Source organism: Rhizobium sp. 01N447_2 (assembly GCF_056399245.1).
Genome location: NZ_JBFTQY010000007.1, coordinates 1 through 57,010, shown reverse-complemented (window position 1 = coordinate 57,010; position 57,010 = coordinate 1). Strand labels below are relative to the sequence as shown.

Here is a 57,010-nt window from a genome sequence, read left to right as displayed (position 1 = left end):
CGGATCATGTCGCCCAAGTGTTCGCCGCGGGCGCCAAAGGGCTTGCCGTCGTTTCCGCCATCTGCGGCACACCGGATCCGGAGGCCGCAACCCGCCGCATCGCCGCAGAAATCCGAAAGGTCCGCGCATGATCCGCAACGTTCTCTCGATCGCCGGCTCCGATCCCTCCGGCGGCGCCGGCATCCAGGCCGATCTCAAGGCCTTTTCCGCCCGCAGCGTCTACGGCATGGCGGTGCTGACCGCGTTGACGGCGCAGAACACGCAAGGTGTCAGCGGTGTGCATCTGGTGCCGCCGCAATTCGTCGCCGACCAGATCAATGCTGTCTTTGCCGATGTCCGCGTCGATGCCGTCAAGATCGGCATGATCGCCAATGCCGGCATCGCCGACGCCGTTGCCAGTGCGCTGACTGACCACCGCGACATTCCGATCGTCATCGATCCGGTCATGATCGCCAAGGGTGGAGCCGCCCTGCTTGCGCCTGAAGCGGTCGACGTGCTGACCCGCCGGCTGCTGCCGCTGGCCACACTTCTGACCCCGAACCTGCCCGAAGCCGCCGCCCTGCTGCACCAGCCGGTCGCGACAAACCGCGCTGACATGGCGGCGCAGGCCGAGCGTCTGCGCGCACTTGGCCCGGCCGCAGTGCTGGTCAAGGGCGGCCATCTCGACAGCGACGAGAGCCCTGACGTGCTTGCCACGGCGGCCGGCCTGCACTGGTTCGAAGCCAGGCGTGTGCCGACCAAGAATACCCACGGCACCGGCTGCACGCTGTCCAGCGCGCTGGCGGCCGAGCTCGCCAAGGGCGCTTCGGCGCAGGAGGCGGTCGCCATCGCGAAGGACTACCTCGCCGGCGCGGTCGCGGCTGCCGGACGCCTCACCGTCGGCTCCGGCCACGGCCCGGTGCAGCATTTTCATGCGCTGTGGAAAGACGACATATAAGCACTCGCTCAGCGAACATGCCATCAATCGAAAACGGCCCGGCCTTCCCGGGCCGTTTTTGCGTTCGGCACCTACTTTGCGTTGAAACCGCGGAGACTGCGTCGGGTCGTCCCCTTGCCCCTTTGAAAAACCCTGTTGACAAGCCCGGCCAGATGGCCAAGTCTATGACACTAAAAGGGGATACATTCCGCAATAACGGAATAAATGGAGGAGTGACAGGTGCCAGACCTGCTTGTGAGCTTATACTCCACTGAGCTCGCCGACCTGAAACAGAAGGCCGACCATATCGGCGTCTCCATCCGTCCGGCCCTCCCCCCGGAACTGCATCTCATCGCCAACTGGGTTCGCGAACAGTTCAGCGAGAACTGGGCAAGCGAAGTCACGGTCGCCTTTTCCCGTCAGCCTGCTGCCTGCCTGATCGCCGTCGACGGCGGCAAGCTCCTGGGCTTTGCCTGCTATGACACGACGGCGCGCGGCTTCTTCGGCCCGACCGGCGTCGATCCGCGAGCGCGTGGCAAGGGCATCGGCCTCGCCCTTTTTTCCGCCTGCCTTCAGACGATGAAGACGCTCGGCCACGCCTATGCCTTCATCGGTGACGCCGGCCCGGTCGATTTCTACGCCAGGACCGCAGGCGCAATCGTCATCCCCGCCCCCGACAAGGGCATCTACGAAGGAATGCTGAGAAACACGCCGAAATGACCATCTGATCCCGGAGCTACAGATTTGTCCTCGACCCCGCTCGCCCTTTTCGTCGGCCTTCCGAATCCCACTATTTCGGATGATGAATTCGCCCTCTTTCGCGAAACCAATCCGCTTGGTCTCTTCGTCGGCCGCCGCAATCAGCGCGAGCCGGAGCAGACGAGGCGGCTGATCGACCGCTTCCGCGAAGCCGTCGGCCGCGACGACGCGCCTGTCTTCACCGACCAGGAAGGCGGCCGCGTCCAGCATCTCGATGCCGGCCCCTGGCCGCTCTTTCGCAGCTTCGGCCAGTTTGCCGAACTTGCGCGCCGCGATTTCGATCTCGGCAAAAAAGCATTGCGCCTTTCCTCCCAGGCCATGGGCGCGATGATGACGGAACTCGGCCTTTCCAGCGGCTGCTCGCCCGTTCTCGACCTCGTCTTCGAGACGACGAGCGCGGTCATCGGCGCCCGCTCCTTCGGCCCTGATCCCGATTTCATCGCTGCCCTCGGCCGCGAGGTGGTCGACGGCCTGCTCGAGACCGGCAACATGCCCGTCATCAAGCATATTCCCGGCCATGGCCGCGCGACGCTCGATTCGCACAAGGAGCGTCCGGTGGTCGACGCCAGCCGCGAGACGCTCACCGCGACCGATTTCAAGCCCTTCGTCGCGCTGAAGGATACGCCCTGGGCCATGGTCGCCCATGTCGTCTACTCGGCCTATGACGCAGAGCTGCCGGCGTCCGTCTCGCCTGTTATGCACGACGTGATCCGCAAGGACATGGGCTATGAGGGCGTGCTGATTTCCGACTGCATCTTCATGCAGTCGCTCTCCGGCACCCTGCCGGAACGCGTCAAACAGGTGCTCGACGCAGGCTTCGACATTGCGCTCCACAGCCACGGCGACATCCCGGAAAGCGAAGCAGCCGCCAAGGCCGCCCGCCCGCTGACGGAAGCCGCCCTCAAGCGGATCGCCGCCGGTAAGGCTCGCCTCGGCAATCTCAAGATCGATGTCCGCGCCGCTCATGCAGACGTCGAAGACATGTTTGCAAGCGCGCTGGTCTCCTGACCAGCGCCTCATCTCTCACCGGATAAGAAAAGGGGAATAAGACATGAAAAAATATCTTCTTGCAGCCGCAGCATTAACGCTGCTTTCGGGATCCGCCGCGGCGCAGACGATCCTCACAGTGAATATCGAACCGGCGACGACCTGGGTTCGCAACTTCAACCCGTTCAACCAGACCTCGTCGCGCCAGTCCACGCTCGACTTCATCTACGAGCCGCTGGTCGTCTTCAATCGCTTCGACAGCAACAAGCCGGTCTATCGCCTGGCTGAAAGCTTCAAGCTCTCCGACGACCTGAAGAGCATCGATTTCAAGCTGCGTCCGAACCTGAAATGGTCGGACGGCAAGCCGCTGACAGCAGCCGACGTCAAGTTCACCTATGATTACCTGAAGAAGTTCCCGGCGCTCGATTTCGTCAGCATCTGGACCTTCATCACCGATGTCCAGGCCGTCGACGGCCAGACGGTCCGCTTCACGCTCGCCAATCCGAGCTCGCTTGCCGCCGAGCAGATCTCGCAGCTGCCGATCGTTCCCGAACATGTCTGGAAGGATGTCGCCGATCCCGTCACCTTCGCCAACGAGACCCCGGTCGGCAGCGGTCCGCTGACGGAGGTGCCGCGCTTCACCGGCCAGACCTACGACCAGTGCCGCAACCCGAACTACTGGGATAACGAGCACCTGAAGGTCGATTGCATGCGCTTCCCGCAGCTTGCCGACAACAACCAGATGCTGACCGCAACGGCCGACGGCACGCTCGACTGGGGCGTCTCCTTCATTCCCGATATCGACAATGTCTATGTTTCCAAGGATCCGGCGCATTTCCACTACTGGTATTCGCCAAGCAGCATGGTCGCCTTCCTGTTCAACCTGGAAACGGCGAACGAGAACAACAAGAAGGCCTTCAACGATCTGAAGTTCCGCCGGGCTGTCTCGATGGCGCTCGACCGCAAGACGATGATCGATGTCGCCGGCTACGGCTATCCGACGCTGAACGAAGACCCCGGACTGATGGGCGAGCTCTACAAGAGCTGGGCGGACCCGTCCGTCAAGGCCGACTTCGGCAAATTCGCAACCTATGATGCCGATGCCGCCAAGGCCCTGCTCGACGAGGCGGGCTACAAGGACAAGGACGGCGACGGTTTCCGCGACAATCCCGACGGCACCAAGATCTCCTTCTCGATCATCGTCCCGAGCGCCTGGACGGACTGGATCGACACCGTCAACCTCGCCGTCGAAGGCATGCAGGCGGTCGGCATCGACGCCAAGATCGAAACGCCGGAGGAAGCCGTCTGGACCGGCAACCTCATCAACGGCACCTTCGATGCGGCGATCAACAGCCTGCCGGCATCGGCTTCGCCCTATTACCCCTACAAGCGCGCTTTCAGCGCTTCGGACAAGGGCAAGACCCGCTTCACCGCGCAGCGCTGGTTCAACCCGGAGGTCGAAAAACTCGTTACCGAGTTCACCCAGACTGCCGATCTTGCCAAGCAGAAGGACGCGATGAACAAGGCGCAGCGCATCGTCGCCGAAAACATGCCTGTGATTCCGGTGTTCAACAATCCGAACTGGTATCAGTACAACACCAAGCGCTTCACCGGCTGGTCGACCAAGGAAAAGCCCTTCGTCAATCCGTCGATCTCGCGGACCAATCCGGCACGCCTGCTGAACCTCCTGGCCCTCGAGCCGGTCAAGTAAGCATCGCAATCCTCGGGAGCGGCGTAAAGCGCCGCTTCCGTCACGACGGAGTTCCCATGGCTTTCCTGCTTCGCCGCCTCGTCTTCTACATGGCAGCCTTCATCGCGGCAGCGACGATCAATTTCTTCCTGCCGCGTCTGATGCCGGGCGATCCGGTGCAGATCATGTTCTCCAGCGCCGGCACGGAATTGCCGCCCGAAAGCCTGCAGGCGCTGAAGCTCACCTTCGGCTTCGTCGATGGCCCGCTCTGGCAGCAGTACCTCACCTATCTCGGCAGCATCTTCACCGGCGATCTCGGTCGCTCGATCAAATATTTTCCGCTGCCGGTCACCTCGGTGCTCGGCCATGCGCTGGTCTGGACCGTCGGCCTGATGGGCACGGCGACGATCGTCAGCTTCGCGCTCGGCACCTTCCTCGGCATCGTCGCCGCCTGGCGCCGCGGCAGCAGGTTCGATGTCGTCGTCTCCGTCGGGGCGATCTTCGCCACCTCGGTACCGGCCGTCGTTACCTCGCTGATCGTGCTCTTCATCTTCGGCTTCACGCTCGGCTGGTTTCCGAACGGTTATGCCGCCGACCCGTCGCTCGATCCGGCCTTCAGCCTGCAATATATCGGTAGCCTCGCCTATCACGGCATCCTGCCGATGGTGACGCTCTGCACCGTGCTGATCGGCGGCTTCACCGTCACCATGCGCAACAACATGATCAACCTGCTCGGCGAGGACTATATCGTCATGGCCCGCGCCAAGGGCCTTTCCGACCGGCATGTGATGCTCTGGTACGCGGCACGCAACGCCCTGTTGCCGACCGTCTCCAGCCTTGCCATCGCCATCGGCACCATCCTCGGCGGCTCGCTGGTGACGGAGGTCGTCTATAACTATCCCGGCCTCGGCAATATTCTCTACCAGGCGATCCTCGCCCGCGACTATCCCGTCATCCAGGGCCAGCTCCTCATCATGACCGCGACCATGCTGATCGCCAATTTTATCGTCGACGTCAGCTATGTCATGCTCGACCCGCGGCTGAAGGGAGCGTGAGATGAAGACCCTGCTTCGAAACCGCAAGGCGCTCGTCGGTCTCGTTATCATCGCCTTCATCGTCCTCGTCGCGATCGCAGCGCCGCTGCTGACGCAGTACGATCCCGCCGCCCGCACCGGGCGACCGCACCAGGCGCCGTCGCTCGACCATATTCTCGGCACCACGCGCATCGGCCAGGATGTCTTTGCCCGGCTGATCTACGGCGCCCGCACCTCGCTTGCCGTCGGCTTCGGCGCCGGCCTGCTGATCACGCTGGTCGGCACCGCGCTCGGCATCATCTCCGGCTATCGCGGCGGCAAGACCGACGAGATCATCAGCTTCTTCACCAATATGGTGCTGGTCGTTCCGAACCTGCCGCTGCTGCTGGTGCTTGCCGCCTTCATCGGCCAGGCAAGCCCCCTCGTCATCGCCCTCATCCTCGGCGCTACCTCCTGGGCCTGGGGCGCACGCGTCACCCGCGCCGAAACGCTCTCCGTCAAGCAGAAGGATTTCGTCAAATCGGCCGAGATGATGGGTGAGCCGCAATGGCGCATCATGACATTCGAGATCTTTCCCAACGTGATTTCAATCGTCGGCATCAATTTCATCGGCAGCGTCATCTTCGCGATCATTACCGAGGCGACGCTGGAATTCCTCGGTCTCGGCGATCCGAGAGCGATCTCCTGGGGCACCATGCTCTACAACGCGCAGAAGGCCTCGGCTCTTTCGGTCGGCGCCTGGTGGGATATCCTCACCCCCTGCTTCGCGCTCGCCTTCCTCGGCATCGGCATGTCATTGCTGAACTTCGCCGTCGACGAGATCGCCAATCCGCGGCTGCGCACCGGCAATCACCTGAAGCGCTGGTCCCTGCTCGTCCGTTCCGGGGAGGGCCGCCTGTGACGCAGCCGCTGCTGTCGGTGAGGAACCTCACCATCGACTATATCGGCGAGGAGAAGGATTTTCGCGCCGTCAACGATGTCAGCTTCGACGTCGCGCCCGGCGAGGTCTTCGGCCTTGCCGGCGAATCCGGCTGCGGCAAGAGCACCATCGCGTTTGCCATCAGCCGCCTGCACAAGCCGCCGGCGCTGATCCGCAAGGAGAGCCGCATCCTGCTCGATGGCCGCGACGTGCTCGGCCTCGACCGGCAGGCGCTCAGCGCCTTCCGCTGGCGCGAGGTTGCCATGGTGTTCCAGAGCGCCATGAACTCGCTGAACCCGGTGCTGCGCATCGAGGCGCAATTCTACGACATGCTGCGCACCCACAAGAACATGAGCCGTGCGGAAGCCCGCGAGCGCACCGCCGAGATGCTGACGCTCGTCGACATCGCGCCGGATCGCATGCGCGACTATCCGCACCAGTTTTCCGGCGGCATGCGCCAGCGCATCGTCATCGCCATCTGCATGGCGCTCGATCCGAAGCTCGTCGTCATGGACGAGCCGACGACGGCGCTCGACGTCGTCGTCCAGCGCGAAATCCTGCAGCGCATCAACGAATTGCGCCGCAGCTTCGGCTTCTCCGTGCTGTTCATCACCCATGATCTCGGCCTGATGGTGCAGTTTTGCGACCGCATCGGCATCATGCTTGCCGGCCGGCTGGTGGAGCAGAACACGGCCGAGGCGATCTACAGGACGCCAAAGCACGACTACACGAAGAAGCTCTGGGCCTCCTTCCCCTCGCTGCATGGAGGAGTGCTGCTATGACCGACGCCATTCTCGCACTCGATAGCGTGACGAAGACCTTCGGCCATGGCTCCGGGGTCGTGCATGCGGCGCGCGCCATCTCTTTTTCGCTGCATGCCGGCCGGGCGCTGGCGTTGGTTGGCGAATCCGGCAGCGGCAAGACCACCTGCGCCCGCATGGCGATGCGCGAATATCTACCGACATCGGGCCGGATTCTCTACAAGGGCCGGCCGGTCGAGGCGGCCAAATCCGCCGAGATCGCCCGCTACCGCCGCTCGGTGCAGATGATATTCCAAGACCCCTTCGCCTCGCTGAACCCTGCCCACACCATCGCCCATCATCTCAGGCGGCCGCTGAAGCTGCATCGCCCGGAGATCAAGGGAGCCGAGATCGACGTCGCGGTCCGCGAATTGCTGCAGCGCGTCAGGCTCGACCCCGATCTCGTCGCGCCGAAATATCCGCATGAACTCTCCGGTGGTCAGCGCCAGCGCGTCAACATCGCTCGCGCCTTGGCCGTCAAGCCGGAGGTCATCGTCGCCGACGAACCGACCTCGATGCTCGACGTCTCGGTGCGCCTCGGCGTGCTGAACCTGTTGAACGAGATGAAGCGGGAGCTCAATCTCGGCCTGCTTTACATCACCCATGATATCGCCACCGCCCGTTACGTCGCCGAGGACATCGCCGTGATGTATGCCGGCCAGATCGTCGAATGGGGCAGCGTCGCCAAGGTGATCGACAATCCGCTGCATCCCTATACCCGGCTGCTGCTCTCGGCCGTGCCCGATCCGGACGTCCGGTTCGACGACCCGAAGGCCCGGCTGAGGCCCGACGAGGTGGAAGATATCCGCCGCCGTTCGGCCATGCCGCAGGACGACATCGTCGAATTCGAGCAGGACCATTTCATGCGGATGATCTGAGGCCGGCTTGCTGGCCTCGTCGCGTGCCCTATGCTAGGGGACGGTCCCTTTCATATGAGGCGAAGCCGTCATGCTGCCCTGGATCCAGCTCGATTCCGCGACCATTCCCGGTGAAAACGGCGAATTGCGGCTAAAGCAGCGCGGCAGCGAGTTCTCGATCATGCTCGGCGCCAACGAGTTGATGAACAGCCGCCTCAGCGGTTCGGAGGAAGCGCTGGCGACCCTTTCCTGGGATCGCATCAAGTCGCACCCGAAGCCAAGGATCTTGATCGGTGGGCTCGGCATGGGCTTTACCCTGCGCGCCGCTCTCGCCGTCCTTCCCGAAGATGCCGGCGTCACCGTCGCCGAACTGGTGCCGGCCGTGATCGCCTGGGCACGCGGGCCGATGGCCGAGGTCTTCCAGGGCTGTCTCGACGATCCGCGCGTCGGCATCCATCAGGGCGATGTCGGCGAAGCGATCCGCGCCGGCAAGGGCGCCTATGATGCGATCCTGCTCGATGTCGACAACGGCCCTGATGGCCTGACCCGCAAATCCAACGACCGGCTCTACGATTTTGCCGGCCTTCGCGCCGCCAGCGACGCGCTGCGCCCCGGCGGCGTGCTCGCCGTCTGGTCCTCCGGTCCCGATCCCGATTTCACGCGACGTCTCAAGGGCAGCGGTTTTTCCGTTGACGCCGTCAATACGCGCGCCAACGGCAAACGCGGCGGCGCCCGCCACGTCATCTGGCTGGCCGTCAAGCCGGTGAAATGACGTTCAAGCCGAAGCGATCCTGCGGGCGGCATTGATGGCGCGGCGAGCGCCGGAGCGCAGTTGCGCGGTCTCCGCACCGGCAATGACCAGATCGAAACCGAATTTCAGCAGCTCGCCGGCCCGTTCGCCGTCGCCGGCGAAGGCGCAGGCGAATTTGCCGTGGGCGCGGCAGCGCGAAACCGCATGCTGCATGGCGCTGTCGATCTCGGCGGCGTTCGGCGCCACCTGGTCGCCGTTCGAGAGTGCGATCGAAAGGTCGGAGGGACCGATGAAAATGCCATCGATGCCGGCAACGCCGAGAATGTCGTCGATCGCCTCGAGTGCTGCCCGGGTCTCGACCATGGCGATGGCGACGGTGAGCGCATTGGCGTTCTTCAGATAATCATCGGCCGACAGGCCGGTATGGTTCAGCGCCAGCGACGGTCCCCAGCTGCGTTCGCCGAGAGGCGGGTATTTGGTGGCCTTGACGAAGGCTTGGGCGTCTTCGGCCGAATTGATCATCGGCGCGATGATGCCGGAGGCTCCGGCATCGAGCAGGCGCGAGGCGGACGCGAAATCACCGACCGGTATGCGTGCCAGCGCTGGCTTGCCGGCAAGGCGCACCTGGGCGACGGCGTTCGCTGCCGAGGGCATGTCCCACATGCCGTGCTGCATATCCAGCACGATGGTGTCGAAGGCCTCCTGCGCCAGGTGGTTGGCGAGCGTGGCGTCGGGAATACCGATCCAGGCGGAGATCATGCCACCCCGGTGCTGCCTGATCCGGTCCGCAAAGCCGTCGATTTCAGCTGCGCTCATGCCATTCTCCTCAGTTCGACAGGCCGCCAGCGGCCAGAGATTTCACCTCGAGGAACTCGTCGATGTCGAATTCCCTCAAAGCCATGCACGGGCTGCCGGCTCATCCTCACCGGCGCAGCCGCGAAATGATGACCGTCACGGCGATCCCCGCCACAGCCATGATGCTTCCCCAAAGAACCCAGATGCTTTGGTTGATCATGAAACTGGATGACGGATAGGGAAAATAACCGCTTCCCTGTGCGATCCAGATCAGTCCCAAGAGGATCATGAGCAGTCCAACGACGTATCCGACGGTTCGCGACATGCTTCGGCCCTTCCCTATGAATCGATGCCACAATGTCGATCGGCGTCGGTCATGACAAGGCTTCTCTCCTGAGCGCGAACATATTCCGGATGCAATGGCGCGCTGGCCTTGGTCCGAACGTCAGGTCCTGCCGACTTCATCCACCAGCCACGTGCTGAGCCTCTCGCTATCAATATTTGCCGATCGCGGCGGTATCAGCCAGTAACCGCGGTCGGGCGCCTCGAGCGGCGGCCCGGCTTCCACCAGCATATGTGTGGAAAGAAGCGTATCGACCAGCCCCATCCAGCCGATCGCCACGCCCTGCTCGCTGAGAGCGGCCTGGACGACCAGCGAGTAAGTGTTGAAACTGACATCACCGCGGCCGGCATGGAGATCGCGAGTAACGGAGAATTCGGCAAGATAACTTCGCCAATCGAACCAGGGCGGCGGCGTCGGCGAGTCGAGATGGATCAGGATCGCCTTGGCAAGAAGCTGCGGATCGTCGAACGGGCCGTTGCGATCGAGAAAGCCTTTCGTGCAGACGGGCACGACCTTTTCCTGCAGCAGAAGCGATCCGATAGCGCCGAATTCCGCCCGCGTCCCGAAAACCACCACCACATCTGCGTCGTCGCGAAAGCCGGGCTCAAGCCTCTGGGTCGCGACGATCTGTATATCCGCTTCCGGGTGAAGCAGGCGAAAGCCGTGCATGCGCGGGATCAGCCAAAGCGCTGAAAAGGCATAGTCGGTTCTCAGTCTGACGACCGGCCTTTGAGCCTCAGTGCGGAAACTGCGCGCCAGGGCATCGATATCACCGACCGTTTTGGCGGCGACCTGGAAAAGCCGCTCTCCTTCCGCGGTCAACTCGACGCCGCGGTGCTGGCGGCGCAGCAGGGCGACGCCGAACTGCTCTTCCAGCCGCCGAATCTGATAGCTGACGGCCGGCTGCGTAAGGCCGAGACCTGCCGCCGCGGCCGAAAAGCTGCCGAGCCTTGCGACCTCCGCGAAAATGCGCATCCATCCCAGCTCAGGCGGGCGGTCTGGCATAAAAATTCCTTTTGACAACCATCGAAAAAAGCCAGCTTTACAGGCACGATGATACTGGCTTTGATAAGATCTGCAAATAGCAAGAGGGACGTTCCCTTCATCGGCCCCCCGGCCTTTGAGACCACAGGAGACAATTTCACATGGCGCGTCCGAATATCCTCATCCTGATGGTCGATCAGTTGAATGGCACTTTCTTTCCCGACGGCCCTGCCGATTTTCTGCATGCGCCGCATCTGAAATCATTGGCGGAGCGTTCCGTGCGTTTCACCAACGCCTATACCGCAAGCCCGCTCTGCGCACCGGCGCGGGCCTCCTTCATGTCCGGACAATTGCCGAGCCGAACCCGCGTCTATGATAATGCGGCGGAATTTGCCTCTGACATTCCGACCTATGCGCATCATCTGCGCGCGGCCGGATACCAGACCGCACTTTCCGGCAAGATGCATTTCGTCGGCCCCGACCAGTTGCATGGGTTCGAAGAGCGCCTGACGACGGACATCTACCCGGCCGACTTCGGCTGGACGCCGGACTATAGCAAGCCCGGCGAGCGCATAGACTGGTGGTATCACAATCTGGGCTCGGTCACCGGCGCCGGCATTGCCGAGATCACCAACCAGATGGAGTATGACGACGAGGTCGCCTACCACGCCGGCCGCAAGCTGTTCGATCTGTCGCGCGGACACGACGAGCGCCCCTGGTGCCTGACCGTCAGCTTCACCCATCCGCACGACCCCTATGTCGCGCGCCGCAAATTCTGGGATCTCTATGAAGATTGCCCGGCGCTTGATCCGGCGGTTGCGCCGATTGCCTTCGAGCTGCAGGACGCGCACTCGCAGCGTCTGATGAAAGCCTGCGACCACGATGCTTTCAACATCAACGATGAGCAGATCAGGCGGGCAAGGCGCGGCTATTTCGCCAATATCTCCTATGTCGACGAGAAGATCGGCGACATTCTCGGCGTCCTCGACCGGACCCGCATGGCCGAAAACACGATCATCCTCTTTGCGTCCGACCATGGCGACATGCTCGGTGATCGCGGCCTCTGGTTCAAGATGAACTTCTTCGAAGGATCGGCCCGCGTTCCGCTGATGATCGCGGCACCCGGCTGGAAGCCCAAACGGATCGACCAGCCTGTCTCTACCCTCGACGTGACGCCGACGCTTGCCGGCCTTGCCGGGATCGATATCGCCTCGTTGAAGCCGTGGACCGAGGGCGAGGATCTGGCAGCGCTTGCCGAAGGCACCGGCAGCCGCAGCCCGGTGCCGATGGAATATGCCGCGGAGGGTTCCGAGGCGCCGCTCGTCTGTATCCGGGACGGACGATACAAACTCTCGCTCTGCGAGAAGGACCCGCCGATGCTGTTTGATCTCGAGACCGATCCCCAAGAACTCGACAATCTGGCGGACGGCCCGGCGCATGCCGAGACCTTGGCAAGGCTTGTCGAACAGGCCGGCCGGCGCTGGAACCTTTCCGATTTCGATGCAGCCGTGCGCGAAAGCCAGGCGCGCCGCTGGGTGGTCTATGCGGCGCTACGCAATGGGGCCTATTTTCCATGGGATTATCAGCCGCTGCAGAAAGCCTCGGAGCGCTATATGCGCAACCACATGGATCTGAACGTGCTGGAGGAAAACCAAAGGTTCCCGCGCCAGGAATGAGCGAGACGTGCTTCTGATTTAAGCCATCTTGCGCGCCGGCGCCTCGCGCAGGAAATCCTCGATGAACGCCTTTTGCAGCAGGATGCCGTCCCATTCATCAGGGAAGAAGGGTGAGTCATAGATCAGCGTGAAGGGACCGGCATAACCGGCTCTCTCGCACATCTCCAGGCACGTGCGGTAATCCTCGGCATCGAGGCCGGTAACGCCGTAATCGGCTTTGGCATGGCAGATTTCCGCCCGGCCCATGATATCGGCAAGACCCTCATATTTCGCTGGCGCCGCCCAGTTGCCGAGGTCGCCGTTGAGGCCGACCTTGCCGTCCAGCCGGTCCAGCAGCCAGTTCATTTCGACCGGTGACGGCAGCAGGTCGAACCAGTTCTCGACGACGACACGCACGCCGCTGCCTTCCGCCTTTCCGGCCAGCCAGTTCAGATGGCGGGCGGCGCGGGTAAGGTTTTCCTCCGTCGGCTTCTGCTTGCCGGCAATGACGCGCATCCTCTCAGCCCCGAGGGCTGCGGCGATGTCGATCCACTCCGCCATCCATTTGACATCGCGTTCGGCCGTCTCCGGATGGCTCGGATCACCGTCCTCGACGAGCAGCGTCTGGAACAACACGTTCGAGGCCGCCATCGCCTCGCGCAATTCGCTTATATAGGCGGCATTAAGGCTCGGCAGATGGAAGGAACAGACCTCCAACCGGTTGACGCCGCGTGCAGCAAGCGCCGCCGGCACGTCGATCAGTGCCGCAGCACCCGGGCCATAGGGTTCTTTCGGCGCAGCGCTTTTGTCAGGATCGGGACTATAGGCATGAACGGCGCCAAGCAGCCGATGCAGCGACCATGTCGAAACCGCGAAACGTCCGTTTTGCAAAACCTGCACTTGCTTTCCTCCGGGATCTCCTCATGCCATCAATGGCAACTAAATCCCGGCGGTTCAATTGCCAATTCAGCCAAAATCGTCGCGGATGACCGGCTCGGCGGCAAGGGCGATCCCCAGCAACGCCTCATCGCGATGAGCGGTGGCCGAAAGCAGCAGGCCGACCGGCATGCCAGCCTCGCCGCTGCCGCAGGGAATGGAAACGCCGCACCAGTCGAGGAAATTGCCGAGCGCGGTGTTGCGCAACGTCTTGTTGTTCGTCGCAAAGAACAGCTCGTCATCCTGCGCCAGCGGCCCGATCGGCGGCGCGACATGGGCAACGGTGGGAAAGGCGAGCAGCCGGTCGCCGACGAGGCGCTCGACATCGGCGATCAGGCGGCTACGCGCCTCGAGGATTGCCAGGTAATCGGGCAGCGTCGTCTTGCTTCCGAGACGGGTACGCATGACGACACGGTGATCCATCCTGTCCGCGTCCGGTCCGGCCAAGCGTTCGCGGTGAAGTGCGAAAGCCTCCGCCGTGACCAGCGGACCATATTTCGTCATCAGATCGAATATCTCGTCGAAGGCGGGAATGACGGTGCGGGCAACATGCGCGCCGGCCTTTTGAAGACGTTCCAAAGCTGCCTCGAACGCGGCGACGACGCCGGGTTCCGCTCCGTCGAAGACGACGTTTTCAGGCACGATGAGTTCCAGCCCTTGCAGGGGACGCGTGGCGACATCAGGCGCCGTCAAGCCGCGCATCGCCGCATCGATCCAGACCGCGTCCCTGACGCTGCGGCAGAGCGGTCCCAACGAATCCAGGCTCTTTGCCAGCGGATAGACGCCAGCCATTGCGTGGCGGCCGCGCGTCGCCTTGTAGCCGACGATGCCGTTGAAGGCGGCGGGAATACGCACCGAGCCGCCGGTATCGGTGCCCATCGCGACCGGAACCAACCCAGCCGCGACGACGACACCAGCACCTGAGGACGAGCCGCCCGGAATGCGCGGGAGATCGGCGCCGCGCGGATTTACCGGCGTGCCGTAATGCGGATTGATGCCGAGGCCGGAAAAGGCGAATTCGCTCATATTGGTGCGCCCGACGGCGACCATGCCGGCCTGCCTGAGCAAAGCGACGACAACCGCATCGCGCTTGGCCGGCATCTCCTTTGCCAGAACGACGGAACCCGCTGTCGTTGGCAGACCTTCTATGTCGAAAAGATCCTTCCAGGCAATCGGAATGCCGTCCAGCAATCCAAGCGAGCGCCCTTCCCGCAGACGTCGCGAAGAGGCGCGCGCCTCTGCCATCGCCCGGCTTTCGAGCAGTGTGGTGAAGACCGCCTTGTCGGCATAATTCGCGATGGACTCGAAGATCGCCTCGGCCACCTCGGCCGGATCGGCCGCGCCAGCTTGAATGAGGGCGGAAAGTTGCGCGACCGACATCGCGCCGAAGGATTTGCTCATGGGACTATCCAGAAGAAAGATGTTCCTCTCTGGACTACCCCGGATCATTCCGGTGAACCAGAGCTTCACGATATTTTGCATTTATTGGTACGATTTTTTGAACACTGAGTTTGAATATCGCCCCTTCAATTGCCACGATCGAAGACACACATGCTGCTCGCATGCGGACGCGGTTCGGCATGAGGGTGAGAGTTTGCTCTAGAGAGACCGGCGCCGCATGTGTTGCAGGAGTAATTGAAATGACAGATTGTGAAACTTTAAGCCGTCGCCAGGATATGGTGACCCTCCATGTAAAAGAGGATGAAACCGCCGGTTTAGGCGAGCGCGATTATGTGGACCATGTCAGCGCCCAGAAACTTTCGGCCTTCGAGCGCATTGTCGTGGTCGGAGCGCTGGTTCTCTTGAGCTTTGCGGGTTTTGCCGCCTATTCTTCCGGCAATACGGACCCGATGACGACATCGGCCATTGCCGCCCCCGCCGGCGATAACACGCCGCCGCATCCGGCTTACGGCCATTGCCGCGACAGCAGCCCCTACGCTGAGAGGGTCTGCTAACAGGAAAGCCACCGCATAATTCCTTAAATCGGAATCGATTTAAGGATAAAATTATGCGGTAATTTAAAGTGCTACAGCGTCCTTTGCGCGTCTCAAAAGACGCGCGGCGCTGTAGCTCGCCGGGCATGGAGACCTTGGCCCAGGCTGCATCGACAGCAGGAAAAGGGAAAAGGACCATGGCCGGTGAAATCGATTATAATCTCGATCGCTTCATCGATGCCCAGAACGGCGTCTATGAACAGGCGCTCTCAGAGCTGAAAGCGGGACGCAAGACGTCCCACTGGATGTGGTTCATCTTCCCGCAGATCGCCGGTCTCGGCACGTCGGTGATGGCCGAAAAATATGCGATCCGCTCGGCCGAGGAAGCCACCGCCTATCTCGCCGATCCTATTCTCTCAAGCCGGCTGCTGCGCTGCGTCGAGGCGATCCTGTCTGTTGGCGGCAGATCGGCGCACGAAATCCTGGGCTCGCCCGACGACCTCAAGCTGCGCTCGTCGATGACCTTGTTTGCCGCGATCAGCGATCACGGTTCGCCCTTCCACCGGGTGATCGAGCATTTCTATCAGGGAAAATTCGACGAACGGACGATGGAAATCCTCAGTGCCAACACAGGATGACTTTAAGCCAGGCCGGCCTGAAATCTGAACCCGTTCCCAAATGAAACAGTTAGCGGCCCGGCCTGCTCTCCAGCGTGGCGATTTCCTCGGAGATCTCGCTCAACCGCTGACGCAGATCGCTGTCGGTGCCATCATCGACCTCTTCCTCGCCGAAACAATAGCGCGCATCATGAAGCTCCAGCTTGGCTTCGAGCTCGGCGCGTTTGTCATATAGGCGCTTGAGATAGACGTAGTTCATCTCCCTGCCTCCACATCGCCCCGGTCATGGGAAAACGGCATGGAAGCGGTAAAGGTTCCCCCGAAAGAGGCGATCAGGCGAAAGAAGCGATCGCCGCGTGGCAGGCCTTGGCGAAATGACCGCAGCAGCCGGCAGCGCCCATGGCCTGGCGACTGACGCGCGCGCCTTCGAGCAGCAGCGTCAACGTATCGGCAAGAAGCTGGGGTTCGCGCGCGCCGGCCGCCGAACAGAGCTCGGCCAAGCGATCACGCTGTTCGGCCTTGTGCCGCTCGATCATTTCGTGGGCGGGATGGCCCTCGCCCTTCAGCTCGATGGCGGCATTGGCGAGATCGCAACCGGCGGGCTCGCCGTTCAGACATTGCGCCCGCATCTCCACCCAGGCGTCCAGCTGGGCGCGCGGATTGCCGGGATAGGCTGCTTCCAGATCGCGCCAGATGGTACCCGCCTTTTCGGAAGCGCGGCGCAGCGTCTCGCAGACCAGTTCATCCTTCGAGCCGAAATGCCGGTAGAGCGTCATCTTGTTGGTCAGAGCCGCGTCGGCAATGGCATCGACGCCGATGCCGCGGATGCCGCGTTCGCGGARAAGCTCCGAGGCGGTCGAGACGATACGCTCCCGCGGCGGGATGCGATCTTCTGGAACGGCTGCGGAGATTTCATTCGAAGTTTCTGATTTTTTTGCGGACGTAGTCCTTGACATCAATGTGACCGATCGGTAACAAATGCATTGTTACTTACCGGTAACACCGCGAAACGCGAAAGTCAATGCCGAGGGCATGACAGCGGAAAGTGGAACACGGGCGACCGCCCACGAAAGGAGGACAACCATGACAAAGACCAGAGAAGACCTGACGATATCCGAAGCCCTTCGCGACCCCCTGATCGCCATGGTGTTGCGCGCCGACGGCGTAAAGCTTGAAGACTTCAAGCAACTCCTGGAGACGGCCGCCCGCAAACGCGAACCGCGTTCGAATTCGGTGGGCAATATGATCGGAGCACTCGCAAACCGCGCCAATCTGCCGGCGATGCCCTGCTTCGGCTGAACAAGCCGCCTGACCAGCTTGGGGATCTCTCCCTGCCCCCGTCAAGGGCTGCCGTCACAACCAGACGGCGGCCCTTGCCGCTTTCAGGCATGTCGCTCAAAACTGTGCAGCGGTTTTGCGCTAACGACATTGCGTAAAAACAAAGACCTAAAGCGCAAGGAGCGAATCTGAAAGATCGCGACGCGCCTTACAGGATCGGCTTGCCGCCGGTGACCGCAATTGTCGTGCCGGAGACATAGCTCGACAAGGGATCGGCCAGCATCACGTAGGCTGTCGCCAGCTCGGCCGGCTGTCCCGGCCGTTTCATCGGCACCTGCTTGCCGAAATTGCTGACGCTTTCTTCAGGCAGTGTCGAAGGGATGAGCGGTGTCCAGATCGGGCCAGGCGCCACCGCATTGGCGCGAATGCCTTTCTCGGCCAGAAGCTGGGCAAGACCGGCGGTGAAATTCTGGATCGCGCCCTTGGTCGTCGCATAGGCAAGCAGCGTCGGGTTCGGACTGTCCGAATTGATCGAGGCCGTGTTGATGATGGCGCTGCCGGGTTTCATATGAGCGACAGCTGCCTTGGTCAGGTAGAACATCGAATGGATATTGACCTTGAAGGTCAGTTCCCACTCTTCATCGCTGATCTCGTCGATGCTCTTGAAGMTTGCCTGGTGCGCGGCGTTGTTGACGAGAATGTCGATACCTCCGAGTTCCTTGACCGCCGTCTCGACGATCTGCCTGCAATGGGCCGGATCCTGGATGTCGCCGCTGACAAGGACAGCCTTGCGTCCGGCCTGCTCGACGAGCCGTTTCGTCTCATCGGCATCCTCATCCTCGTCGAGATAGGAGATCACCAGGTCGGCACCTTCTCTGGCATAGGCGATTGCCACCGCCCGGCCGATGCCGCTATCGCCGCCGGTGATGATCGCCCGCTTGCCTTTCAGCCTGTCGGCGCCGCGGTAGCTCTCCTCGCCGTGATCGGGAATTGGGTCCATCTGCGCGGTAAAACCCGGCATCGGTTGTTTCTGGGATGGGAAAGGGGGTGTCGGGTAATTCGTCATCATGACCTCCTGGGTTTCAGAGATCAAACTCGGGCTGAAGCTTGTTGTTCCACGCCTTTCGACGGGGTGACTTCTTGGTCAATCGCCCCTCGCGGAGCACGCTCACGGCCGTCGCCGCAACCCGAATTTCCCCTCATTGTCGGCGCGTTGCCCTGGCTGATTATTGGAAAACGGAGCCTGCTCACCTGGTCGGCCCAATTGGCCTACATGCCGCTGTCGCATTCACCCGACACTATCAACCCGCAAAATGTTGCGATTTGCCACGGCGACGGCTATGCCATAGTAATGTAACATGATCGCAGTTTTCATGAGGTGCTGGAATTGGACGGAAAGACATCATCCGCAGTTTACTCCGAAGATCAGGGCGTTGCCGACGAAGCCGCCGGCAAGGGTGCGCGTCGCGCTCGCGTCAGCGGCATCGACCGGGCGCTTCAGGTGATCGACCATCTTTACGAGACCGGATCGCCCGCCGGCGTCTATGCGATCGCCAAGGCGGTGAAGGCGCCGCTGTCGACAGTTTACGTCATCGTCGACGATCTCGTCGAGAAGAACATGCTGACGCGCCAGGCGGACGGCTCGATCTGGCTCGGCGCCCGGCTCTACCATTACGGCCTCGCCTATGCGCGGTCGCTGGATTTCATGAGCATCGCCACCCATGAGATGCACGATCTCTGCCGCCAGGCCGGCGAAACCGTGCAGGTCTGCGGTCGCGACGGCGACTATATGCTGGTACTGGCCATGGCTGACGGCCCGAGCCATTTTCAGGTGGCGTCCCGCGTCGGCACAAGGGTGCCGCTGAACTGGACGGCCTCCGGCCGCCTGCTTGTCGGGCACCTGGCCGAGGAAGAGCGCATCGAACTGTTCAAGCGTTGCGCCCGCTCTTCACCGACCGGCCGCGCCGAGATCGATCCGGGCACGCTGTCGGAAGCCGCCGGCAAGGCCTTCGAGTCGCGCCTGTCGATCCAGGCGGGGGAATCGGATTACGCGGTTGCCTGCATCGCCTCGCCGATCTGCGATCGCGACGGCCAGTGCGTTGCCACCATTTCCATCGTGCTGCCGGAACAGAAGGCCTTTTCCGACGAGAACCACTATACGGCGCATGTGCGCAGTTCAGCGGAACGGATCGAAAAGCTGATGGGCTGGCGCAACCGCTGACGCTTGCCGCGTCAGCCGATCCTATCTGTAGGAATAGCCGTGGCTGTGGCGCACCAGCTTGCGCGCCCGTGGCACGTAGCGGCTGGCGGCGAAGGCATCGGCGCCCATCACCGCATAGCGCGGCTCGAACAGCTTGTTGAGGACCGAAACGTCGCCGTTGGAATCCGTCGCCTCGAGATCGGAATCGACCAGGTCGAAAATAGTGAATTCCGCTTGCGAGCCGACCGAAAGCCGGTCCTCCATCGACAGCTTGATGACGGATGCCGGCGCATGGGTGACGGCCTCCACCACCTTGTCGAAGGGCATGCCGACGCTGAGCAGCTTCGACATCGTCGTCGCCAGATCCCAGACCGGGAAATTCATCGAATGGCCGTGCAGGTCGGTCGAGATCGAGAACGGCAGCAGCCCGCGCGCGATCGCCGCCTCGGCGACCTTGAAGGAGAAGGAGGCGCCGCCATGGCCGATGTCGAGGCGGATGCCTTCGGAGGAGCAGCGCTCTGCGAGAGCAAAGAGGTCCTCGTCTTCCATGATGCTCGAGCCGGCCTTGCCGTTGAAGCAGTGGGTGACGACGTCGCCGGGTCCGAGGATCTCCAGCACTTCGTCATAGAGCGCCGGCGGCTCGCCGACATGCACCATCATCGGCACTTTCAAGATCTTGGCGATCTTCTTGCCGAGCTTGACCGGCGTGACACCCCAGGACCCGGTGATGACATGGCTGGCGCGCACCTTGATACCGACGATGTGCTCGCTGTTTTCGGCATAGACTTCAAGGATGCGGTCGAGATCGATATCGCGGATATCCCGCAATTCCGCAACCCGGTTGCAGGCCACAAGACCGATCGAGCCGAGATTGAGGAAGGCCTTGATGCGTTCGCGCGAGGGCTCGATGATATATTCCCGGAAGCCATGGAAGTTCGCCTCGCCGGCCGAACCGGCATCGACCAGCGTGGTGACGCCGCGCTCGACCCCGCATTCGGACGGACGGATGGAAATATCCGTGCCGCCGTGCCAGATATGCACGTGCAGATCGACCCAGCCGGGCGAAATGAAGGCGCCCTTGCCGTCGATGCGCGCAACATCCTGCGAGACCGCGAGCGACGGACCGATCTCGGCGATCCTACCGTCGGCATTGACGAGAATGTCGATTGCCCCCTCTTGTGTGCCCGCACCAAAAGCCATCGGTTTGACATTGGTGAGGAGAAGCGGCTTCTTCGTCTGGTCGCCGGGCATGACATGCATTCCTTTCGAAGTCTCGGACCGGGATCACGCCTCGGCCATCCGTGCGGGTCATTATGGAAGAGTAATGGGGAAGCTAGAGATGGCCTCTCAGGGCACCGTACCGGAAATTCCATAACTATGATACATAAGGCTTTATAATAGAATAAAGCCGAAGACGAAGCTGTCAAGGAAAATGACGCGGTCGTCGCCATCGAGGAAACGTAAACGGCACGCTCCTTGCGAAGCGCACCTGTCTCGAAGATCCGATAAATTCCTGTTTGTTTTCAATCCCGAAGAATCGAATAGTCAAGCCGTTCCAGGTGATCCGGATCGGCGATGGCGTCGATCGCGGCGATCCTGCCATCGGCGATCGTCAGCGCCACCACGACGCGGAGCTGGCCCTTGATCTGCACGACGAATCCGAGCTCGCCGTCGACGATGGCGATTTCTGCTGCCTGCGCCCGACCCTTGAAGGCTTCGGCCACGTGAGCCGCGCCGCGCGTTTCGCCAATGGTGCCGAAGCGGGCCGCCGTCGCATCCGGCCGGAAGACGACATCAGGGGCAAGCACCGCGAGCAACCCTTCCAGATCGCCGTTGCGCGACGCCGTCAGAAAGGCCTCGGCGATCGTCCGCTTGCGGCCGAAATCGACATCAGGCGCTTCGTCCACCCCCTGCACCCGGCGGCGGGCGCGGCTTGCGAGCTGACGGGTGGCACCGGACGAACGGCCGATGATCGGCGCGATCTCGTCGAAGGGCAGATCGAACATGTCATGCAGCACGAAGGCGACACGTTCGGCGGGCGCCAGCGTCTGCAGCACGACGAGCAGCGCCAGACCGACCGAATCGGCAAARGCGGCTTCGCGCTCGGGATCGTTCGCGGGATCGGCGATCCCGCCATGAACCGGCGCCTCCAGCGGCTCCTCGCGCCGGGTCTTGCGGGTGCGCAGCATGTCGAGGCAGATGCGCGCCACCACCGTCGTCAGCCAGCCGCCGAGATTGCCGACCCCTGTCGTGTCCGTGCGGCTGAGCCGCAGCCAGGCCTCCTGAACGGCATCCTCCGCCTCGCTGCGCGAGCCGAGCATGCGATAGGCTGCGGCCCTCAGATGCGCTCTGTTTGCCTCGAACTCATCGGCCAGCCATTTTTTCTCGTCCATTTGTCACATTCCTCCGCTGCGTTCCGTCAAGGCCATGACGAATGAAACCCGGCCGATGTGACAACGCCGGCGGATCGTCGAACCATAAACGCATCAAGGAGACATACCATGCAGGAAAAAATGGTCATGCAGGAGCGAATGGGAAATCCCGCCCTGGTCCTTCCCGCAGCCATGCAGGCGCTCAATGCTCTCAGCAAGGTGCCGGCCGAAACCGGCCTTTCACCGAAGCTGCTCGAACTCGTCAACCTGCGCGCCAGCCAGATCAACGGCTGCAGCGTCTGTGTCGACGGTCATCCCCGCATTGCAAAGAAGCTCGGCGAAACCGACGAAAGGCTCTTTGCCATCGGCGCCTGGCGCGACTCGCCCTATTTCAGCGATGCCGAGCGGGCAGCCCTTGCGCTGACCGAGGCGGTGACCCGCATCAGCGACCGCGCCGACCCGGTGCCGGATGATATCTGGGACGAGGCGACCCGGCATTATGACGGCAGGAGCCTTGCGGCACTCGTCATCGCCATCGCCAACATCAATGTCTGGAACCGGCTGAACATCGCCACCCGCCAGATCGCCGGCGCCTGGAAGCCGTAAACGGCGAGGTTGCCGGCAGCGCGTCACCCCTGTGCTGCCGGCAACCATCATTCCTTAATCAGCATGGCTTCAGGCCATGCGAGACAATCGGTCGTTCAGATGATGCCGCCGCCACCGGCAGCGGATGCCGGACGCTCGGCCGCCACTTGTCTGCGATAGCCGCTGGCGCGGTAGACGGCGATCGGGTCGATTGCGCCGCCGGCCCTGCGGCGGGCTTCGGCCAGAATCGGTTCGACATCGGCGCGATAGGCGCGCTTCAGCGTTTCCGACGCCATCAGCGCGTCGTTGTCGTCCTGGTAACCGGAGAGCGCCTTGCGGTCGACGAGCAGCGCCTGCGCATAGGCGCGGCGGATTTCGTTGGCGCTGTTGATCAGGCTTTCGATCGGGTCGGTGACGTTGTGCGACTGGTCGATCATATGGGCCGGGTTGAAGTCGTTGACGCCGCGCTGCTCGGCATCGACCAGTTCGTTGAAGACGAGGAACAGCCGGTAGGGATCGATCGCGCCGGCGTCGAGATCGTCATCGCCATATTTCGAATCGTTGAAGTGGAAGCCGCCGAGCTTGCCGAACTGGATCAGGCGGGCGACGATCATCTCGATATTGGTGTTCGGCGCATGGTGGCCGAGATCGACGAGGCAATAGGCCTTGGGGCCGAGCGTCTGGGCGATCAGGTAGTTGGTGCCCCAATCCTGCACGATTGTGGAATAGAAGGCCGGCTCGTACATCTTGTGCTCGGAGAAGAGCTTCCAATCGTCGGGCAGCGCCTTGTAAATGTCAGCCATCGAGGCGAGGTAACGCTCGAAAGCCTTGGTGAAATGGCTCTRGCCGGGGAAGTTCGAGCCGTCGCCGATCCACACTGTCAGCGCCTTGGAGCCGAGCGCCTTGCCGATCTCGATGCATTCGAGATTGTGCTCGACCGCTTGCGCCCGTGTTGCTACGTCGGTGTGGCTGAGCGAGCCGTATTTATAGGAATGGGCCTGGCGGGGCGCATCGGAAAAGGTGTTGGAATTCATCGCATCGAAGCCGAGGCCGAGCGTATCACCCTTGGCCCTCAACTCCCTGGCATCCGCCTTGTCCCAGGGAATGTGCAGCGAGACGTTCGGCGTCGCCTGCGTCAGCTGGTTGATGACGGCGCAATCGTCGAGTTTGTCGAAGATGCCGCGCGGCTCGCCGGTGCCGGGGAAACGGGCAAACCGCGTGCCGCCGGTGCCGACGCCCCAGGAGGGAACGGCAACGAAGAATTCCCCAACCTTCCGGGTGACTGCTTCGATATCGACGTCGCGACGGGCAAGCGTCGCACCCAGCGCCTCGTAATCGGCTTTCAGCGCGATTGCCCGCTTGTCGTTGTCCGTCGCGACCAGATCTGGCGCAATCCTGGATTCTGTCATCTATTCCTCCCTGGTCGCGAACCATAGGGCACGGTTCGCGTTCAAATGCTTACATGTCTTCAAACTAAGGAGCGACGATGGACGTTGTCCGCATTCTTCTTGCGATCATCCTGCCGCCCCTTGGCGTATTTTTGCAGGTCGGGATCGGCCTGCATTTCTGGCTCAATATATTGCTGACACTCTGCGGCTATGTGCCGGGGATCATCCACGCGATATGGGTGATCCTCCGGAAATAGCTCCCTCCGTTTGCTCTACGCAATTCCGGACGCAAAACCCCTGCACACTGCTGCTGGAATTGCTCTAGCGCGTAAAACTCTGCACGTTGCCGGCATCGACGTTGATGATGTTGCCGGTCGATTTTGCCGAAAGGTCCGATGCGAGGAAATAGATCGCCTCGGCGATATCTTCCGGAAACACGTTGAGTTTCAGCATCGACCGCTTGCGGTAATGTTCCTCGAGATCGTCCACCTCGATCTTGGACGAGGCGGCGCGCTGCTCGCGCCATTCGCCGCTCCAGATCTTCGAGCCGCGCAGGACGGCATCCGGATTGACGGTGTTGACGCGGATGCCGGCATCCGCGCCTTCGAGCGCCAGGCAGCGGGCGAGATGGATTTCGGCAGCCTTGGCGGTGCAATAGGCAGCCGCATTCGGCGAAGCGGCCAGACCGTTCTTCGAAGCGACGAAGACGACGTTGCCACCGAGCGTCTGACGGCGAAACAGGCGGAAGGCTTCGCGCGAGACGAGGAAATAGCCAGTCGCCAGAATATCGATATTGCGGTTCCACGTCGACAGTTCGGTCGCTTCGATCGGTGCGGAGGAGGCAATGCCGGCATTCGAGACGAGGATATCGATGCCGCCGAATTCGACGCAGGCTTCCGCGAAGGAGGCGATCACCGCATCTTCCTTGGTGACGTCGAGCCGGACGCTGCGCACGGCGTCAGCGCCGAACTTCTTGACGAAATCGGCTTCGGTGCCTTCGAGCGCTGCCTGGTCGATATCGGCAAGCACCACGCAGGCACCTTCGCCGACGAGGCGTGCGGCCGTCGCCCGGCCGATGCCGCCGGCGCCGCCGGTGACGAAGGCGACGCGKCCGGCAAGGCTCTTCGGCTTCGGCATGCGCTGGAGCTTCGCCTCTTCGAGCAGCCAATATTCGATATCGAAGGCTTCCTGCTCGGGCAGGCCCTGATATTCGGAGACCGTCGAGGCGCCGCGCATGACGTTGATGGCGTTGACGTAGAATTCGCTGGCAATGCGAGCCGTCGCCTTGTCGCGGGCAAAGGACAGCATGCCGACGCCGGGAACGAGGAAGATGACGGGATTGGCGTCGCGCATGGCGGGCGAATTGTCATGCTTGCAGTCGTTATAATAGCGGGCGTAGTCGGCGCGGTAGTCCTCCAGCGCCTTGTCGAGACCGGCGACGATCGCGTCGACATCCGGCTTGGCCGGGTCGAAATCGACGATCAGCGGGCGGATCTTGGTGCGCAGGAAATGATCGGGGCAGCTGGTGCCGAGCGCGCCGAGCGGACGCAAATCGCCGGAATTGACGAATTCGAGCACGGCGTCCTGATCGTCGAAATGCCCGAGCTTGCGCTCTTGCTTGCCGATGCGGCCGCGGATCTCCGGCATCAGCCGGGCGGCGATGGCGCGGCGTTCGGCAACGGCCAGGCTCTGAGCGACCGCGCCGCCGAAAATCGTCTTGCCGTCGGTCTTTTCAGCGAACCAGACGATCGCCTTGTTGATGATATCGAGCGTCAGCTCGTAGCAGGCCTTGGCATCATTCGCCCAGGTGAAGAGGCCGTGGCTTTCGAGCACGACACCCTTGGCATTCGGATTGGCTGCAACGAAAGCGCCAAGGTCGAGGCCGAGCTGGAAGCCCGGACGGCGCCAGGGCAGCCAGCCGATCTCGTCGCCGAAGATCTGCTGCGTCAATTCCTTCGAATTCTTCGACGCGGCGATCGCGATGATCGCGTCGGGATGCATGTGGTCGACATGGGTGAAAGGCACGAAACCGTGCAGCGGTGTGTCGATCGAGGCGGCACGGGCATTCAGGTTGAAGGTGCAGTGCGGCAGGAAGCCGACCATGCGGTCCTCGTCCTCGACACCCTTGTAGATGCCCTTCAGCGATTCCAGCTTGTCCTGGTAGAGCGTCGCGAAACCGTCGAGCTTGATCGTGCCGACGTCGCCGCCCGAGCCCTTGACCCAAAGTACCTTCACCTTGCCGCCGGTAAGCGGATCGGTTTCCATCACCTTCGCCGAGGTGTTGCCGCCGCCATAATTGGTGATGCGCTTGTCGGCGCCGAGCAGGTTGGAACGATAGAGCAGCTTGCCAGGCTCATCGAGGCCTGCCGCGTAAGCATCATCCCACCGGTTTTCCAGAAGCCGGACGTTCGCCGCCATGTCATCCTCCCATATGAAATCTTCATCGAGACACAAAGTTCGCGCCCCTTTTCGCTGACGGTATCGCTCATCAAAATGGAGGTTGTCAATCGAAAACGATCAAATTCGATTATTGTGCAGCGCAATATGAAAATTTATGATCGTTTTTGATTGACACATTGTCATATGTGCGAAATAAACGGTCCAAGGAGGAGCCCCATGCACGAACGCGAACGCCATCGCATCATTCTGAGCGCCGTTCAGGAAAAGTCCGTCGTGACGGTTCAGGATATTTCCGAACTGACCGAGGCTTCCGAGGCGACGATCCGGCGCGACATCGCGGCTCTTCATGTCCAGGGCAAGATCCGGCGTGTGCGCGGCGGCGCCGAGGCCGTGCATCCGCCGCAGCTCGGCAATCTCGCCGGCCGCCCCTTCCGTGTTTCGGAATCGGTCAATATCGACAAGAAACGCGCAATCGCCCGCCAGGCCGTCGAGCTATGCGATCCGGGCGACGCGATCATCATCAACGGCGGCACGACCACCTTCCAGATGGTGCATTTCATGGCGGCGCACCGCCTGCAGGTGATGACCAATTCCTTCGCGATCGCCGAACATCTGGTCAAGCATTCGAAGAACACGGTAACGGTGCCGGGCGGCGCGATCTATCGCGAACAGAGCCTGATCCTCTCCCCTTTCGACAATGATGCTATCCGCAATTTCTACGCCCGCCGCTTCTTCATCGGCGCGCAGGGTATCGGCCCGCTCGGCATCATGGAAGCCGACGCGCTGATCATCCAGAGCGAACAGAAGCTGATGCATCAGGCCGACGAATTGGTCGTCATGGYTGATTCCAGCAAGTTCCATCGCCGGTCGAGCCTCATTCTGTGCCCGCTCGAGCGTGTGTCTACAATCATCACCGATGACGGCATTCCAGAGGAAGCCGTCAGGATGATCGAGAATGCCGGCATCAGGCTCATTGTCGCGAGCCCGGTCACCCAGGCAATCAAGGAGGATTCCTCGTCGGTCGCATAAGGCGCCGGGGAGGTGTGAAGAGTGTCAATCAAGTGGGAGGATGAAAGCATGAAACTCGCAAAGAAACTCGCAATCGGCGTGGCATTTGCCGTCGCCATGATGGCCGGCACGGCAAGTGCTGCCGACATCAAGATCGGTCTCGTCGTCAAGTCGCTCGGCAACGGCTTCTTCGATGCTGCCAACAAGGGTGCGCAGGAAGCCGCCAAGGAACTCGGCGGCGTAGAGGTCATCTATACCGGTCCGACGACGACGACGGCCGAAGGCCAGATCGAAGTCATCAATTCGCTGATCGCCCAGGGCGTCAGTGCCATCGCCGTTTCGGCCAACGATCCCGACGCGCTCGTTCCGGCGCTGAAGAAAGCGACACAGCGCGGCATCAAGGTCATCTCCTGGGATTCCGGCGTCGCACCTGAAGGCCGTATCCTGCAGCTCAACCCGTCGTCCAACGAACTGATCGGCAAGATGTGCCTGACGCTCGTCAAGGACCATCTCGACGGCGGCAAGGGTGACTTCGCCATCCTGTCGGCCACGACCACCTCGACCAACCAGAACATCTGGATCGACCAGATGAAGAAGCAGCTCAAGGATTTCCCGGGCCTCAACCTCGTCACCACGGTCTATGGCGACGACCTCTCGGACAAGTCCTATCGTGAAGCCGAGGGCCTCTTGAAGGCCAACCCGAACATCAAGGTCATCGTCGCTCCGACGACGGTCGGCGTTCTCGCCGCGTCGAAGGTTGTCGAAGACAAGGGCCTTGTCGGCAAGGTCTACGTCACCGGCCTTGGCCTGCCGTCCGAAATGGCCGGCGCGATCAAGTCGGGCGCCACGAAGGAATTCGCCATCTGGAACCCGATCGATCTCGGCTACTCAGCAACGCAGATCGCTTATCGCCTCGTCAAGGGCGAGACCGACGGCAAGCCAGGCAGCGAGATCGAAGCCGGCCGCATGGGCAAGATCAAGGTCGGCGACAACGGTGAAGCCGCCATGGCCGATCCCTTCGTCTACAATGCTTCGAATATCGACCAGTTCTCCAAGGTCTTCTGATCTGGAGCCGACGCATAAAAGCCCGGCGGCCTGATGGCCGCCGGGATTCTCATTCGACACTGGTAGAAGCTCGATGAACGCCGCCTTTCAACAAACCGCCACGGACAGCAAAACCGGTGATGCGCCCGCCATTCTGGAAATGCGCGGCATCTCCCAGATCTTTCCGGGCGTGAAGGCGCTCGACAATGTCAGCATCGCGCTGCATCCCGGCACGGTGACTGCGCTGATCGGCGAAAACGGCGCCGGCAAATCGACGCTGGTGAAGATCCYGACCGGCATCTACAGGCCGAACGAAGGCGAGATCCTGGTCGACGGCCAGCCGGTGACCTTTGCCAACGCCCAGGCCGCAATCGATGCCGGCGTTACCGCCATCCATCAGGAAACCGTGCTGTTCGACGAGTTGACGGTTGCCGAAAACATTTTCCTCGGCCATGCGCCGCGCACGCGTTTGCGCACCATCGACTGGCAGGTGATGAACAGCCGCGCGAAGGCGCTGCTGACCGCGCTTGAAAGCAATATCGATCCGACGATCCGGCTGAAGGACCTCTCGATCGCGCAGCGCCATCTGGTGGCGATTGCGCGCGCTCTGTCGATCGAGGCCCGCATCGTCATCATGGACGAACCGACGGCAGCCCTTTCCCGCAAGGAGATCGACGATCTCTTCCGCATCGTCCGGGGCCTGAAGGAAAAGGGCAAGGCGATCCTCTTCATCAGCCACAAGTTCGACGAGGTCTACGAGATCGCCGACGATTTCGTCGTCTTCCGCGACGGCCGCGCCGTCGGCCAGGGCCGGCTCAAGGAAACGCCGCAGGACGAGATCGTCCGCATGATGGTCGGCCGCGACGTCGAGAATGCCTTTCCGAAGGTCGATGTCGCCATCGGCGGCCCGGTTCTGGAGATCCGCAACTACAGCCATCGCACTGAATTTCGCGACATCTCCTTCACCCTGCGCCAGGGCGAAATTCTCGGTATTTACGGTCTGATCGGCGCCGGGCGTTCGGAACTGTCCCAATCGCTCTTCGGCATCACCAGGCCACTCTCCGGCACCATGATGCTCGAAGGCCGCGAAATCACCATCCATTCGCCGCAGGATGCGATCCGCGCCGGCATCGTCTACGTGCCGGAGGAGCGCGGTCGCCACGGGTTGGCGCTGCCGATGCCGATCTTCCAGAATATGACGCTGCCTTCGCTAACCCGCACCTCGCGCCGGGGCTTTCTCCGGGCGGCAGAAGAATTCGCGCTCGCCCGCAAATATGCCGAGCGGCTGGACCTGCGCGCGGCCGCCCTTTCCGTCCCGGTCGGCACGCTGTCGGGCGGCAACCAGCAGAAGGTCGTCATCGGCAAATGGCTGGCGACGGCGCCGAAGGTCATCATCCTCGATGAACCCACAAAGGGCATCGACATCGGCTCGAAGGCAGCCGTGCACGGCTTCATCAGCGAACTCGCCGCCGAGGGCCTGTCGATCATCATGGTCTCGTCCGAACTGCCCGAGATCATCGGCATGTCGGACCGCGTCCTGGTGATGAAGGAGGGTCTCGCCGCCGGGATTTTCGACCGCGCCGAGCTGTCGCCGGAAGCGCTGGTGCGCGCCGCCACCGGCAATGCATGAGGCCCGCAATGCATAAGGCCCAGCAATTCATAAGGCCCAGGAATTCCTAAGGTAAGAGCATGGCAAGACTGATCAGAAAACGCGAAACCCTGCTGTTCCTCATCATCGTCGTGATGATCGCGATCTTTTCGACGCGCGCTGCCGATTTCGCAACGCCGGAGAATCTCGCCGGCATTTTCAACGATACCTCCATCCTGATCATCCTGGCGCTGGCGCAGATGACGGTCATCCYGACGAAATCGATCGACCTGTCGGTTGCCGCCAACCTCGCCTTCACCGGCATGGCGATCGCGATGATGAATGCCGCCTATCCCGACCTGCCGCTCGTCGTGCTCATCCTTGCCGCGATCGTCATCGGCGCCTGCCTCGGCGCCATCAACGGCTTTCTCGTCTGGGCGCTCGAAATCCCGCCGATCGTCGTCACACTCGGCACGCTCACCATCTATCGCGGCATGGCCTTCGTGCTTTCGGGCGGGGCATGGGTCAACGCCCACCAGATGACGCCGGTCTTTCTGTCGGTGCCGCGCACGCCGATCCTCGGCCTGCCGGTTCTCGGCTGGGTGGGCATCGTCATCGTGCTTCTGATGTATGTCCTGCTCAGATACACCCAGTTCGGCCGCTCGGCCTATGCGACCGGCGGCAATCCGACCGCGGCCGTCTATGCCGGCATCGATACGGGCTGGACGAAATTCCTGGCCTTCGTTCTGTCGGGCGCGCTGGCCGGTCTTGCGAGCTATCTCTGGGTGTCGCGCTATGCCGTCGCCTATGTCGATATCGCCAACGGCTTCGAACTCGACAGCGTCGCGGCCTGCGTCATCGGCGGCATCTCGATTGCCGGCGGCGTCGGCTCGGTCGCCGGCACCGTGCTCGGCGCGCTCTTCCTCGGCGTCATCAAGAATGCGCTGCCGGTGATCGGCATTTCACCCTTCACGCAGATGGCGATCTCCGGAACCGTCATCATTCTCGCCGTCGCCTTCAACGCCAGGCGCGAGCGCAACCGCGGGCGCATCATCCTGCGCGACCGCGCCGCAGCCGAGATCAGAACGGAGGCCGCAGCATGAGCGCCGTGTCCACACACGAAAAGCGGATCATCCCCGACCGCCTCGGCACACCCTTCCGCCGCATCGCCGCGAGCTGGGAAGTGCTGCTCTTTGCCGTCGCCGTGCTGATCTTCATCTTCAATTCGCTGGCCTCGCCCTATTTCCTCGATGCCTGGAACCTCTCGGACGCCACCTTCAATTTCACCGAAAAGGCGATGATTGCCTTCGCCATGGCGCTGCTCGTCATATCGGGCGAGATCGACCTTTCGGTCGCCGCGATCATCGCGCTGGCCTCGACGGCAATGGGCGCGGCAGCCCAGGTCGGCATCGGCACACCGGGTCTGGTCGCGATCGGCATCGGCACCGGCCTTGCCTGCGGCATCTTCAACGGCGTGCTGGTCTCGGTGCTGAAACTGCCGTCGATCGTCGTCACCATCGGCACGATGAGCCTTTTCCGCGGCATTTCCTATATCGTGCTCGGCGATCAGGCCTATGGCAAATACCCGGCGGATTTCGCCTATTTCGGCCAGGGCTATGTCGTCTGGGTATTCTCCTTCGAATTCGTGCTCTTCATCGTGCTGGCGATCCTCTTCTCCATCCTGCTGCATGCGACGAATTTCGGCCGGCAGGTCTATGCGATCGGCAACAATGACTTCGCCGCCCGCTTTTCCGGTATTCCGGTCGAGCGCGTCAAATTCATCCTCTTCCTGCTGACCGGCATCATGAGCGGCATCGCCGCCGTCTGCCTGACCTCACGCCTCGGCTCGACCCGGCCGTCGATCGCTCAGGGCTGGGAGCTCGAGGTCGTCACCATGGTCGTGCTCGGCGGCATCTCGATCCTCGGCGGCTCAGGCACCATCGTCGGCGTCGTCATCGCCGCCTTCGTCATGGGCCTCGTCACCTTTGGCCTCGGCCTGTTGAACGTGCCCGGCATCGTCATGTCAATCTTCATCGGCCTGCTTCTGATCATCACCATCGCCATCCCGATCATCGCCCGCCGCATCAAGGTCATGAGCTCCCGATGACTTTAGAAAAACACGCCTTCAAAATGCAGCTCAATCCCGGCATGGAAGCCGAATACCGCAAGCGGCATGACGAGATCTGGCCGGAACTGGTCGATCTCCTGCACAAGTCAGGCGCCAGCGACTATTCCATTCATCTCGACCGCGAGACCAACACGCTGTTCGGCGTGTTGACGCGGCCCGYCGACCATACGATGGCGAGCCTGCCGGAGCATCCCGTCGTTAAAAAATGGTGGGCTTATATGGCCGATATCATGGCGACCAATCCCGACAATTCACCGGTCCAGAGCGACCTGGTCACCGTCTTCCATATGCCATGAACGCCACCTCCTATCGCCGCATCGCCGTCCTCGACATCGGCAAGACCAATGCCAAGGTCGTTGTGCTCGACAGCGAGACGGGCGCCGAGATCGCCGTGTTGAAACGGCCGAATATCGCGATCAAAACCGGTCTCTATCCGCATTACGACGTAGAGGCTCTCTGGTCCTTTGCGCTCGATGCGCTGAAGAGCCTTGCGCGCGAGCCCGGCTTCGACGCCATTTCGATCACCACCCATGGCGCCTCCGCGGCACTGCTTGCCCGGGACGGCACGCTTGCCATGCCGGTCATCGACTATGAACACGAATATCCGCAGGACATCCGCGATGCCTATACGCGGCTGCGCCCCTCCTTCGACGAAACCTTCTCGCCGCGCCTCGCGATGGGTCTCAATGTCGGCGCACAGCTGCACTACCAGAAGAGCGCCTTTCCCGAGGAATTCGCCGAGGTGGCGACCATCCTCACCTATGCGCAATATTGGACGGCGCGGCTGACGGGTGTTGCCGCCAATGAGCTGACCTCGCTCGGCTGTCACACCGACCTCTGGAACCCGAGGGCCGGCCGCTATTCCTCGCTCGTCGACAGGCTCGCCATCGGCGACCTCATGGCGCCGATCCATTCTGCCTTCGATGCGCTCGGCCCGGTCCTGCCGGATATCGCCGCTGAGCTCGGCCTTGCCGCACCCGTGCCGGTCTATTGCGGCATTCACGATTCCAATGCTTCGCTGCTGCCGCATCTGGTCCATCGGGCCGCACCCTTCGCCGTCGTCTCCACCGGCACATGGGTCATCAATTTCGGCGTCGGCGGCGATCTTGCCCATCTCGATCCGAAACGCGATGCGCTCGCCAATGTCGATGCCTATGGCCGGGCCGTCCCCTCCTCGCGTTTCATGGGCGGCCGTGAATTCGAGATCCTGTCGGCCGAGATCGGCCCCGTCGACGAAAAAGCCGCCCAGGCGGCAATCGGCTCGGTCATCGACAAAGGCATGATGCTGCTGCCGAATATTGCCCCCGGTTCCGGGCCCTTTCCCGGAAAGGAAAGCCGCTGGATCGGTGCCGAAGAGGCAAGCCGCGAGGAGCGCTCTGCCGCTGCCTGCCTCTATCTCGCCTTGATGACCGATGCCTGCCTCGGACTGATCGGCGCCAAGGGCCCTGTGATCGTCGAGGGGCCTTTCGCGCTGAATGAGACCTATCTCAAGCTGCTTGCCGCCCTAACCAGTCGCGAGGTCATGGCCCTTCCGGGGTCGACCGGCACCAGCCAGGGTGCCGCCCTTCTCACCGGCATCCGGCCAGTGTCGGGTGCCGAGACGCATGTTCCGCCGACCGATATCCCGGGGCTGGCCGCCTATCGCACTCGCTGGTACGCGGCGATGGAATAGGAGTCTTTCCAAAAGCGGCCTTGTTCGTCCCTGCCTTCTCGTTAGTGTGGCACCTCGAAAATCAGGTCGAGGAGATAGCATGACAGAGACATTCGATCCGCGCACGGTTGCAGCCGGGCTGCACAGCCTGCGACAGGCCGGCCGTCAGGAGGCAACGGACACTTTCGCGCTGCCAGCCGATCTCCATCAGGCGATGGAGGCGCAGGATTTGCTTGCCGCCGCGGACGGTATTTCGAGCAATGCCTGGAAAGTAACGGTCTCGCCGCAGGGCCAGGCGGTCACCGCTCCGCTGCATCCCTATGCCGAAGCCGTCTCGGGGGCTGACATTCCCTGGTATCCGGGCCTGAAATTCGAAACCGAGATCGCCGTCCGTCTTGGCAGTGACCTGCCGGTCCGCACAGGCGCCTACAGCCGCACTGAGGTGGTCGAGGCGATCGCCGCTGTCTATCTCGGCGCCGAACTGCTGGTGAGCGCCGTTAGGGAAAGCGGCAGCGTTTCGTTTCTGCTGTTCGTCGCCGACCGGCTCGGCAATAGCGGCTATGTGCTCGGTCCGAAGCTCGAAAAAAGCGTTGTCGACACCGTCGGGGGAACGCCGCTCAAGGTCACTCATGCCGGCCGCACGATCTATGACGGTCTGGCACAGCATCCGAAGGGCGACGTTCTCACCTGGCTCGTCGATTATGCCAATGACGGCTTGCGCCCGGAGACATCGCTGAAGACGGGCGCGCTCATCACCACAGGCACGTTGAGCGGCGCGATCGAACTGACCGAACCCGGCGAGATCGACGTCGAACTCGGCAATAGCAGGCTCAGCTTCTCGGTGTCGAAGGGTTGATTGGCGCCGCGGTGCTCACGCCTTCTCGCGGAACATCTCGATGATGGCGGAAAAGTCCCTCCCGCCATTGCCCTGTTTTTCGAAGAGCGCATAAAGCTGTGCTGCTTCCGCACCGAGCGGAGTGGAGGCGCCGCTCGCCAGCRCCGCCTCCTGCGAAAGCCTGAGATCCTTCAGCATCAAGGCTGCGGCAAAGCCCGGTCTGTAGTCGTTATTCGCCGGCGAGGTCGGGACCGGTCCGGGCACCGGGCAATAAGTATTGATCGACCAGCACTGGCCAGACGAGGTCGAGGCGACGTCGAACAGCGCCTGATGCGAGAGACCAAGCTTTTCGGCGAGCACGAAGGCCTCGCAGACGCCCACCATCGAAATGCCGAGGATCATGTTGTTGCAGATCTTTGCTGCCTGGCCGGCGCCGGCCTCGCCGCAATGGACGATCTTCTTTCCCATCGCCTCGAGGATCGGTTTTGCCCTGGCGAAGGCGTCTTCCGAGCCGCCGGCCATGAAGGTCAGCGTGCCCGCGGTTGCCCCGCCCGTGCCGCCGGAGACGGGGGCATCGAGCGACAGGCAGCTTGAGGCCTTGGCCATTTCATGCGCCTTGCGGCTGCTGTCCACATCGATGGTCGAGCAATCGATGACCAGCGTGCCCTGTGCCGCGGTCTGCAGGATATCGGTCCAGGCCGTCAGCACATGTCTGCCCTGCGGCAGCATGGTAATGATGATCTCGGCATCCTTGACCGCCTGGCTGGCATGGCTTGCCGGCTTGACGCCGCTCTCCTCGGCCGCCTTCAGCACCGAAGCCGCGAGGTCGAAGCCCAAGACCTCGTGGCCTGATTTGACCAGATTGGCGGCCATCGGCCCGCCCATGTTGCCAAGCCCGATGAATGCGATCCTTGCCATGCTCTTCTCCTATCGATTGTCTTCGAGGATCATCGCTGCCGCCTTTTCGGCGATCATGATCGTCGGCGAATTGGTGTTGCCCGAGGTGATCGACGGCATCACCGAGGCGTCGGCGATCCTGAGCTTGCCGAGCGCCCTGAATCTCAGCCTCGGATCGACGACGCTATCCCTGTCGGCGCCCATTCGGCAGGTGCCGACAGGGTGGAAGATCGTCGTGCCGATGTCGCCCGCCGCCCGTTCCAGATCGGCCTCCGTCTGATAGGCAGGCCCCGGCTTGAATTCCTCCGGCCTGAAACGGGCAAATGAAGGCTGCGCGACGATCTTGCGCGTCAACCGTATTGAACGGACAGCTATGTCACGATCGCGCTGCGTCGAGAGGTATTTCGGGCTGATCGTCGGCTGGGCAGCAAAATCCGGGCTTGACAGGTGCACCGAACCCCGGCTTTCCGGCCTCAGATTGCAGACGCTCGCGGTGATCGCCGGGAAAGGATGGACGGGATCGCCGAACTTCTCCAGCGACACCGGCTGCACGTGATATTGCAGATCAGGCGTTTCGCGGTCCGGACCCGATCGGGTGAAGATGCCGAGCTGGCTCGGCGCCATCGCCATCGGCCCGGAGCGGCGGACGAGATATTCGAGCCCGATCGCCGCCTTGCCGATCAGCTTGGTCGCCTTCTCGTTCAGTGTCGGAACGCCTGTCACCTTATAGGCCAGACGCAGTTGCAGATGGTCCTGCAGGTTCTCACCGACACCCTTCACCTCGGTGACGACATCGACGCCCGCTTGGCTGAGAACCTCGCCCCTGCCGATGCCTGACAGTTCCAGGATATGCGGCGAACCGATCGAACCGGCCGAAAGGACGGTTTCTTTCGCAGCATAGGCGCGTTTCGCCACGCCGCCGTGCTGGAACTCGACGCCGGCAACGGCGCCCTCTTCCACCAACAGCCGCCGGACCTGTGCCTTGATCAGCACCGTCAGGTTGGACCGTTTCATCGCCGGGCGCAGGAAGGCCTTCGAGGTGTTCCAGCGGATGCCGGAACGCTGATTGACGTCGAAATAGCCGGAACCCTCATTGCTGCCGCGGTTGAAATCCGCGGTCTCCGGAATGCCGGCTTCCTTGGCCGCCTGTTGGAAGGCATCGAGCACCGCCCAGCGCACCCGCGCTTTCTCGATGCGCCATTCGCCGCCGGCACCATGCATCTCGTCTTCGCCGCGATAAAAATCCTCGGACTGGCGGAAGAAGGGCAGAACATCGTCCCAGCCCCAGCCGCTGCAGCCCATCTGCCGCCAGAGATCGTAATCGCGTGCCTGGCCGCGCATGTAGATCATGYCGTTGATCGACGAGGAGCCACCGAGCACCTTGCCGCGCGGATAGCTCAGCGCCCGGCCGTTTAACCCCGCTTCCGGCGCCGTGGTGAAGCACCAGTCGGTGCGCGGGTTGTTGATGCAATAGAGATAACCGACCGGAATATGGATCCAGTGATAATTGTCGCTGCCGCCGGCTTCGAGCAGCAGCACCCGGCTCCTGCCATCGGCCGACAGCCGGTTGGCGAGCACGCAGCCGGCGCTGCCTGCCCCGATGATGATGTAGTCGTAACGATCCATGCCCCGACGAGACTCCAGATGCTTGCCGCTTCCCCCTCCCCGCAGCACGGGGAGAGGGACAGTCGCAGCGCCGCCGCCCGTCTCTTTTCCCGGGAAAGAGGGTTTCCTTCCGGAAAGAGAGAGGTCCGCCCGTTCAGCGGCGATAGACGAAGCCCAGTTTCCGCCCCAGCCGAGAGGCGTAGAATTCGCCGATGATGCCGCGGCGGAAGATCAGCACGCAGACCATGAAGACGATGCCGGTGATGATCGTCACCGGGAATTCCGACGTGGCGAGGTAGTTTTCCAGCGCCACCACCAGCCCGGCGCCGAAGAGCGGGCCGATCAGCGTGCCGATGCCGCCAAGCAGCGTCATCAGGATCACCTCGCCCGACATCTGCCAGGCGACGTCGGTCAGCGTTGCAAACTGGAAGACGATCGATTTCACAGCACCCGCGAGCCCGGCAAGGGCTGCCGACATGACGAAGGCGCCGAGCTTGTAGCGCGCCACGGAATAACCGAGCGAGATTGCCCGCTGCTCGTTCTCACGGATCGATTTCAGGATCATGCCGAAGGGCGAATTGATGAAGCGCCAGATAATCAGCACGCCGATGATGAACACGGCCAGCACGAAGTAATACATGTTGGTCGAGCTGTTCAGATCGATGAAGCCGAAGAGATGGCCGCGCGGCACGGACTGGATGCCATCCTCGCCTTCGGTGAACTTCGCCTGCAGGCAGAAGAAGAAGAACATCTGCGACAGCGCCAGCGTGATCATCGCGAAATAGATGCCTTGGCGGCGGATGGCGAAGAAACCCATGACGAGGCCGAGAAACGCCGCCCCCACCACCCCGATCAGGATGCCGAGTTCCKGCGGCAAGCCCCATGCCTTCACCGTATAGGCGGTGAAATAGGCCGCCCCGCCGAAGAAGGTGGCATGGCCGAAGGAAAGCAGGCCGGTATAGCCGAGCAGCAGGTTGAAGGCGCAGGCAAAGAGCGCGAAGCAGAGCAGCTTCATCAGGAAGATCGGATAGAAGAAAAACGGCGCCAGCAGCAGAAGCAGCAGCCCGGCAAGCAGGAAGCCCGCCTGCACCGAAAGGGCGGTGCGGTTTTTTTCCGTTCCGATGGCGTCGGTGATGTCAGCCATGTCAGGCATCCCGTCCAAAGAGGCCCGCGGGCCTGATGAGAAGCACGATCGCCATGATGACGAAGATCACGATGTTGGAAGCCTCGGGATAGAAGACCTTGGTCAGGCCCTCGGCGATGCCGAGCACATAACCGGTGATGATCGCGCCCATGATCGATCCCATGCCGCCGACGACGACGACGGCGAAGACGACGATGATCATGTTCGATCCCATCAGCGGCGAGACCTGGTAGATCGGCGCCGCCAGCACGCCGGCAAAGGCGGCGAGACCGGCGCCCAGCGCGTAGGTGAGCGTCAGGAGCACCGGCACGTTGACGCCGAAGACCTGAACCAGCACGGCGTTTTCGGTGGCGGCCCTGAGATAGGCACCGAGCTTGGTCTTTTCGATCAGCAGCCAGGTGCCGAGGCAGACGACCAGCGAGACGACGACCACCCAGCCGCGATAGATCGGCAGGAACATGAAGCCGAGATTGGCTCCGCCGGCGAGCGCTGCCGGCGTCGCATAGGGCTGGCCGGAAGAGCCGTAGAGGTAGCGGAAGGTGCCCTCGACCGCGAGCGCCAGCCCGAAGGTGAAGAGCAGGCCGTAAAGCGGATCGAGATCATAGAGCCGGCGCAGGAACAGCCGCTCGATGACAGCGCCGGCGAGGCCGACGATAACGGGCGCCAGGATCAGTGATGGCCAGTAGCCGATGCCGGCATAGGTCAGCAGCAGGTAGGCGACGAAGGCGCCGAGCATATATTGCGCGCCATGGGCGAAGTTGATCACCCTAAGCAGGCCGAAGATGATGGCGAGGCCGAGGCTGAGCAGCGCGTAGAACGAGCCGTTGATCAGACCGATCAGCAGCTGGCCGAACAGCGCCTGCAGGGGAATGCCGAAGATCATCGTCATCTGGTCACACTCCCAGAACCTTGTGCAGCGTGTCCATGCGCTGCGGCAGTTCACCAACCGGGAATTCCGCCACCATCTGCCCATGATCCATCAGATAGAAGCGATCGGCAATACGGCTGGCGAAACGGAAATTCTGCTCGACGAGCAGGATCGTCATGCCGCGCTCCTTCAGCGTCTTCAGCACCTCGCCGATGCGCTGGACGATCACGGGGGCAAGCCCTTCCGTCGGTTCGTCGAGAATGAGCAGCCTGACGCCGGTGCGTAGGATTCGGGCGATCGCCAGCATCTGCTGTTCGCCGCCTGACAGTTTGGTGCCCGGGCTGCCGCGGCGCTCGTAGAGATTGGGGAAGAGCTCGTAGATTTCGTCGAGCGTCATGCCGCCTTCGGCTACGACAGGCGGCAGCAGCAGGTTTTCCGAAACGGTAAGCGTCGAGAAGATGCCGCGCTCCTCCGGCACGAAGCCGATGCCTCGACGCGCCGTCTTGTGCAGCGGCACCTGCATCATATCGCTGCCGGCAAAGCTGATCTTGCCTTTGCGGGTTCGCACGATGCCGGTGATGGTGCGCAGCGTCGTCGTCTTGCCGACGCCGTTGCGGCCGAGAATGGTGATCGTCTCGCCTTCGGCCACACGCATGTCGACGCCATGCAATATGTGGCTTTCGCCGTACCAGGCATTGAGCCCCTGGACTTCGAGGAGAGCGGCCATCAATGCTCCTCCGTGCCCATATAGGCCACACGCACGCGCTCGTCCTGGCTGACGGTGGCATAATCACCCTCGGCGAGAATCTCGCCGCGCTGCAATACGGTAACATGCTGGCAGATATTGGCGACGACGGACAGATTGTGCTCGACCATCAATACGGCGCGGTCGCGGGCGACCTCGCGGATGATCGAGGAGACGACGCCGACATCCTCCTGCCCCATGCCGGCCATCGGCTCGTCGAGCAGCAGCACCTTCGGATCCAATGCTAGCGTGGTGGCGATCTCCAGCACGCGCTTGCGGCCGTAGGAAAGATCGGCGGCGATGTGATCGCGCTCCTTGGAAAGCCCGACACTGGCGAGCAGTTGCTCGGYGCGCTCGTTCAACCGATCGAGTGCCGAAAGCGGCCGCCAGAACTGTGTGGAAAGATTGTTCGGCCGCTGCAGCGCCACGCGCACATTGTCGAGAACGCTCAGATGCGGAAAGACCGCCGAGATCTGGAAAGAGCGCACAAGCCCCATGCGCGCCACCTTGTCGGGCGGCGTCTTCGTGATGTCAACGCCCATCAGGGTGATCGTGCCTGATGTCGGCTGGAGGAACTTGGTCAGCAGGTTGAAGACCGTCGTCTTGCCGGCGCCGTTCGGGCCGATCAGCGCATGCACGCTTGCGTCATGCACATCGAGATCGACGTTCTTGACGGCCGTGAAGCCGCCGAAATCGCGGCGCAGGCCGCGGGCGGACAACACCACCCGCGGCTTTTCCTGAGTTTCAATTGCGGAAACCGCCATCGTGCTTACTTCACCAGATCGCAACCGCTCTTGGCGGGATCGATATAGGCTTCCTTGCCGGGAATGGTGGCGAGCACGTTGAAGTAATCCCACGGCTCCTTGCTTTCGGCAGGCTTCTTGACCTGCAGCAGGTACATATCGTGGATCATGCGGCCATTGGCGCCGACCGTACCGCCGCGGCCGAAGACGTCGTCGACCGGCATTTCATGCAGCTGCTTGGCGACGGCTTCCGTCTCGTCGGTGCCGGCCTTCTGCACCGCTTTCAGATATTGCGTCACCGCCGAATAGGTGCCGGTATGGATCATGTTCGGCATCTTGCCGGTGCGGGCAAAGAACTTCTTGGCGAAGGCCCGGCTTTCGTCGTCGCGGTTCCAGTAATAGCCTTCCGTCAGCGTCAATCCCTGTGCCGCCTCGAGACCGAGGCCGTGGACTTCGGCCAATGTGAAGAGCAGCGCCGCCAGATGCTGGCCGCCCTGGGTGATGCCGAATTCGGCCGCCTGCTTGATGGCGTTCGACGTATCGAGGCCGGCATTGGCAAGGCCGATCACCTTGGCGCCGGATGATTGCGCCTGCAGCAGGAAGGACGAGAAGTCCTGGGTCGACAGCGGATGGCGCACGGCGCCGACGACCGTGCCGCCGCTTGCCTTGACGTAATCGCTGGTCTGCTGCTCCAGCGAATAGCCGAAGGCATAGTCTGCGGTCAGGAAGAACCAGCTGTCGCCGCCCTGCTTGACCAGCGCGCCGCCGGTGCCGACGGCCAGCGCATGCGTGTCATAGGCCCAATGGAAGCCGTAAGGCGAGCAGGCCTTGCCGGTCAGATCCGTCGTCGCAGCACCCGTGACGATGTCGATCTTCTTCTTCTCCTTGGCGATCGCCTGCACGGCAAGCGCCACCGACGAGGTCGTCAGTTCCATGATCGCATCCACCTGCTCGGTGTCATACCATTGGCGGGCGATGTTGGAGGCGATATCCGCCTTGTTCTGGTGGTCGGCATCGACGATCTCGACCGGCACATCCAGCACTTTGCCGCCGAAATCCTCGACCGCCATCTTGGCGGCTTCGACGGAGGACTTGCCGCCGAAATCGGCATAGACACCCGACTGGTCGTTCAGGATGCCGATCTTGACCTTGCCGTCGGTCGCGCTCTGCGCGAGCACCGCTGTGCTGCTTGCAAGCAGAAATGCAACTGATGCAATGAGATTCTTTCGCATATGATCTCCTCCCAGAGATTGGCCAGATTGCGGATCTGTTCAAATTTGGCCAGCCGCACTCCTCAGAACGGCGGACCCTCACCCTACGATCACGGAAATCCCGCCCTGAGGCAACGGGTGGTTTACAACTAATTCCAAACAGCATCTGTGCATTTTTGAACAGAGGGTGAATTAGACAATTCTAGTCGGCGCTCCTAAAAAGCGCGAAATGGTAAGCATTTACCGTTATAACTAGGGCAGTTTCGAAGCTTCGGCAGGCCTGACAGCATTAGACAAAAGACCAATCGCATGAGGTCTGGTCTTCCCGTCGTCGAGCGTTTTGCTCGCGTTCTGCGCGAGACCCCGCTCGCAATGGCGTCAAGCCACAGCGGCGCAACGACCAGGCGAAGGTCAGATCAACCGCCGGAAGGCGATCGAGCGTGCGATTTGCGGCAGAGCTGATCCGCACCACACAAGCGAGGGTGCAAGCGACAGTTATTTCGGCTTACGCAGATCGAGAGATCCAGTCGGGAGAGGAACCACACTAGCAAGTCGTTTGCCTACCACAGTACCGATTGTCGGGGCCCCGGAAGTATTCCTGGATGCGGACTCGATTTGGCGAAGAAACAGTCCGCTATCATCTGCAAGAGATCCGATGGTAATCATCGGCTCATCGTCGACGAAAAGTATCAATCCAATGCCGGATCCAATCTTATCCTCCACCCTGCATGGCAGGACTCGCAGTACGGTCTCCGCCTTTGTCGAAAACAGGGATTTCACAAGGCCGCCAAGTGCTTCGATTTTATTGACGAACGGCCGCACGACAAGCGTGACCGCTTCTCCTTCAGATAGAGAGAGTTGGACGGAAAACTGAGCCGGCGCAGAACCGGTTGGCAGGCAAGCACTATACAGCTGAAAAATCGCGGCGCGGGCGAAATTCAACCGCGTATCATCGGATTCGGCTTCAGCGATTGATTGAAGAAAGCGTGAAGAGTTCACTGCCGCAATCCCTGTTTTGAATCGGGTAGCCCGATGATGATTCAATTTACAATATCGCATCTGGGAGCGAGCCGTCGGCATTATTCATATTACCAAATGCCGACCTGCGAAAATCTCCGGTTTGTCCCCGATATCCTGGATATACCGCGAATGTTTGGCGAAGCTGGAGATCCAGTTTAGATCGCAAGAAAATATGGAGGCATTTAGGTCAATACTCTGACGTGTTGAGATCGCTCTCAGTCGTCAGTTAGTATGCGACGATGTTGCAGACAATGCCCCTAGGGGAAAGAACGCGTAACCATCCCGGTTCGCAGGCGCTTCCGCTCGTCGTTCACGCATATTTTCTTCTTGAGCAACATGCTACATGTTGTTGGCGGCCAGCAATTCGAATGACAACACCCCGTGCTGTACCCGGTCCACGCCCGAGACGACAAGTGTGCTGGACGGCGGAATGGCTCGGTCGGCCCTAATTTTGTAGCTTGAGGGCGGCGTCGCGCAGAGCCTGCCAAGCGGGGCTGCCATCATTATGGATGTCGAATTTGTCGTAATCGTCCTGGGGATAGAGGCCCGAGTCCTGTGTGCTGACGAGCCGCCAGACCACCCAGCCTCCGCAATCCGACGTGGCGATCGTGTTCAGCCAAATTCCATAGGCATTTGCCTKATCGGCATCGGATCGCGGAACTCCAAATTCCTCCAGGATTACGGGTTTCCCGACATCTCGTCCGATCGCGCAGTATTCGCGAATGCGGGCATCGAAATCGGAATGGCTCATTTTGGCGTAGGATGGGTAGCCATGCCACGTGCCGAAATCGACGCTCGGAATGTCCATATCCGACAGCTTCTGATCCATATTCCCATGGCCGGTCGTTACGAGCTGTTTCGGTGCCAGGGATTTGACATAGGCTGACATTTCCGACACCCAGTCATGAAGGAGCGGTTTGGGATGGATGTCAGGTTCGTTGGCCAGATCCCAGGCAAATATGGTGGGGTCATCGGAATAGCGCACACCAGTAATCGTGTTGACGCGCGACAGAACATGCCGAACCCATTCCTTGTAATCGCGTCGGGTTCGCGGATCAGCGGCAAAAAAGGTGTATTTGTCCGAACTCCCGTACCAGGCGTTCATCTGCTGGGCACCGCCCGTGTAGGCCCAGAAATCGACGAATGCGAGGATCAGCTTAAGCTTGCGCTTCGCCGCTTCCGCGATGAGGAAATCGACCTTTTGCAGACCGTCAGGTCCGTCGTTGGGAACCATCTTGTTGGTTATCGGATCCCAACTCATCATGTAGATGCCCTTGGTTCCCAGATTGCTGGAATCGGCCGTGCTTTTTGAATTCCAGATCGTCGGCACCTGGCCGTCCAGCGACCCTATAACCGGTTGCAGGAAGGTGCGCACCACATTGGCACCCATTGCCGTGGCGTCGTCCAACACGCGGGTGACCTCGGCTGAAGAGCCAAATGTCAGATAATGGTTGTTTGCGCCGGCCACGCGAAATGGCTTGCCGTCGAGCAGGAAGCCCCCCTCTTTCGTCGTGACGAAAGATTGCTGCGAAGTTGACTGGGCGTCCGCAGATCCGAGTTGAGCAGACCAACAAAGCGCCAGCGCCACAGCGCCGACAGCGAAATTCCTAAAACGGTGAATACGTCTCATGCGAAGAAACTCCCTTTCAAGCCCGTGACGCAATTCCGATTTGGTCTGTCTCGTCGAGGGAATTGCCGCATGTCGAGACACCGGCAGCCGCTGGTGGCGCGGTGGTGGACGGCGTCGCAGTGTGCCGTGTGGCCCAATACAATGCCGGGCACAGAAGCAGGCCTTCCAGTGAAACAGCGATGACCCAGAAGTTGGCTGTGCCCGCGATCCCGAATTGCGCACCACCGGCGGCGGCCGCGATCTCCAGCACCGCACCGCCGATCAGAACGAGGGTGGCAAAACCCAGGCGCCGTCGGACACGTTGAACCGCCAGATAATGATACTTCAACGCCATTCCGAAAGCGGCAACGCCCAGAAACTGGAGGTCATTTCCTGCAATCGCAGCATAGGCCGGATTGAATATCCAGAGCATGAAGCGCGACAGGAAGAGGAACGCCAAGGCGGTCGCAGCGCAGACGAGCATCGACAAGCCGAGCGACAGGCGCAGGCGCGAAGGAAATAGCTCCGGCTCCCGCACAGCGATGGCAAACAACACCGAGGCGAGTGACGCAGGGACGAGAAGCGCAACGTTCAGCACCGTCCAGGCGGCATAGAAGGCGGCGTTGATCTCAGCCGACAGCATCACGGTGACGACGACGGGCAGCAGCAGCGCTGGCGCCTGAACAGCCATGCTGAGCGCATGATGGCCAAAAACCTGTCCGAGCACCGGTCGGAAGGCGTGGGTCTCCGGCCGGTGGAAAACGCGCCTGCCGGCATAAACAAGAAGCCCGGCCACGACGACCAGCGAGACAAGCTGCCCGGCAAACCAGGTGGTGAAGATCGCCAGTCCGCTGGTCGCCCGGCCAAGTGTCAGGCCGAGAGCGATCAGCAAAAGAAGCTTGCTGGCGGCAAAGACGACATTCCGGGTCAGTTGAAGGCCGCTGCGCAAAAGGCCAACCAGGGCTTGGTCGAGCACGAGGGTCACGGCCGTCAGAGCGCAACCAGCGACGAAGAAGAGATCGCTCGCGGAGGAGCCGACGATCGAGCCAAGCTGCGTCGATGTACGGGCTGCGATAACAAGATAGATCAGCCCGACGACGATGGAGGCGCTGAACGAGGCCAGGAGGGCGCCCGTCAGAAAAGGGCCTGCTCTCTTCTGACGGCCTATCTCGCCCATCAGGAAGGGCCCGAGACCGACTTCACCGAGATTCGCGAGGAGATTCATCAATGATATGGCGGCGGCGGCGAGCCCGACAGCTTCGGCCGAGAAGGATCGCGCCGCCAACCACCAGTAGACGAAGCCGAGAATGGCCGTCATCAACGTTCCAAGGCCCAGCATGCCTGCATTGAGGAGCAAAACCGCCTGATTCATCAGAAGACTGCGGACCTTGGCAATGGCGGCGCTGACGGTCATCATGCTTATTCCACCGGTTCGAGAGCGCGAGCAGGAACGGAGGTGAACGGTCGCTTAAGGGCAGCGCGGGTCCGCCCGAGAACGAAGCCGGCTGCGGTGGCCGCCAGGCCGGCGCCCAGCGCCACGACCCGCAGAAGGCCGCTCGGCTGGCCAAGCAACACATCCGCCAGTCCCCGCATAACCCCTTGGGGCAATGTCCTCGTCATATAGGTCTTTTCCGACGCCAGCGCCTCGCCGGAGCCTGCCATCAACGATAGGCTGGCCTTTGAAAGCCCTTCGGCCCAGCATCGGTGAAGGAAATATTTCCACGTCGCGCGATCGGCGGGTATGGCGTGATCGCTGCCGCTCGACGGCTCGAAGACGAAACGGCCATGCGGCAAGGCCTTGGTTGCACGGATGCAGAGTTCGGTTTCCTCGCATCCGAGCGGCAAAGCCTTGGCTGTTCGACCCAAGCCGGAATCGAAGCCGCCCGTATGATCGAAGACGTCTCGGCGGATGCACATCGACGCGCCGATGAGATTGCGCACCGGCCCGGGATGAAGGCCGCGATAGGTGCAGCCGAGGGTCCACAGGAATTCGTTGGGGAACCAGGACGGACGGTCTGTTTCCCACAACGGGCGGATCGCGGACACGGCGCCCAGAACCGAGGGATCCTCCAGTTGCCGCACCAGGGTCGCCAGCAAATCTTGGTCCGACACGGCGTCGTCGTCGAGAAACAGGATGACCTCGCCACGGCTGACAGAAATCCCGGTGTTGCGGGCACCGGAGAGGCCAGGCGGATGAATATTCTCGACGATCCTGACCGGGGTTTCGAAGCGCTTAGCGCGCAGTCGCAGCGCGAGCGCCGGATTGTGATCGACGATGACGACGATCTCGTCCGCGGCCGGGACTTGGCGCGCTGCCGCCTCGATTGCTTTGTTGAGGATGTCCCAGCGCTTGTCGGAATAGCAGCAGATGACGATTGCCGTCGTGAGCTTGCCGGGCACGGGGTGCTGGAGATTATCCATTTTTCATCTCCGGATCAGCGAATTGAAGGCTTATTCCGGTGGATGCCGGGGACTGGAGTGGGTCGATGGTCATCCAGACTTTGCGGTAGATCGTTCCCCTGTCGCYGCCCTTGAAGAGCCAGGCTTCCAGCCGTGCGGGAGGGCGCGTTCTTGTCGGTACGGAGAATTCGAAGGTTTGGCTGGAGGAAGGCGCCAGTTCGAAGGTTGGCATCTTTCCAATCAGCGTGCCGCCCAGAACAAGGTCAAGACTGTAAACCGTCTTGGCGTCTTCCGAATTGCGCACGCCGACCGTTACCACATTGTTCGTCCAGTTCCATTTGGGCACCATCCAAAGCTCGGTGAAATGAAACGGCTTGCGTTCAAGCGCGACCGGGCGCGCCACGAGGACGGAACTCGTCGCCAAGATCATGGAAGCTGCGAAGGTCAAAAAACGGCGGCCGGGCCAAGCCCAGGGAATGGCCGGAACCGGCCTTGCGAGCTGCAAAACGACATTCAGCCACCGAACGGCGAAAGTCGTCAGGCCCAGCGCGTATACCCAGCCTCGCGCATCGAGATGCCCGACGACATGCAGCAGAAGCCCACAAAAAATGCAGGCCGCGAAGCTCAGGAACACCGAGAGCGTCCCCCGCGTGACCATATCGCCCTCTATGCGCAGGCTGTCCACCAGCATGCGGCCCGGGAAATACAGTATCAGCGGCGCGCAGAGCGCCAGGCGGACCGCCTTCTCCCAGGTCGAAAAGGTTTCGGGCAGCCACGTTACGGCCAAGGCAGCGGCAAGAACCCACAGCGGAAGGATTCCCAGAAAGACACGGCGGGCCATCATCGGGGACGAGCTCCTGCATCCGCCCATGCCGTTGCGCCGATGATCTGAGCGGCGCCCGGGTTCACCTTCATGAGCTTCTGGCGGATCACGTTCGGGTCGAAGGATTTCTGGACGAGATGAACGATCTTGCTGTCCAGCCGGCTCAGAGTGAGGCCGAGGCGGCTATGGATCTGCGTCAGATAGGCCCCGCGCGCATCGCGCATCGTCGGCGACCGGTGCATCACATCAAGCAGAAAAACGGAATAGAGCGTCCATTCCCCGAACCGTGTCTGGTCTTTGGACGCGCTCAGACCCTTGAGCAGCTCGACGTAGGGTTTTGAGCCGTATTTCGACGCGATGTAGTCATTCAGCGCGATGAGCCATTCGCGCTTGAAGCAGAAGAAATCGTTGATGAAATCGACGTAGCGAAAAGACCGGGCCGGCTCGACGCCGAGGATCTTTGCAACATTGCGCAACCGTTTCTTCTCGAAACGGTAGTGCAGATCGGGAAGCCTGTGGCTGGAATAATAGAGAACCGGCTCGCGCCGGTCGATCAGGTCGGTCGTCGCGATGGGCCGCAGCAGCAGTGTATCCGCACCGAGATTACAGAAATGCTCGGTCCGGCAGAATTCGAAGGCGCGCAGCTTGATGATCTGTTGCCGAAACCAGCCGGGAAGTTCCAGTTCGCTGGCCGAAAGCCAGTCGTTGTCGCCGGTGACGGCGGCGCCAGGCACGAGACCCTTCGCGTCGAGGAAGGCTCTTAAAGCGGCCGGGTTGTCGGTGACCATGGTCAGGTTTCCCTTGTCGGGGAAATGCTGCTGGTAGGAGCGAAGGGACGCTTCGAGCAAATATTCGATGTCCCGCGAATGGACGCACATGAAAGCGTCGATACGGCTATCGATCATTGCAAATCTCCGTCTGTTCGTTCCAAGGATTGCACCGGCTCTCCGGTCCGCTTACCAGGGACGGCGGGCTGCCGTGCTTTCCCGAGCCGCCCGACGTCGAAAATGACCATGAAGCCGTTGTCGAAGGTGCGGTCGACATCGGGCTCGGAATTGAACTTGAGCAGCGACGACGACTGGAGGGGGACCGTGTGGTTTCGGTCCTGCGCGCCGCCGTCGAAATAGACGCCGACGCCGGGCAGGCCGGTGGTCAAGCGCAGGTCGACCATGACGAAACCGACGCCCGAGCCGATCAGCAGCTTGCGTTCCATCGGGCCGAGATCGGCTGCGGTGATGGCCATGCTTGTATCCTGCCCACTCTCAAGCGTGGTCGAGACCCTTTGCCGGCCGTAGGTGGACAGGAGCAGGCGATTGATCCGGTCGGCTGCGAAATGCTGGCCGCCCAACCATCGCCTGGTCCACCTTGCGGCGCTGATCCCCATCGGTTCTATCGACGAGGAGTCGGCCGACACTTCATAGCCGGCGGGAACTAGGATACGTGGTCCCTCGGAGCTGATGACACCAGCAATCAGCACCGTCGTTGCGGCGGCGGCAAGCGCCGTTGCGCGCAGCCAGCCACGTGACGTGCCGTGCCAGAACGCCGCAACGGCCACTGCGACGACAATTGCGACGCCGAGGAAGGATAGCGAGCCGATGCGGTTGCCAATCTCCCACCCACTGCGCGTCAGGCGGAAGATGATACTGACGGGATAGGCCAGGGTCACCAAAACAAGGATCTGGAGAAGGCTTGACCGCCATAGGCGCCATCTGGTCGGCGGCCAGAGGATGCTCGCATTCCGGTGCTGCCCGTTGAAAACGAGCGAGCGGAGAAAGCCGGTGAGAAGTCCCAGGCAGATCAGCGCGACGCCCGCCATCGTCAGGTAACGTTGCCAAGCAGGCGCCAAGGCTCCCGTGTCCGACACGAAAAGCTTACGCGTCGAGGTCGAACTCGATACGAGTTGCGCTACCTCGTGTATGCCGCCTTCCAGGACGGGAAGGATGTAGCTGCCGGTGGGGTTTCCGACGATCTTCGACCAGGCGACCGGAGCAATCACGGCGATCGAGGCCAGCAGGATCGCCCGCCGCTTCTGCATAGCGGACGCGCCCTGTCTCAGGCATTCCATCACCGCCGTGCCGCACAAAAGGGCCGTGCAAAAATAGGAGGTGAGATGATGAGTAGCCGCGAGCGCCAGGATCAGGACCACGGTGGCGACGACCGTCGGCCAGCCTGCCGCGTCGCTTGGCTCCATGCGTCGGCTTTCCGAAGCCAACAGCACCGCCGCAAGCATGGGGATCGCCAGGCTTTCATAGGAGTAGTGGACGTCGAACAGCAAAAACGTGGACGAGCCCATGTAAATCAGGCAGGCGATGGAGGCGATCCGTGCAGAATCCGTGATCTTCTCAAAGAGCAGGAATAGCGCAAGCATCAGCATCATCCGTGCCGTCGCCAACACGATGAGGCCTGCCGCGAAGACGGACAGTCCGGACAGGTTGACCAAAGCGGACGTTATGAGCTCTAGCCCAGGATAAAGGGGGCTGACCGGCAAAAGGGGATTGGGCAGGAACAGTCGCCCCGCCTCCAGAATGTCGTTCACCGTCGCCCAGTGCAGGAATTCGTCATGGTCTATGAAGGCGACGGGCGCGCGGATGACGCGCACCACGAAGAGGGCTGAGGTCACGATCACTATGAGCGCCAGGCGCTCCAGGCGGCTGGCGCGCGGATGGATGATTCGCGCCGCCGCGGGGAGAAAGATCACAGCGATTGCGCAATAAAACGTCGGAACCGCCCAGCCCTCTCCCAGCCGACTGGCGTTTGCAGCAAGAGCGGCCACAACAAGGGCGCAGCTGCATAGGAAGGCAAAGACCGRCGACATCCCCAGCGACGAAGGATCGGCAACACCTCCGACCGCGCTGTCTTGCCTGCGCAGGCCCAGAAACGCGGCGATCCACAGATCGACACGTGGAATGGCAACGCTTCCTGCATAGCCATGACGATAAGCTCCGTCCTGGTAGGCCTTCTGCTCATCTGGAGAAGTCCGCCCCTTAACAACGGTCATCGTGCTTCAAATCTCCAAGCAGTGCTGGACCGGTTCGCAGTTCAGGCTGCGGATGCGAAAGTACGCGCCTGTACACCATCAGCAGCCGGTCCGTGCAATCGTCCCAGTCCGGCAATCTCGTCTCAATTGAGATCGGCCCCGCGTCCATGGCGGCGAGCATTTCACGCGCGGTGAAGTCTGGCGAAGCGTTGAGCGGAATGGATCGCACGAGGCCCTCCTCAGCCAGCTCCCGAAAGCCGGATGTGTCGGTGGTCAGTACGGGAGCCTTGACCGAAAGCGCCTCCATAACCGCCACGGGGTGAGCTTCATAATCGCTGAGGAGCACGACAAGAGCGGCCGAAGACAAAAGATCGGCCATCGCGGACCGGTCGGTCGGCGGAATTACCCCGATCTCGACACGKTTGCCGAGCCCGAGTTCGGCCACCTGCTGGCGCAGCTTCGCCTCATAGGGCCCTTCTCCCAGGATCCGAAGGCGCATATCGGGGAATTTTGTTGCCAGCACATTAAATGCAGCAAGCGCCCGATGATGACCTTTATAACGCTCCAGCCTGCCGAGCGAGACAATCAGCGGCCTATCGTGAGGTGAAGCCGGTCGCCGCCCGGACGCTTCCGGCAGGCGCGCGCCATTGGGGATAACGATGAACCGGTCTCTCGCGATTGCCATATTCTGGCTGAATAGATCCGCTTCGAATCGCGACACGCCAATGAGCTGCGCTGCCCTAGCAGCCAGAGGCGCAAGCATTCTATGTTGGAAGCGCCGGACCGAGGACCGAAATCGTGACGAATGGCCACCGCTGTGAAAGGTCACCACGAAGGGAAGCCCCTTGCGCGATGCGGCGGCCATTCCCAACGGTGCCAGGAAGGTGTGGTAGCCCTGAACATGCATCAGGTCCCAATCCCCTTCGGCAACCGCCCTGAAGACGCCGGGGGCGAAGCACCAATCCCGCCCGCGGGGAAACGTCTTCAGCCTGACAATCTGCACGCCGTCTCGGGTTTCCACTGCCGGAAGAAGGCCGTCGGGATTGCCCGTCAATACCGTCACCGTATGCCCCTTGCGCACGAGCCGGGTTGCGACCTCGCTTACATGGGTTTCCGTCCCTCCGGCAAAAGGCAGGTATCTCGCGCTGAGCATCAAGATGCGCATCATGCGGCCTCGCCAATTAATCCAGACCTCAGGAAATGCTCTGCTCGAGGACTTGGACGCCGGTCGGTGTACTGACGCGTTCTCGGAAGATCGTCTTCAGCACGCGCCAGCCATCCGGAAGCGCACGCAGATTGCTGACGCCGAAGACGCGCTCCGATTCAAAGCTCGCGACCTCCATGATTTTGAGCTTGTTCTTCAGGGCCCGCAAATTGATCAGCGTCTCGATTTCGAAGCCGTCGCAATCGGCACGCAGCAAGGGAACATGCCGTTTCCAAAAGCCCATATAGCCGTAGCACAGGTCGCTGAAAGAGCTGCCATAGAGCATCCGGACCAGCAGGGTCAGACCCAGATTGCCGAAACGGCGGATGACCGTCATGTCGCTGGTGCCGCCACCCTGCATAAAGCGCGAACCCTTGACGAAATCYGCACCTGCAACAAGAGCCGCGACGAACAAGATGATTTCGTAAGGATCCATCGATCCGTCGGCATCAAGCATCACGATCATATCACCAGATGCGGCTTCGAAGCCCGTCCGCAATGCGATACCTTTGCCCTTCTTGGGCTGAAGTACGATCTTGACATCGTCGCGCATGCTTCGCGCTATATCCGGCGTTCCGTCTGTCGATCGCCCATCGACGATGATGATTTCATGCACCCATGTCGGTATGCGGGGCAAAAGCAGCTTAATGTTTTCCGCTTCGTTCAAGGTTGGAATGACGAGTGAGGTCCTTGGCAAATTGAACATCGGACCTTGGACCGGCATTGAGGAATGCGAGGATTCTAAAGCTTCGATTGTAGACATAAGCTCTCCATGGCGTTTTGGACCGCGTGACAAATCGCAAATCGACGATGCCCCTGAGCTCTTTGGCCGAGAGGAGGATTAAACTCTCCCACTCGGGAGGAGTATCTGGTTAAGCCCTCAATGTACTTTGATCAGATCGCCAGGCTGTAAGACCGTTTCTTCGGTCGCAGGTTCGACGATGACACCATTCGGTCCAGGCCGAACGATTTCGAATTCAACATCGGCGCTATCGTTCGACGATACCATGGACTGGAAAATTTCAAGATCGCTCTCGGTCGTCTGCAACGCCGTGGATAGGCCTCTTTCAGCATCCGCTGCCGACTTTTCGATCTCGATCTTGCGTTCGATACGATCGCGCTCAACGTCCTGTTTTGCTGCCGCCAGCCGTTGCTTTGCGCTCTCGACATCGATGACGGCTTGCTGCTTTCGATCTTCCGACTCGGTCAGTTCGCTTTGTGCCCTTGTCAACTCAATGCTGGTGACAAGTTTGTTTTTGGCCAAATTCTCGATACTTGCCAGCCGATCCTGACGGACCCGAATGGTGGCATCATAATTGCCGACGCGTGCCTGACGCAGATCGAGATCGGTCTGAGCATCGGCAACAGATTTTGCGTAAGCACTGCTCTGCGCATCCTTGCTCGTCGTTACCAACTGGCGCTGCCATGTCTCATCATCCAGCAATCGTTGAGCATCGGGATCGGGACCGAGAACAGGTGTGCCAATGCTGGCAATTTGTACGGAATCGCGCTTCGCCCTGAGCACCTCGGTTCGCGACGCAAGCCGCTTCAGATCGGCCAGCCCAACTTTCAACCGCTCGATCTGGCGAGTAATTTCCACACTCTGCCATGGCTCAATAGTCTTCGCCGCCATGCCACCCGCTTGCGCAACGGCATGCAGAACAGTCATGCCATCAACATATCGAAACGAGCCAGGATTACGAACCGGGCCGGTAATATAAATAGGCTGGTGCTCAATCTTGACGATATTCACGAACCCCTTTCTGCCGACCAAACTTTCGTACGACGGCAGAATTATCGCCTCCACATCCGCGGGAGGAAGCCCTCGAACCGGGAAGCGTCCCAATAGCGGAACCGAAATCGTTCCGTCCGCTTCAACGACGTATTCGCCAGTGAGCTCGGGCCGCTGGTAAAAGTTCCAGGGAACCGTTCCCTGTGAGCCCGTCCAGCGATCTTCTACGGAGGCCAGGCTTTCGTAAAATGCGAGATTCAATTTATCGCCTGAGCGAAGAACGTCACGCAACAATTGCGGCTGCCGGGCCAAAGTCTCACCAGATGTCACAACCGAGACCGGTTCCGTGGGCGCAGGTAACTCTTCTGCCGCCGGCGTCAATGGAACAATTGCCGCAAATACCACGCACAGTATTGTTTGATTCAGGCGAGAACCACTTCTCAGCCTATATTCAGACATAGCTGGAGATATTATTTGCGAAAGCTTCATGTTTCAAATTTCCGGCTTGAAAAGGTACTAATCTCCTCGGATCTCTTTAAGGTTAACATAATATTAACCATATTCAATAGTACTTAAGCAGAATTAATATATCCTCCAAGAAACCTCAGAGCCTGCCTCGAAAAGAATTCAATGAATGTAGTATCTTGCCAGGCGTCGGGTGAGGATGCTGATGTAAGCGATGATGATCCAGGCTTCGGCCGAAACGGTTGATTTTTCCTCAACGCTTGCCCCGGCACCAACCATGAAAACCGTACTATCCGCAAACATGGGGGCGAACTCCTTTTGCTCGTATAATCGAAGAAGTTCGCGGGGAAGTCTTAGCCATGGTCTGTTAAGCCACGGGGGTTTTTACTGTGCGAGTTTGAACGGCGTCGCATCGGCCTTCTGCCATAGCGATGATGACGGGATGGCAGGTGCGGAAAATTGCGCAATTCATTATTGGTTTTTGAACAGAGGGGGACCGCGATGAACAATCCACCGCAGTTTACGTGGGACGATCTGCAGTTTTTTCTAGCCGTCGCCCGCACTGGACAGCTGTCGACGGCGGCCCGCCAGCTGCGCTCCAGCCATGCCACCGTCTCGCGCCGCATCGACCGGCTGGAGTTCACCCTCAAGGTCAAGCTGTTCGAGCGCAATCCGCGCGGCTACGTGCTGACTGCCATGGGCACGCGCTTCGTCGAGACGGCCGAGAAGATGGAGCAGGAGACCGAACGGCTGCGTGCCGACCTCGCCGACGGCTCAATGGCGCAGCGCGGCCTCGTGCGGCTCAGCGCGCCGGAGGGTTTTGCCAATTTCTTCTTCGCAACCGTCTTGCCGCAGTTTGCCGCCCAGCATCCGCACCTGGCGCTCGAACTGGTGACGATCCAGCAGATCATGTCGCTGTCGCGCAAGGAGGCCGATCTTTCCGTCGTGCTCGACGAACCGAAGGGCGGGGCTTATTTCGCCGAGAAGCTGACGGATTATCACCTGCAGGTCTACGGCTCGCGCGATTATCTGGCCAAGGCGCCCGACATCAACTCCCGCGAAGACCTGCTCAGCCATCCCTTCGTCAGCTATATCGAGGAAATGATCTTCGCGCCGGGCCTCGATTACCTTGGCGACGTGCACCCGCGCATCAAGCCGCAATTCCAGAGCTCGAGCATCTTTGCGCAGCTGACCGCCACGAGAAACGGCCTCGGCCTCTGCATCCTGCCCTATTTCTTCGCCAGCCGTTATCCCGAACTCGTGCGCGTGCTGCCAGACGAGATCGACCTCAAGCGCCATTACTGGATCACCTGCCACCGCGACCTGAAACAGGCGCCGCGCGTGCGCGCCGTCATCGATTTCCTGCGCGAGGCGGTGCGCGGCGAGGATGCACGCTTCGTGCCGCCCTATGTCACTGCCGCCGGCCCGGCGCGCCGGACAAGAGCGGACGTTTAGATCATGAGTGGCGTCATGCCAGCTATTTCAGGAATTCGGCCCGGTGCGGAGTGAATGCATCGATCAGCCGGCCCTTTTCCAGCGCCTTGACGCCGTGGATGAGATTGGGGGGCACGATGAAGCTGCCGCCCTGCTTGAGCACCTCGGTCCGGCCATCGATCGTCACTTCGAAACTGCCTTCGGCGACATAGCTCGCCTGGATGTGCGGATGCGAATGGGCCGCACCCACGGCGCCGCTTTCGAAGGCCACTTCCACCATCATCATCTCGGGCAGATAGGTCATGATGCGCCTGACGACGCCGGGCTCGGGATTGACCCATTCGGCGCCTTCGGCCGATACGAACAGATCGCTTGACGACATTTCCGCCTCCTCGTTCCAGAATCGATCCCGGGCAAAGTGGATCATGCCGACGCTTTTGAAAAGATGGCGTGGCCCGTCTTTTCGGTGCGACCACCTTCTGTTGACGCGGTCGGCTGGCGGGTCTATGGCCAACTTGAGCGAGGCAAGCTGAGGAGACACCGCCATGCAGCATACGCGCGAAGTTTTCGACTGGGCCGATCCGTTCCGCCTGGTGGAGCAGCTGACCAGCGAAGAGCGCATGGTGCAGGACACCGCCCACGCCTATGCGCAGGAAAAGCTTGCGCCCCGCGTTCTCGACGCCTTCCGCAATGAAAAGACCGATCCTGAGATCTTCCGCGAAATGGGCGAACTCGGCCTGCTCGGCCCGACGATTTCGCCGGATTATGGCGGCGCCGGCCTCGGTTACGTCGCCTATGGCCTGATCGCCCGCGAGGTCGAAAAGGTCGATAGTGGCTATCGTTCGATGATGAGCGTCCAGTCTTCACTCGTGATGGTGCCGATCGAAACCTTCGGGTCGCAGGCGCAGAAGCTGAAATACCTGCCGAAACTCGCCACCGGCGAATGGATCGGCTGCTTCGGCCTGACCGAACCGGATCACGGCTCCGACCCCGGCTCGATGGCGACACGTGCCAAAAAGGTCGATGGCGGCTACAGCCTGACCGGCTCGAAGACCTGGATCTCCAACGCACCAATCGCCGATGTCTTCGTCGTGTGGGCAAAGACCGAGGATGGCCTCATTCGCGGCTTCATCCTCGAAAAGGGCTGGAAAGGGCTTTCGGCTCCCGCCATCCACGGCAAGGTGGGACTGCGCGCCTCGATCACCGGCGAGGTGGTGATGGACGGGGTCTTCGTGCCTGAGGAAAACCTTCTGCCTGATGTGACCGGCCTCAAGGGACCGTTCACCTGCCTCAACTCGGCCCGCTTCGGCATCGCCTGGGGCGCACTCGGTGCTGCCGAGGATTGTTATGCGAGAGCCCGGCAATATACGCTGGAGCGCAAGCAGTTCGGCCGGCCGCTTGCCGCCAACCAGCTGATCCAGAAGAAGCTCGCCGACATGGCGGCGGAGATCGCGCTCGGCCTTCAGGGCTGCCTGCGGCTTGGCCGCATGAAGGAGGACGGCCATCCGCCGGTGGAGCTGACCTCGATCCTCAAGCGCAACAGCTGCGGCAAGGCGCTGGAGATGGCGCGGGCGGCCCGCGACATGCTCGGCGGCAACGGCATCTCCGACGAATTCGGCATCGCCCGTCATCTGGTCAACCTCGAAGTGGTCAACACCTATGAGGGCACACACGACATC

Annotated in this window: 58 protein-coding genes (1 of these 58 cut by a window edge); 27 read left to right on the top strand and 31 right to left on the bottom strand. The window is 61.4% G+C overall.

Going from position 1 to position 57,010, the window contains the following annotated elements:
* From thiE to AC1ECN_RS06000, 10 genes are all read left to right on the top strand, one after another.
* Window positions 1-131: the final stretch of a thiamine phosphate synthase gene (gene thiE / locus AC1ECN_RS06045; RefSeq protein ID WP_130666316.1), read on the top strand. It extends 505 nt beyond the left edge of the window; only the last 131 of its 636 coding nucleotides appear in the window; its start codon lies off the left edge, out of view; the stop codon is at window positions 129-131.
* On the top strand, window positions 128-937 hold the full coding sequence (gene thiD / locus AC1ECN_RS06040) for a bifunctional hydroxymethylpyrimidine kinase/phosphomethylpyrimidine kinase (protein ID WP_130666315.1): 810 nt from the start codon (window positions 128-130) through the stop codon (window positions 935-937). Before thiE ends, thiD begins: the two co-directional genes overlap by 4 nt.
* Window positions 938-1,156: 219 nt before the next feature.
* Window positions 1,157-1,636, top strand: a complete 480-nt coding sequence (locus AC1ECN_RS06035; protein WP_130692600.1) for a GNAT family N-acetyltransferase — start codon at window positions 1,157-1,159, stop codon at window positions 1,634-1,636.
* A 24-nt stretch (window positions 1,637-1,660) separates the two neighbouring features.
* Window positions 1,661-2,683 (top strand): glycoside hydrolase family 3 N-terminal domain-containing protein, encoded by a 1,023-nt coding sequence (locus tag AC1ECN_RS06030; protein WP_477952483.1) that lies wholly within the window; start codon window positions 1,661-1,663, stop codon window positions 2,681-2,683.
* A gap of 43 nt (window positions 2,684-2,726) precedes the next feature.
* Window positions 2,727-4,373, top strand: a complete 1,647-nt coding sequence (locus tag AC1ECN_RS06025; RefSeq protein ID WP_130692598.1) for an ABC transporter substrate-binding protein — start codon at window positions 2,727-2,729, stop codon at window positions 4,371-4,373.
* Between the two features lie 56 nt (window positions 4,374-4,429).
* Window positions 4,430-5,407, top strand: coding sequence for an ABC transporter permease (locus AC1ECN_RS06020; protein WP_130657357.1), 978 nt, complete (start codon window positions 4,430-4,432; stop codon window positions 5,405-5,407).
* 1 nt (window position 5,408) lies between these two features.
* Window positions 5,409-6,287, top strand: coding sequence for an ABC transporter permease (locus tag AC1ECN_RS06015; RefSeq protein ID WP_064654783.1), 879 nt, complete (start codon window positions 5,409-5,411; stop codon window positions 6,285-6,287).
* Window positions 6,284-7,087 (top strand): ABC transporter ATP-binding protein, encoded by an 804-nt coding sequence (locus AC1ECN_RS06010; RefSeq protein WP_018071160.1) that lies wholly within the window; start codon window positions 6,284-6,286, stop codon window positions 7,085-7,087. Before AC1ECN_RS06015 ends, AC1ECN_RS06010 begins: the two co-directional genes overlap by 4 nt.
* Entirely contained in the window at window positions 7,084-7,983 is a 900-nt protein-coding gene (locus AC1ECN_RS06005) for an ABC transporter ATP-binding protein (protein ID WP_477952480.1), read from the top strand. The genes AC1ECN_RS06010 and AC1ECN_RS06005 overlap by 4 nt, the downstream gene beginning before the upstream one ends.
* 70 nt (window positions 7,984-8,053) lie before the next feature.
* Window positions 8,054-8,734, top strand: coding sequence for a spermidine synthase (locus AC1ECN_RS06000; RefSeq protein WP_024320028.1), 681 nt, complete (start codon window positions 8,054-8,056; stop codon window positions 8,732-8,734).
* Window positions 8,735-8,737: 3 nt separating this feature from the next.
* Here AC1ECN_RS06000 and AC1ECN_RS05995 read toward each other — a convergent pair whose 3' ends face one another.
* The 3 genes from AC1ECN_RS05995 to AC1ECN_RS05985 all read right to left on the bottom strand — a co-directional run bounded on the left by AC1ECN_RS05995 (window position 8,738) and on the right by AC1ECN_RS05985 (window position 10,856).
* Window positions 8,738-9,529 carry an HpcH/HpaI aldolase family protein gene (locus AC1ECN_RS05995; protein ID WP_018071157.1) on the bottom strand — a complete coding sequence of 264 codons (792 nt, stop codon included), beginning with the start codon at window positions 9,527-9,529 and terminating at the stop codon, window positions 8,738-8,740.
* A 106-nt stretch (window positions 9,530-9,635) separates the two neighbouring features.
* Window positions 9,636-9,833: a hypothetical protein gene (locus tag AC1ECN_RS05990; protein WP_130663484.1), complete on the bottom strand. Its 198-nt coding sequence runs from the start codon at window positions 9,831-9,833 to the stop codon at window positions 9,636-9,638.
* A 120-nt stretch (window positions 9,834-9,953) separates the two neighbouring features.
* Window positions 9,954-10,856, bottom strand: coding sequence for a choline sulfate utilization transcriptional regulator (locus AC1ECN_RS05985; protein WP_075225523.1), 903 nt, complete (start codon window positions 10,854-10,856; stop codon window positions 9,954-9,956).
* A gap of 140 nt (window positions 10,857-10,996) precedes the next feature.
* Here AC1ECN_RS05985 and betC point away from each other — a divergent pair, with 140 nt between their 5' ends.
* Complete coding sequence (gene betC / locus AC1ECN_RS05980; protein ID WP_130663483.1) at window positions 10,997-12,511, top strand: choline-sulfatase; 1,515 nt, start codon at window positions 10,997-10,999, stop codon at window positions 12,509-12,511.
* A gap of 18 nt (window positions 12,512-12,529) precedes the next feature.
* On the opposite strand, the gene AC1ECN_RS05975 is transcribed toward betC, so the two are convergent.
* Together AC1ECN_RS05975 and AC1ECN_RS05970 are read right to left on the bottom strand one after the other, a co-directional pair.
* Window positions 12,530-13,390 (bottom strand): sugar phosphate isomerase/epimerase family protein, encoded by an 861-nt coding sequence (locus AC1ECN_RS05975; protein ID WP_024320025.1) that lies wholly within the window; start codon window positions 13,388-13,390, stop codon window positions 12,530-12,532.
* A gap of 66 nt (window positions 13,391-13,456) precedes the next feature.
* Complete coding sequence (locus AC1ECN_RS05970) at window positions 13,457-14,827, bottom strand: amidase (RefSeq protein ID WP_075225522.1); 1,371 nt, start codon at window positions 14,825-14,827, stop codon at window positions 13,457-13,459.
* Between the two features lie 275 nt (window positions 14,828-15,102).
* On the opposite strand from AC1ECN_RS05970, the gene AC1ECN_RS05965 reads away from it, so the two are divergent.
* Both AC1ECN_RS05965 and AC1ECN_RS05960 read left to right on the top strand, forming a co-directional pair.
* A complete protein-coding gene (locus tag AC1ECN_RS05965; RefSeq protein WP_018071151.1) occupies window positions 15,103-15,381 on the top strand; it encodes a hypothetical protein in 279 nt (92 codons plus the stop codon).
* A gap of 176 nt (window positions 15,382-15,557) precedes the next feature.
* Window positions 15,558-15,998, top strand: coding sequence for a DUF1810 domain-containing protein (locus AC1ECN_RS05960; protein ID WP_018071150.1), 441 nt, complete (start codon window positions 15,558-15,560; stop codon window positions 15,996-15,998).
* Window positions 15,999-16,047: 49 nt separating this feature from the next.
* On the opposite strand, the gene AC1ECN_RS05955 is transcribed toward AC1ECN_RS05960, so the two are convergent.
* On the bottom strand, window positions 16,048-16,236 hold the full coding sequence (locus tag AC1ECN_RS05955; RefSeq protein ID WP_018071149.1) for a hypothetical protein: 189 nt from the start codon (window positions 16,234-16,236) through the stop codon (window positions 16,048-16,050).
* 73 nt (window positions 16,237-16,309) lie between these two features.
* Window positions 16,310-16,933 carry a TetR/AcrR family transcriptional regulator gene (locus tag AC1ECN_RS05950; RefSeq protein WP_477952475.1) on the bottom strand — a complete coding sequence of 208 codons (624 nt, stop codon included), beginning with the start codon at window positions 16,931-16,933 and terminating at the stop codon, window positions 16,310-16,312.
* Window positions 16,934-17,060: 127 nt separating this feature from the next.
* On the opposite strand from AC1ECN_RS05950, the gene AC1ECN_RS05945 reads away from it, so the two are divergent.
* Entirely contained in the window at window positions 17,061-17,276 is a 216-nt protein-coding gene (locus AC1ECN_RS05945; protein WP_024320020.1) for a hypothetical protein, read from the top strand.
* Window positions 17,277-17,463: 187 nt separating this feature from the next.
* Here AC1ECN_RS05945 and AC1ECN_RS05940 read toward each other — a convergent pair whose 3' ends face one another.
* Complete coding sequence (locus AC1ECN_RS05940) at window positions 17,464-18,321, bottom strand: SDR family oxidoreductase (protein ID WP_477952473.1); 858 nt, start codon at window positions 18,319-18,321, stop codon at window positions 17,464-17,466.
* Window positions 18,322-18,636: 315 nt separating this feature from the next.
* Between AC1ECN_RS05940 and AC1ECN_RS05935 the strand changes: the two genes are divergently transcribed.
* Complete coding sequence (locus AC1ECN_RS05935) at window positions 18,637-19,476, top strand: IclR family transcriptional regulator (protein ID WP_018497184.1); 840 nt, start codon at window positions 18,637-18,639, stop codon at window positions 19,474-19,476.
* 21 nt (window positions 19,477-19,497) lie between these two features.
* Here AC1ECN_RS05935 and AC1ECN_RS05930 read toward each other — a convergent pair whose 3' ends face one another.
* Both AC1ECN_RS05930 and AC1ECN_RS05925 read right to left on the bottom strand, forming a co-directional pair.
* Window positions 19,498-20,715, bottom strand: a complete 1,218-nt coding sequence (locus tag AC1ECN_RS05930; RefSeq protein WP_477952472.1) for an amidohydrolase/deacetylase family metallohydrolase — start codon at window positions 20,713-20,715, stop codon at window positions 19,498-19,500.
* A gap of 263 nt (window positions 20,716-20,978) precedes the next feature.
* Window positions 20,979-21,848 carry a sigma-70 family RNA polymerase sigma factor gene (locus AC1ECN_RS05925; RefSeq protein ID WP_018071143.1) on the bottom strand — a complete coding sequence of 290 codons (870 nt, stop codon included), beginning with the start codon at window positions 21,846-21,848 and terminating at the stop codon, window positions 20,979-20,981.
* 126 nt (window positions 21,849-21,974) lie between these two features.
* Here AC1ECN_RS05925 and AC1ECN_RS05920 point away from each other — a divergent pair, with 126 nt between their 5' ends.
* Window positions 21,975-22,433 (top strand): carboxymuconolactone decarboxylase family protein, encoded by a 459-nt coding sequence (locus AC1ECN_RS05920; protein ID WP_024320017.1) that lies wholly within the window; start codon window positions 21,975-21,977, stop codon window positions 22,431-22,433.
* Between the two features lie 95 nt (window positions 22,434-22,528).
* On the opposite strand, the gene rhaI is transcribed toward AC1ECN_RS05920, so the two are convergent.
* On the bottom strand, window positions 22,529-23,821 hold the full coding sequence (gene rhaI / locus AC1ECN_RS05915) for an L-rhamnose catabolism isomerase (RefSeq protein ID WP_477952470.1): 1,293 nt from the start codon (window positions 23,819-23,821) through the stop codon (window positions 22,529-22,531).
* Window positions 23,822-23,898: 77 nt separating this feature from the next.
* Here rhaI and AC1ECN_RS05910 point away from each other — a divergent pair, with 77 nt between their 5' ends.
* Window positions 23,899-24,057: a YqaE/Pmp3 family membrane protein gene (locus AC1ECN_RS05910; RefSeq protein ID WP_003547831.1), complete on the top strand. Its 159-nt coding sequence runs from the start codon at window positions 23,899-23,901 to the stop codon at window positions 24,055-24,057.
* A gap of 64 nt (window positions 24,058-24,121) precedes the next feature.
* Here AC1ECN_RS05910 and AC1ECN_RS05905 read toward each other — a convergent pair whose 3' ends face one another.
* Entirely contained in the window at window positions 24,122-26,218 is a 2,097-nt protein-coding gene (locus AC1ECN_RS05905; protein ID WP_018071140.1) for a bifunctional rhamnulose-1-phosphate aldolase/short-chain dehydrogenase, read from the bottom strand.
* Between the two features lie 198 nt (window positions 26,219-26,416).
* Between AC1ECN_RS05905 and AC1ECN_RS05900 the strand changes: the two genes are divergently transcribed.
* The 8 genes from AC1ECN_RS05900 to AC1ECN_RS05865 all read left to right on the top strand — a co-directional run bounded on the left by AC1ECN_RS05900 (window position 26,417) and on the right by AC1ECN_RS05865 (window position 34,475).
* Complete coding sequence (locus AC1ECN_RS05900) at window positions 26,417-27,229, top strand: DeoR/GlpR family DNA-binding transcription regulator (RefSeq protein WP_477952468.1); 813 nt, start codon at window positions 26,417-26,419, stop codon at window positions 27,227-27,229.
* Window positions 27,230-27,277: 48 nt separating this feature from the next.
* Window positions 27,278-28,273, top strand: a complete 996-nt coding sequence (rhaS, locus tag AC1ECN_RS05895; protein ID WP_018497178.1) for a rhamnose ABC transporter substrate-binding protein — start codon at window positions 27,278-27,280, stop codon at window positions 28,271-28,273.
* 73 nt (window positions 28,274-28,346) lie between these two features.
* The gene (locus AC1ECN_RS05890) at window positions 28,347-29,882 is read left to right on the top strand and encodes a sugar ABC transporter ATP-binding protein (protein WP_477952466.1); all 1,536 of its coding nucleotides are present in this window, start codon (window positions 28,347-28,349) and stop codon (window positions 29,880-29,882) included.
* 59 nt (window positions 29,883-29,941) lie between these two features.
* Window positions 29,942-30,943 carry an ABC transporter permease gene (locus AC1ECN_RS05885; protein ID WP_477952465.1) on the top strand — a complete coding sequence of 334 codons (1,002 nt, stop codon included), beginning with the start codon at window positions 29,942-29,944 and terminating at the stop codon, window positions 30,941-30,943.
* The gene (locus AC1ECN_RS05880; protein ID WP_477952463.1) at window positions 30,940-31,947 is read left to right on the top strand and encodes an ABC transporter permease; all 1,008 of its coding nucleotides are present in this window, start codon (window positions 30,940-30,942) and stop codon (window positions 31,945-31,947) included. The genes AC1ECN_RS05885 and AC1ECN_RS05880 overlap by 4 nt, the downstream gene beginning before the upstream one ends.
* The gene (gene rhaM / locus AC1ECN_RS05875) at window positions 31,944-32,264 is read left to right on the top strand and encodes an L-rhamnose mutarotase (RefSeq protein ID WP_477952461.1); all 321 of its coding nucleotides are present in this window, start codon (window positions 31,944-31,946) and stop codon (window positions 32,262-32,264) included. The genes AC1ECN_RS05880 and rhaM overlap by 4 nt, the downstream gene beginning before the upstream one ends.
* Window positions 32,261-33,640, top strand: coding sequence for an FGGY-family carbohydrate kinase (locus AC1ECN_RS05870; protein WP_477952459.1), 1,380 nt, complete (start codon window positions 32,261-32,263; stop codon window positions 33,638-33,640). The genes rhaM and AC1ECN_RS05870 overlap by 4 nt, the downstream gene beginning before the upstream one ends.
* A 79-nt stretch (window positions 33,641-33,719) precedes the next feature.
* A complete protein-coding gene (locus AC1ECN_RS05865) occupies window positions 33,720-34,475 on the top strand; it encodes a fumarylacetoacetate hydrolase family protein (RefSeq protein WP_477952457.1) in 756 nt (251 codons plus the stop codon).
* Window positions 34,476-34,490: 15 nt separating this feature from the next.
* On the opposite strand, the gene mmsB is transcribed toward AC1ECN_RS05865, so the two are convergent.
* From mmsB to AC1ECN_RS05775, 18 genes are all read right to left on the bottom strand, one after another.
* Window positions 34,491-35,372 (bottom strand): 3-hydroxyisobutyrate dehydrogenase, encoded by an 882-nt coding sequence (gene mmsB, locus AC1ECN_RS05860; protein ID WP_477952456.1) that lies wholly within the window; start codon window positions 35,370-35,372, stop codon window positions 34,491-34,493.
* Between the two features lie 9 nt (window positions 35,373-35,381).
* Complete coding sequence (locus AC1ECN_RS05855) at window positions 35,382-36,977, bottom strand: GMC family oxidoreductase (RefSeq protein WP_477952454.1); 1,596 nt, start codon at window positions 36,975-36,977, stop codon at window positions 35,382-35,384.
* Window positions 36,978-37,110: 133 nt separating this feature from the next.
* Entirely contained in the window at window positions 37,111-38,100 is a 990-nt protein-coding gene (locus AC1ECN_RS05850) for a branched-chain amino acid ABC transporter permease (protein ID WP_477952452.1), read from the bottom strand.
* A 1-nt stretch (window position 38,101) separates the two neighbouring features.
* Window positions 38,102-38,989: a branched-chain amino acid ABC transporter permease gene (locus AC1ECN_RS05845; RefSeq protein WP_077980142.1), complete on the bottom strand. Its 888-nt coding sequence runs from the start codon at window positions 38,987-38,989 to the stop codon at window positions 38,102-38,104.
* Window positions 38,990-38,993: 4 nt separating this feature from the next.
* Window positions 38,994-39,695 carry an ABC transporter ATP-binding protein gene (locus AC1ECN_RS05840; RefSeq protein ID WP_020397477.1) on the bottom strand — a complete coding sequence of 234 codons (702 nt, stop codon included), beginning with the start codon at window positions 39,693-39,695 and terminating at the stop codon, window positions 38,994-38,996.
* The gene (locus tag AC1ECN_RS05835; protein ID WP_477952450.1) at window positions 39,695-40,477 is read right to left on the bottom strand and encodes an ABC transporter ATP-binding protein; all 783 of its coding nucleotides are present in this window, start codon (window positions 40,475-40,477) and stop codon (window positions 39,695-39,697) included. Before AC1ECN_RS05835 ends, AC1ECN_RS05840 begins: the two co-directional genes overlap by 1 nt.
* Before the next feature lie 5 nt (window positions 40,478-40,482).
* Window positions 40,483-41,688: an ABC transporter substrate-binding protein gene (locus AC1ECN_RS05830; RefSeq protein WP_018071127.1), complete on the bottom strand. Its 1,206-nt coding sequence runs from the start codon at window positions 41,686-41,688 to the stop codon at window positions 40,483-40,485.
* 474 nt (window positions 41,689-42,162) lie between these two features.
* On the bottom strand, window positions 42,163-42,666 hold the full coding sequence (locus AC1ECN_RS05825) for a hypothetical protein (protein ID WP_020397476.1): 504 nt from the start codon (window positions 42,664-42,666) through the stop codon (window positions 42,163-42,165).
* 466 nt (window positions 42,667-43,132) lie between these two features.
* The gene (locus AC1ECN_RS05820; RefSeq protein WP_477952447.1) at window positions 43,133-44,317 is read right to left on the bottom strand and encodes a glycoside hydrolase 5 family protein; all 1,185 of its coding nucleotides are present in this window, start codon (window positions 44,315-44,317) and stop codon (window positions 43,133-43,135) included.
* A gap of 16 nt (window positions 44,318-44,333) precedes the next feature.
* The gene (locus AC1ECN_RS05815; protein WP_164567631.1) at window positions 44,334-45,713 is read right to left on the bottom strand and encodes a polysaccharide biosynthesis protein; all 1,380 of its coding nucleotides are present in this window, start codon (window positions 45,711-45,713) and stop codon (window positions 44,334-44,336) included.
* Between the two features lie 2 nt (window positions 45,714-45,715).
* Window positions 45,716-46,717, bottom strand: coding sequence for a glycosyltransferase family 2 protein (locus tag AC1ECN_RS05810; protein WP_024320003.1), 1,002 nt, complete (start codon window positions 46,715-46,717; stop codon window positions 45,716-45,718).
* Window positions 46,710-47,540 carry a hypothetical protein gene (locus AC1ECN_RS05805; protein WP_477952445.1) on the bottom strand — a complete coding sequence of 277 codons (831 nt, stop codon included), beginning with the start codon at window positions 47,538-47,540 and terminating at the stop codon, window positions 46,710-46,712. The genes AC1ECN_RS05810 and AC1ECN_RS05805 overlap by 8 nt, the downstream gene beginning before the upstream one ends.
* Complete coding sequence (locus tag AC1ECN_RS05800) at window positions 47,537-48,424, bottom strand: DUF6492 family protein (protein ID WP_024320001.1); 888 nt, start codon at window positions 48,422-48,424, stop codon at window positions 47,537-47,539. Before AC1ECN_RS05800 ends, AC1ECN_RS05805 begins: the two co-directional genes overlap by 4 nt.
* Complete coding sequence (locus AC1ECN_RS05795) at window positions 48,421-50,517, bottom strand: hypothetical protein (RefSeq protein ID WP_477952443.1); 2,097 nt, start codon at window positions 50,515-50,517, stop codon at window positions 48,421-48,423. The genes AC1ECN_RS05800 and AC1ECN_RS05795 overlap by 4 nt, the downstream gene beginning before the upstream one ends.
* Window positions 50,504-51,664, bottom strand: coding sequence for a glycosyltransferase family 4 protein (locus AC1ECN_RS05790; protein WP_477952441.1), 1,161 nt, complete (start codon window positions 51,662-51,664; stop codon window positions 50,504-50,506). The genes AC1ECN_RS05795 and AC1ECN_RS05790 overlap by 14 nt, the downstream gene beginning before the upstream one ends.
* A 25-nt stretch (window positions 51,665-51,689) precedes the next feature.
* Window positions 51,690-52,406, bottom strand: a complete 717-nt coding sequence (locus AC1ECN_RS05785; RefSeq protein WP_226306942.1) for a glycosyltransferase family 2 protein — start codon at window positions 52,404-52,406, stop codon at window positions 51,690-51,692.
* A gap of 174 nt (window positions 52,407-52,580) precedes the next feature.
* Window positions 52,581-53,921, bottom strand: coding sequence for a polysaccharide biosynthesis/export family protein (locus AC1ECN_RS05780; RefSeq protein WP_226306943.1), 1,341 nt, complete (start codon window positions 53,919-53,921; stop codon window positions 52,581-52,583).
* Window positions 53,922-54,059: 138 nt separating this feature from the next.
* On the bottom strand, window positions 54,060-54,200 hold the full coding sequence (locus AC1ECN_RS05775; RefSeq protein ID WP_018071116.1) for a hypothetical protein: 141 nt from the start codon (window positions 54,198-54,200) through the stop codon (window positions 54,060-54,062).
* 198 nt (window positions 54,201-54,398) lie between these two features.
* Here AC1ECN_RS05775 and AC1ECN_RS05770 point away from each other — a divergent pair, with 198 nt between their 5' ends.
* Complete coding sequence (locus tag AC1ECN_RS05770) at window positions 54,399-55,352, top strand: LysR family transcriptional regulator (protein WP_018071115.1); 954 nt, start codon at window positions 54,399-54,401, stop codon at window positions 55,350-55,352.
* Window positions 55,353-55,374: 22 nt separating this feature from the next.
* On the opposite strand, the gene AC1ECN_RS05765 is transcribed toward AC1ECN_RS05770, so the two are convergent.
* A complete protein-coding gene (locus AC1ECN_RS05765) occupies window positions 55,375-55,713 on the bottom strand; it encodes a cupin domain-containing protein (RefSeq protein ID WP_024319997.1) in 339 nt (112 codons plus the stop codon).
* 163 nt (window positions 55,714-55,876) lie between these two features.
* On the opposite strand from AC1ECN_RS05765, the gene AC1ECN_RS05760 reads away from it, so the two are divergent.
* Window positions 55,877-57,010: acyl-CoA dehydrogenase (locus tag AC1ECN_RS05760; RefSeq protein WP_477952440.1), on the top strand; the 1,134-nt coding region annotated here is incomplete at its 3' end.

What these genes read in the sequence shown, in the direction of transcription:
- thiD (WP_130666315.1), top strand. Translation starts at nt 128, where the DNA reads ATGATCCGCAACGTTCTCTCGATCGCCGGCTCCGATCCCTCCGGCGGC.
- AC1ECN_RS06025 (WP_130692598.1), top strand. Translation starts at nt 2,727, where the DNA reads ATGAAAAAATATCTTCTTGCAGCCGCAGCATTAACGCTGCTTTCGGGA.
- AC1ECN_RS06020 (WP_130657357.1), top strand. Translation starts at nt 4,430, where the DNA reads ATGGCTTTCCTGCTTCGCCGCCTCGTCTTCTACATGGCAGCCTTCATC.
- AC1ECN_RS06015 (WP_064654783.1), top strand. Translation starts at nt 5,409, where the DNA reads ATGAAGACCCTGCTTCGAAACCGCAAGGCGCTCGTCGGTCTCGTTATC.
- AC1ECN_RS06005 (WP_477952480.1), top strand. Translation starts at nt 7,084, where the DNA reads ATGACCGACGCCATTCTCGCACTCGATAGCGTGACGAAGACCTTCGGC.
- AC1ECN_RS06000 (WP_024320028.1), top strand. Translation starts at nt 8,054, where the DNA reads ATGCTGCCCTGGATCCAGCTCGATTCCGCGACCATTCCCGGTGAAAAC.
- AC1ECN_RS05995 (WP_018071157.1), bottom strand. Translation starts at nt 9,529, where the DNA reads ATGAGCGCAGCTGAAATCGACGGCTTTGCGGACCGGATCAGGCAGCAC.
- AC1ECN_RS05990 (WP_130663484.1), bottom strand. Translation starts at nt 9,833, where the DNA reads ATGTCGCGAACCGTCGGATACGTCGTTGGACTGCTCATGATCCTCTTG.
- AC1ECN_RS05985 (WP_075225523.1), bottom strand. Translation starts at nt 10,856, where the DNA reads ATGCCAGACCGCCCGCCTGAGCTGGGATGGATGCGCATTTTCGCGGAG.
- betC (WP_130663483.1), top strand. Translation starts at nt 10,997, where the DNA reads ATGGCGCGTCCGAATATCCTCATCCTGATGGTCGATCAGTTGAATGGC.
- AC1ECN_RS05970 (WP_075225522.1), bottom strand. Translation starts at nt 14,827, where the DNA reads ATGAGCAAATCCTTCGGCGCGATGTCGGTCGCGCAACTTTCCGCCCTC.
- AC1ECN_RS05965 (WP_018071151.1), top strand. Translation starts at nt 15,103, where the DNA reads ATGGTGACCCTCCATGTAAAAGAGGATGAAACCGCCGGTTTAGGCGAG.
- AC1ECN_RS05960 (WP_018071150.1), top strand. Translation starts at nt 15,558, where the DNA reads ATGGCCGGTGAAATCGATTATAATCTCGATCGCTTCATCGATGCCCAG.
- AC1ECN_RS05955 (WP_018071149.1), bottom strand. Translation starts at nt 16,236, where the DNA reads ATGAACTACGTCTATCTCAAGCGCCTATATGACAAACGCGCCGAGCTC.
- AC1ECN_RS05945 (WP_024320020.1), top strand. Translation starts at nt 17,061, where the DNA reads ATGACAAAGACCAGAGAAGACCTGACGATATCCGAAGCCCTTCGCGAC.
- AC1ECN_RS05930 (WP_477952472.1), bottom strand. Translation starts at nt 20,715, where the DNA reads ATGCATGTCATGCCCGGCGACCAGACGAAGAAGCCGCTTCTCCTCACC.
- AC1ECN_RS05920 (WP_024320017.1), top strand. Translation starts at nt 21,975, where the DNA reads ATGCAGGAGCGAATGGGAAATCCCGCCCTGGTCCTTCCCGCAGCCATG.
- AC1ECN_RS05910 (WP_003547831.1), top strand. Translation starts at nt 23,899, where the DNA reads ATGGACGTTGTCCGCATTCTTCTTGCGATCATCCTGCCGCCCCTTGGC.
- rhaS (WP_018497178.1), top strand. Translation starts at nt 27,278, where the DNA reads ATGAAACTCGCAAAGAAACTCGCAATCGGCGTGGCATTTGCCGTCGCC.
- AC1ECN_RS05880 (WP_477952463.1), top strand. Translation starts at nt 30,940, where the DNA reads ATGAGCGCCGTGTCCACACACGAAAAGCGGATCATCCCCGACCGCCTC.
- AC1ECN_RS05870 (WP_477952459.1), top strand. Translation starts at nt 32,261, where the DNA reads ATGAACGCCACCTCCTATCGCCGCATCGCCGTCCTCGACATCGGCAAG.
- AC1ECN_RS05865 (WP_477952457.1), top strand. Translation starts at nt 33,720, where the DNA reads ATGACAGAGACATTCGATCCGCGCACGGTTGCAGCCGGGCTGCACAGC.
- AC1ECN_RS05845 (WP_077980142.1), bottom strand. Translation starts at nt 38,989, where the DNA reads ATGACGATGATCTTCGGCATTCCCCTGCAGGCGCTGTTCGGCCAGCTG.
- AC1ECN_RS05840 (WP_020397477.1), bottom strand. Translation starts at nt 39,695, where the DNA reads ATGGCCGCTCTCCTCGAAGTCCAGGGGCTCAATGCCTGGTACGGCGAA.
- AC1ECN_RS05830 (WP_018071127.1), bottom strand. Translation starts at nt 41,688, where the DNA reads ATGCGAAAGAATCTCATTGCATCAGTTGCATTTCTGCTTGCAAGCAGC.
- AC1ECN_RS05815 (WP_164567631.1), bottom strand. Translation starts at nt 45,713, where the DNA reads ATGATGACCGTCAGCGCCGCCATTGCCAAGGTCCGCAGTCTTCTGATG.
- AC1ECN_RS05810 (WP_024320003.1), bottom strand. Translation starts at nt 46,717, where the DNA reads ATGGATAATCTCCAGCACCCCGTGCCCGGCAAGCTCACGACGGCAATC.
- AC1ECN_RS05800 (WP_024320001.1), bottom strand. Translation starts at nt 48,424, where the DNA reads ATGATCGATAGCCGTATCGACGCTTTCATGTGCGTCCATTCGCGGGAC.
- AC1ECN_RS05780 (WP_226306943.1), bottom strand. Translation starts at nt 53,921, where the DNA reads ATGAAGCTTTCGCAAATAATATCTCCAGCTATGTCTGAATATAGGCTG.
- AC1ECN_RS05775 (WP_018071116.1), bottom strand. Translation starts at nt 54,200, where the DNA reads ATGTTTGCGGATAGTACGGTTTTCATGGTTGGTGCCGGGGCAAGCGTT.
- AC1ECN_RS05770 (WP_018071115.1), top strand. Translation starts at nt 54,399, where the DNA reads ATGAACAATCCACCGCAGTTTACGTGGGACGATCTGCAGTTTTTTCTA.
- AC1ECN_RS05765 (WP_024319997.1), bottom strand. Translation starts at nt 55,713, where the DNA reads ATGTCGTCAAGCGATCTGTTCGTATCGGCCGAAGGCGCCGAATGGGTC.